The 48,599-nt window shown below is 38.5% G+C and carries 46 protein-coding genes, 3 tRNA genes and 1 pseudogene; 19 read left to right on the top strand and 31 right to left on the bottom strand.

The window, feature by feature from the left end:
• The 7 genes and pseudogenes from BLW93_RS09020 to BLW93_RS03895 all read right to left on the bottom strand — a co-directional run.
• Positions 1–64, bottom strand: a pseudogene (locus BLW93_RS09020) (GTP-binding protein); the annotation flags it as partial.
• Between the two features lie 143 nt (positions 65–207).
• Positions 208–2,313: an elongation factor G gene (gene fusA / locus BLW93_RS03920; protein WP_076712804.1), complete on the bottom strand. Its 2,106-nt coding sequence runs from the start codon at positions 2,311–2,313 to the stop codon at positions 208–210.
• A gap of 22 nt (positions 2,314–2,335) precedes the next feature.
• Positions 2,336–2,806, bottom strand: coding sequence for a 30S ribosomal protein S7 (gene rpsG / locus BLW93_RS03915; protein ID WP_076712803.1), 471 nt, complete (start codon positions 2,804–2,806; stop codon positions 2,336–2,338).
• Between the two features lie 19 nt (positions 2,807–2,825).
• A complete protein-coding gene (gene rpsL / locus BLW93_RS03910; RefSeq protein ID WP_022847355.1) occupies positions 2,826–3,206 on the bottom strand; it encodes a 30S ribosomal protein S12 in 381 nt (126 codons plus the stop codon).
• 104 nt (positions 3,207–3,310) lie between these two features.
• Entirely contained in the window at positions 3,311–4,414 is a 1,104-nt protein-coding gene (locus BLW93_RS03905) for a glycosyltransferase (protein WP_144444000.1), read from the bottom strand.
• Between the two features lie 11 nt (positions 4,415–4,425).
• Complete coding sequence (locus BLW93_RS03900) at positions 4,426–6,159, bottom strand: ABC transporter ATP-binding protein (protein WP_076712802.1); 1,734 nt, start codon at positions 6,157–6,159, stop codon at positions 4,426–4,428.
• The gene (locus BLW93_RS03895) at positions 6,156–7,427 is read right to left on the bottom strand and encodes an O-antigen ligase family protein (protein ID WP_076712801.1); all 1,272 of its coding nucleotides are present in this window, start codon (positions 7,425–7,427) and stop codon (positions 6,156–6,158) included. The genes BLW93_RS03900 and BLW93_RS03895 overlap by 4 nt, the downstream gene beginning before the upstream one ends.
• A gap of 64 nt (positions 7,428–7,491) precedes the next feature.
• Between BLW93_RS03895 and purH the strand changes: the two genes are divergently transcribed.
• The 4 genes from purH to trmD are packed head-to-tail and all read left to right on the top strand — an operon-like array spanning position 7,492 to position 11,050.
• Positions 7,492–9,090 carry a bifunctional phosphoribosylaminoimidazolecarboxamide formyltransferase/IMP cyclohydrolase gene (gene purH, locus BLW93_RS03890; RefSeq protein WP_076712800.1) on the top strand — a complete coding sequence of 533 codons (1,599 nt, stop codon included), beginning with the start codon at positions 7,492–7,494 and terminating at the stop codon, positions 9,088–9,090.
• Positions 9,091–9,101: 11 nt separating this feature from the next.
• A complete protein-coding gene (locus BLW93_RS03885; RefSeq protein ID WP_076712799.1) occupies positions 9,102–9,650 on the top strand; it encodes an acyl-CoA thioesterase in 549 nt (182 codons plus the stop codon).
• Positions 9,651–9,695: 45 nt separating this feature from the next.
• On the top strand, positions 9,696–10,259 hold the full coding sequence (gene rimM / locus BLW93_RS03880) for a ribosome maturation factor RimM (protein WP_076712798.1): 564 nt from the start codon (positions 9,696–9,698) through the stop codon (positions 10,257–10,259).
• Positions 10,259–11,050: a tRNA (guanosine(37)-N1)-methyltransferase TrmD gene (gene trmD / locus BLW93_RS03875; protein ID WP_076712797.1), complete on the top strand. Its 792-nt coding sequence runs from the start codon at positions 10,259–10,261 to the stop codon at positions 11,048–11,050. Before rimM ends, trmD begins: the two co-directional genes overlap by 1 nt.
• Here the strand turns inward: trmD and BLW93_RS03870 are convergent.
• The 12 genes from BLW93_RS03870 to lepA form a co-directional block, all read right to left on the bottom strand.
• Positions 10,961–12,187, bottom strand: coding sequence for a bifunctional folylpolyglutamate synthase/dihydrofolate synthase (locus BLW93_RS03870; protein WP_076712796.1), 1,227 nt, complete (start codon positions 12,185–12,187; stop codon positions 10,961–10,963). The genes trmD and BLW93_RS03870 overlap by 90 nt on opposite strands.
• Positions 12,188–13,042: an acetyl-CoA carboxylase, carboxyltransferase subunit beta gene (accD, locus tag BLW93_RS03865; protein WP_076712795.1), complete on the bottom strand. Its 855-nt coding sequence runs from the start codon at positions 13,040–13,042 to the stop codon at positions 12,188–12,190.
• Positions 13,043–13,045: 3 nt separating this feature from the next.
• A complete protein-coding gene (locus tag BLW93_RS03860) occupies positions 13,046–13,357 on the bottom strand; it encodes an ArsR/SmtB family transcription factor (RefSeq protein WP_076712794.1) in 312 nt (103 codons plus the stop codon).
• A 166-nt stretch (positions 13,358–13,523) separates the two neighbouring features.
• Positions 13,524–14,348 (bottom strand): 3'(2'),5'-bisphosphate nucleotidase CysQ, encoded by an 825-nt coding sequence (gene cysQ, locus BLW93_RS03855; protein WP_076712793.1) that lies wholly within the window; start codon positions 14,346–14,348, stop codon positions 13,524–13,526.
• Positions 14,349–14,360: 12 nt separating this feature from the next.
• Complete coding sequence (locus BLW93_RS03850) at positions 14,361–15,608, bottom strand: bifunctional diguanylate cyclase/phosphodiesterase (protein ID WP_078058125.1); 1,248 nt, start codon at positions 15,606–15,608, stop codon at positions 14,361–14,363.
• The gene (trpB, locus tag BLW93_RS03845) at positions 15,605–16,810 is read right to left on the bottom strand and encodes a tryptophan synthase subunit beta (RefSeq protein WP_144443999.1); all 1,206 of its coding nucleotides are present in this window, start codon (positions 16,808–16,810) and stop codon (positions 15,605–15,607) included. The genes BLW93_RS03850 and trpB overlap by 4 nt, the downstream gene beginning before the upstream one ends.
• A gap of 117 nt (positions 16,811–16,927) precedes the next feature.
• Positions 16,928–17,461 (bottom strand): anaerobic ribonucleoside-triphosphate reductase, encoded by a 534-nt coding sequence (gene nrdD / locus BLW93_RS03840; protein WP_076712791.1) that lies wholly within the window; start codon positions 17,459–17,461, stop codon positions 16,928–16,930.
• A gap of 3 nt (positions 17,462–17,464) precedes the next feature.
• Positions 17,465–19,009 carry an anaerobic ribonucleoside-triphosphate reductase gene (nrdD, locus tag BLW93_RS03835; RefSeq protein ID WP_076712790.1) on the bottom strand — a complete coding sequence of 515 codons (1,545 nt, stop codon included), beginning with the start codon at positions 19,007–19,009 and terminating at the stop codon, positions 17,465–17,467.
• Positions 19,009–19,701, bottom strand: coding sequence for a radical SAM protein (locus BLW93_RS03830; RefSeq protein WP_076712789.1), 693 nt, complete (start codon positions 19,699–19,701; stop codon positions 19,009–19,011). The genes nrdD (BLW93_RS03835) and BLW93_RS03830 overlap by 1 nt, the downstream gene beginning before the upstream one ends.
• A complete protein-coding gene (gene metE, locus BLW93_RS03825) occupies positions 19,701–21,863 on the bottom strand; it encodes a 5-methyltetrahydropteroyltriglutamate--homocysteine S-methyltransferase (protein WP_076712788.1) in 2,163 nt (720 codons plus the stop codon). Before metE ends, BLW93_RS03830 begins: the two co-directional genes overlap by 1 nt.
• A gap of 103 nt (positions 21,864–21,966) precedes the next feature.
• Complete coding sequence (gene lepB / locus BLW93_RS03820) at positions 21,967–22,611, bottom strand: signal peptidase I (protein ID WP_076712787.1); 645 nt, start codon at positions 22,609–22,611, stop codon at positions 21,967–21,969.
• A 52-nt stretch (positions 22,612–22,663) separates the two neighbouring features.
• Positions 22,664–24,460: a translation elongation factor 4 gene (lepA, locus tag BLW93_RS03815; RefSeq protein ID WP_076712786.1), complete on the bottom strand. Its 1,797-nt coding sequence runs from the start codon at positions 24,458–24,460 to the stop codon at positions 22,664–22,666.
• 148 nt (positions 24,461–24,608) lie between these two features.
• Between lepA and BLW93_RS03810 the strand changes: the two genes are divergently transcribed.
• The 8 genes from BLW93_RS03810 to BLW93_RS03775 all read left to right on the top strand — a co-directional run bounded on the left by BLW93_RS03810 (position 24,609) and on the right by BLW93_RS03775 (position 31,062).
• Positions 24,609–25,811, top strand: a complete 1,203-nt coding sequence (locus BLW93_RS03810; protein WP_076712785.1) for a GumC family protein — start codon at positions 24,609–24,611, stop codon at positions 25,809–25,811.
• Positions 25,808–28,717 (top strand): SLBB domain-containing protein, encoded by a 2,910-nt coding sequence (locus BLW93_RS03805; RefSeq protein WP_076712784.1) that lies wholly within the window; start codon positions 25,808–25,810, stop codon positions 28,715–28,717. Before BLW93_RS03810 ends, BLW93_RS03805 begins: the two co-directional genes overlap by 4 nt.
• Positions 28,718–28,737: 20 nt before the next feature.
• A complete protein-coding gene (locus BLW93_RS03800) occupies positions 28,738–29,394 on the top strand; it encodes a YjbH domain-containing protein (protein ID WP_076712783.1) in 657 nt (218 codons plus the stop codon).
• 12 nt (positions 29,395–29,406) lie between these two features.
• Positions 29,407–30,384 carry a UDP-glucose 4-epimerase GalE gene (gene galE, locus BLW93_RS03795; RefSeq protein WP_076712782.1) on the top strand — a complete coding sequence of 326 codons (978 nt, stop codon included), beginning with the start codon at positions 29,407–29,409 and terminating at the stop codon, positions 30,382–30,384.
• 1 nt (position 30,385) lies between these two features.
• Positions 30,386–30,733, top strand: coding sequence for a hypothetical protein (locus tag BLW93_RS03790; RefSeq protein ID WP_076712781.1), 348 nt, complete (start codon positions 30,386–30,388; stop codon positions 30,731–30,733).
• 76 nt (positions 30,734–30,809) lie between these two features.
• A tRNA-Thr gene (locus BLW93_RS03785) sits at positions 30,810–30,886 on the top strand.
• 9 nt (positions 30,887–30,895) lie between these two features.
• Positions 30,896–30,981, top strand: a tRNA-Tyr gene (locus BLW93_RS03780).
• 4 nt (positions 30,982–30,985) lie between these two features.
• Positions 30,986–31,062 (top strand) — tRNA-Gly (locus tag BLW93_RS03775).
• Between the two features lie 4 nt (positions 31,063–31,066).
• On the opposite strand, the gene BLW93_RS03770 is transcribed toward BLW93_RS03775, so the two are convergent.
• Genes BLW93_RS03770 through BLW93_RS03760 form a run of 3 tightly spaced genes read right to left on the bottom strand, consistent with a single transcriptional unit; the run spans position 31,067 to position 33,284 of the window.
• Positions 31,067–32,164, bottom strand: a complete 1,098-nt coding sequence (locus BLW93_RS03770; RefSeq protein ID WP_076712780.1) for an aminopeptidase — start codon at positions 32,162–32,164, stop codon at positions 31,067–31,069.
• A gap of 11 nt (positions 32,165–32,175) precedes the next feature.
• On the bottom strand, positions 32,176–32,907 hold the full coding sequence (locus tag BLW93_RS03765; RefSeq protein ID WP_076712779.1) for a nitrilase-related carbon-nitrogen hydrolase: 732 nt from the start codon (positions 32,905–32,907) through the stop codon (positions 32,176–32,178).
• Positions 32,904–33,284, bottom strand: coding sequence for an HIT family protein (locus tag BLW93_RS03760; protein WP_076712778.1), 381 nt, complete (start codon positions 33,282–33,284; stop codon positions 32,904–32,906). The genes BLW93_RS03765 and BLW93_RS03760 overlap by 4 nt, the downstream gene beginning before the upstream one ends.
• Positions 33,285–33,345: 61 nt before the next feature.
• Here BLW93_RS03760 and BLW93_RS03755 point away from each other — a divergent pair, with 61 nt between their 5' ends.
• Genes BLW93_RS03755 through BLW93_RS03730 form a run of 6 tightly spaced genes read left to right on the top strand, consistent with a single transcriptional unit; the run spans position 33,346 to position 37,491 of the window.
• On the top strand, positions 33,346–33,945 hold the full coding sequence (locus BLW93_RS03755) for a hypothetical protein (protein WP_076712777.1): 600 nt from the start codon (positions 33,346–33,348) through the stop codon (positions 33,943–33,945).
• A gap of 27 nt (positions 33,946–33,972) precedes the next feature.
• Positions 33,973–34,614: a lysophospholipid acyltransferase family protein gene (locus BLW93_RS03750; RefSeq protein ID WP_076712776.1), complete on the top strand. Its 642-nt coding sequence runs from the start codon at positions 33,973–33,975 to the stop codon at positions 34,612–34,614.
• The gene (gene ispH / locus BLW93_RS03745; protein WP_076712775.1) at positions 34,611–35,486 is read left to right on the top strand and encodes a 4-hydroxy-3-methylbut-2-enyl diphosphate reductase; all 876 of its coding nucleotides are present in this window, start codon (positions 34,611–34,613) and stop codon (positions 35,484–35,486) included. The genes BLW93_RS03750 and ispH overlap by 4 nt, the downstream gene beginning before the upstream one ends.
• A complete protein-coding gene (locus tag BLW93_RS03740; protein WP_076712774.1) occupies positions 35,458–36,480 on the top strand; it encodes a 30S ribosomal protein S1 in 1,023 nt (340 codons plus the stop codon). Before ispH ends, BLW93_RS03740 begins: the two co-directional genes overlap by 29 nt.
• Positions 36,453–36,914: an SsrA-binding protein SmpB gene (gene smpB / locus BLW93_RS03735; RefSeq protein WP_076712773.1), complete on the top strand. Its 462-nt coding sequence runs from the start codon at positions 36,453–36,455 to the stop codon at positions 36,912–36,914. The genes BLW93_RS03740 and smpB overlap by 28 nt, the downstream gene beginning before the upstream one ends.
• Before the next feature lies 1 nt (position 36,915).
• Positions 36,916–37,491: a flavin reductase family protein gene (locus BLW93_RS03730; RefSeq protein WP_076712772.1), complete on the top strand. Its 576-nt coding sequence runs from the start codon at positions 36,916–36,918 to the stop codon at positions 37,489–37,491.
• Here the strand turns inward: BLW93_RS03730 and BLW93_RS03725 are convergent.
• The 6 genes from BLW93_RS03725 to serA all read right to left on the bottom strand — a co-directional run bounded on the left by BLW93_RS03725 (position 37,466) and on the right by serA (position 45,622).
• The gene (locus BLW93_RS03725; RefSeq protein WP_076712771.1) at positions 37,466–38,275 is read right to left on the bottom strand and encodes a hypothetical protein; all 810 of its coding nucleotides are present in this window, start codon (positions 38,273–38,275) and stop codon (positions 37,466–37,468) included. The two genes, BLW93_RS03730 and BLW93_RS03725, sit on opposite strands and share 26 nt — an antisense overlap.
• 10 nt (positions 38,276–38,285) lie before the next feature.
• Positions 38,286–39,041 (bottom strand): imidazole glycerol phosphate synthase subunit HisF, encoded by a 756-nt coding sequence (gene hisF, locus BLW93_RS03720; RefSeq protein WP_076712770.1) that lies wholly within the window; start codon positions 39,039–39,041, stop codon positions 38,286–38,288.
• Positions 39,042–39,056: 15 nt separating this feature from the next.
• Positions 39,057–40,007 carry an outer membrane protein assembly factor BamD gene (locus BLW93_RS03715; RefSeq protein ID WP_076712769.1) on the bottom strand — a complete coding sequence of 317 codons (951 nt, stop codon included), beginning with the start codon at positions 40,005–40,007 and terminating at the stop codon, positions 39,057–39,059.
• A gap of 9 nt (positions 40,008–40,016) precedes the next feature.
• Positions 40,017–41,492: an Rne/Rng family ribonuclease gene (locus BLW93_RS03710; protein WP_076712768.1), complete on the bottom strand. Its 1,476-nt coding sequence runs from the start codon at positions 41,490–41,492 to the stop codon at positions 40,017–40,019.
• The gene (locus tag BLW93_RS03705; RefSeq protein ID WP_076712767.1) at positions 41,489–43,912 is read right to left on the bottom strand and encodes a TIGR03936 family radical SAM-associated protein; all 2,424 of its coding nucleotides are present in this window, start codon (positions 43,910–43,912) and stop codon (positions 41,489–41,491) included. The genes BLW93_RS03710 and BLW93_RS03705 overlap by 4 nt, the downstream gene beginning before the upstream one ends.
• A 117-nt stretch (positions 43,913–44,029) precedes the next feature.
• Entirely contained in the window at positions 44,030–45,622 is a 1,593-nt protein-coding gene (gene serA / locus BLW93_RS03700; protein ID WP_076712766.1) for a phosphoglycerate dehydrogenase, read from the bottom strand.
• A 131-nt stretch (positions 45,623–45,753) separates the two neighbouring features.
• Here serA and BLW93_RS03695 point away from each other — a divergent pair, with 131 nt between their 5' ends.
• The gene (locus tag BLW93_RS03695) at positions 45,754–46,461 is read left to right on the top strand and encodes a DUF72 domain-containing protein (protein WP_076712765.1); all 708 of its coding nucleotides are present in this window, start codon (positions 45,754–45,756) and stop codon (positions 46,459–46,461) included.
• Here the strand turns inward: BLW93_RS03695 and flhB are convergent.
• The 3 genes from flhB to fliQ are packed head-to-tail and all read right to left on the bottom strand — an operon-like array spanning position 46,458 to position 48,517.
• Complete coding sequence (flhB, locus tag BLW93_RS03690) at positions 46,458–47,498, bottom strand: flagellar biosynthesis protein FlhB (protein WP_076712764.1); 1,041 nt, start codon at positions 47,496–47,498, stop codon at positions 46,458–46,460. The genes BLW93_RS03695 and flhB overlap by 4 nt on opposite strands.
• Before the next feature lie 3 nt (positions 47,499–47,501).
• A complete protein-coding gene (locus BLW93_RS03685) occupies positions 47,502–48,284 on the bottom strand; it encodes a flagellar biosynthetic protein FliR (protein WP_076712763.1) in 783 nt (260 codons plus the stop codon).
• Positions 48,281–48,517, bottom strand: a complete 237-nt coding sequence (fliQ, locus tag BLW93_RS03680) for a flagellar biosynthesis protein FliQ (protein WP_281246665.1) — start codon at positions 48,515–48,517, stop codon at positions 48,281–48,283. Before fliQ ends, BLW93_RS03685 begins: the two co-directional genes overlap by 4 nt.
• Positions 48,518–48,599: the final 82 nt, after the last annotated feature.

Below are 48,599 nucleotides of genomic sequence, written 5' to 3'. Positions count from 1 at the left end.
CTACGTGTCCTATCGTTCCCACGTTCTTGTGGGGTTTCGTCCTTTCAAATTTTTCCTTTGCCATAGTACTTTCCTCCTTAAAACCTTATTGCTTTTTAAAAGAACAAAAAAATTTTTTCGCAGGTGTGAATTATATTCTTTTCCCTGCAATTGTAAAGTCCTTATAAAGTAAATCCCCCCGAAGGGGGATTTTAAAAGTTACAAATATTACTTGCTTCTCTCACCTATTATTTGCTCAGCAACATTTGCCGGCACTTCTTCGTAATGGCTAAATCTCATTATATAGGTGGCTCTACCCTGTGTCATTGAACGAAGGTCAGTAGCGTAACCGAACATTTCTGCAAGAGGTACCATCGCTTTAATAACCTGAGCGTTCCCTCTTGCTTCCATACCTTGAACACGACCACGCCTCTTATTGAGATCGCCAATAACATCACCCATAAATTCTTCTGGTGTTGTTACCTCTACTTCCATTATTGGCTCAAGGAGAACAGGATTTGCCTTTTTGGCACCCTCTTTGAATGCCATTGAACCTGCAATCTTGAAGGCCATTTCAGAAGAGTCAACTTCGTGGTATGAACCGTCAAAGAGTGTAACCTTTATGTCAACCATAGGATAACCGGCAACAACACCTGTTTCCATGGCCTCTCTAACACCTGCTTCAACAGCAGGGATATATTCCTTAGGAACAACACCACCTTTAATTGTTTCATGGAATTCAAAACCTTTACCAGGCTCAAGAGGCTCAATCTTAAGCCATACATGACCGTACTGACCTCTACCACCTGTCTGCTTGATAAACTTACCTTCCTGAGTAACTTCTTTTCTGATAGTCTCTCTGTATGCAACCTGAGGTCTACCAACGTTAACATCAACATTGAACTCTCTCTTAAGCCTGTCAACGATAATCTCAAGGTGAAGTTCACCCATACCGGAGATTATTGTCTGTCCTGTTTCGTGATCTGTTGAAACTCTGAAAGATGGGTCTTCTTTAGCAAGCTTTTGAAGAGCAATTGAGAGTTTTTCCTGGTCTGCCTTTGTTTTTGGCTCAACAGCAACAGATATAACAGGTTCTGGAAATTCCATAGCCTCAAGAATAATTGGATGATCTGGATCGCAGAGTGTATCACCTGTAAAGGTCTCTCTTAAACCAACAGCCGCAGCGATATCACCAGCACCAAGAACTGGAATTTCTTCCCTTTTGTTTGCATGCATACGGAGAATTCTTGCAAGTCTTTCTTTCTTACCTCTTGTTGCGTTGTAAACGTAAGACCCAGATTCCATTAAACCGGAGTAAACCCTGATAAATGTAAGCTGACCAACATAAGGATCCGTAAGAATTTTAAATGCAAGTGCTGAAAACGGCTCATCGTATGAAGCGTGTCTCTCCTCCTCTTCACCTGTATTAGGATTGATTCCTTTAATAGGAGGAACATCAAGAGGTGAGGGAAGATAATCAACTACTGCATCAAGAAGAGGCTGAACACCTTTATTTTTGAAGGCTGAACCGCAAAGCATAGGGAAGAATTTAATTTCAAGAGTTCCTTTTCTGATTGCTGCCTTCATTTCCTCTGGTGTTATTTCTTCACCTTCAAGATACTTCATCATTATTTCTTCATCAACATCAGCAAGAGCCTCTATAAGTTTTTCTCTATATTCTTCTGCGATATCAATTAAATCTTCAGGGATTTCTTCCTCATGATACTTAGCACCGAGAGTTTCTTCTTCCCATATAATCGCTTTCATTGTCACAAGGTCAACAACACCTTTAAAGTTCTCTTCAGCGCCAACAGGTATTTGAAGAGGAACAGGCTTTGCTCCAAGCTTTTCCTCAACATCTTTAACTACCTGGAAAAAGTCAGCACCGATTCTGTCCATCTTGTTTACGAAGATAATCCTTGGAACATGATATTTATCTGCCTGTCTCCATACAGTTTCTGTCTGAGGCTGAACACCACCGACAGAACAGAGAATTGTAACGGCACCGTCAAGAACCCTCAGAGAACGCTCAACTTCAATTGTGAAGTCAACGTGTCCCGGTGTATCAACGATGTTAATCCTATGATTTCTCCAGAAGCAGGTTGTTGTAGCGGAGGTAATGGTAATACCTCTCTCCTTTTCTTGCTCCATCCAGTCCATTTCAGCAGCGCCTTCATGAACCTCCCCAATTTTGTGAATCCTTCCCGTATAGTAAAGAATACGCTCGGTCGTTGTTGTCTTTCCAGCGTCAATATGGGCAATAATTCCTATGTTCCTTACCTTATCAAGAGGAACTTTAATATTTTTTGCAGCCTTACTCACAACGGCCTCCATTAATTCGTTTGATCTTTAAAAATTACCACCTGTAGTGTGCAAATGCCTTGTTAGCTTCTGCCATTCTATGGGTGTCTTCTCTCTTCTTGAATGCACCACCTTTCTGGTTGTAAGCATCAATAAGCTCATTTGCAAGTCTGTTAACCATTCCGCGCTCAGAACGAGCACGTGCAGCGTCCACGATCCACTTAAGTGCAAGGTGAATCTGTCTTTCTGGTCTTACTTCCATAGGTACCTGATATGTGGCACCACCAACACGGCGTGGACGAACTTCCATAATAGGTTTTACATTTTCTACTGCCTTGTGAAATACGGCAAGAGGTTCTTCTCCAAGCTTTTCCTTGATAATGCCAAAAGCACCGTAAACTATCTTTTCAGCTACGCTCTTTTTTCCATCCTTCATTACTTTGTTAATAAGCTTTGCCACAAGCTTATCACCATAAACAGGGTCAGGAATTATCTCTCTTGGTGGAACTGGTCCTTTCCTTGGCATGCCTTTCCTCTCCTAAAAATTATTTTTTCTCCTTTGGTCTCTTTGTTCCATACTTAGACCTTGACTGTCTTCTTCCCTCAACGCCAGCAGCATCAAGAGCACCACGAATAATCTTGTAACGAACACCTGGAAGGTCTTTTGTTCTTCCACCTCTTACAAGAACAACAGAGTGCTCCTGGAGATTGTGGCCGATACCCGGGATGTAAGCGGTTACTTCTATCCCGTTTGAAAGCCTTACCCTCGCAACCTTACGAAGAGCTGAGTTAGGCTTCTTAGGCGTAGTGGTAAATACCCTTACACAGACACCCCTTTTCTGGGGATTACCCTGAAGGGCAGGTGCCTTTGAGCGTTTAATCTTCTTTTCACGCCCTTTTCTCACAAGTTGATTAATTGTGGGCATACTATCTCCTCCTATATAGTTTGGCGCTTGAATATAAGCAAATAGAACATCAATTGTCAAGGGATACTACCCCGCTGGAAATTTATTAAATTATCCGTAAATTTTCAACGGCACAAAGACTCAATCAGATCTTTCCACTTCTTTCCGGTTTCTTCTATAGAATACTTTTTTGCTGTTTCCACTGCTCTATTAGCAATCACTTCATACTCTTTTTTATCAAGCGCAGCCGCTTTCTTCATGGCTTCTGCCAAACCATCAACATCTTCTATCGGTGACGCAAAACCGTTTACTCCATCCTTTAGATACTCCCCAATTCCTCCAGCAAGCGTTGAAATGACAACCTTTCCAGAAGCCATGGCCTGCAGAAGTGCCCCGGCTATTCCTTCAGAACGGGATGAAAGGACAAAAAAGTCCGCAGCCTGCAGTATCTTTTCCACATCAGGCCTGAAACCAGCATGAATAACCTTCCCTTCCAGGCCGAGTTCTCTTACCATTTCTCTTGCTTCTTCCGAGTCTGTATCCCTTCCAACAAGCATCAATTTCCAATCATTTCTAGCAGCTTCTGCAAAAGCTCTAAACAGTATATCCTGCCCTTTTCTGTAAGGAAGCCAGTTTGCGACATTCACAAACAACTTCTCATGCTCCGATACACTAAAGTGCTCTCTAATTTCAAACCTATATTCGTCAGAAGGATAAAATCTAGAAAGTTCTATCCCGCTCTCTATAACGTATAACTTTTCAGGAAAGAAATGCTTTTCTTTAAGCATCTTTGCCACATCTTTTGAAACAACAACGATAGCATCTGCAAGACTATACTTTAACTTTGCAGAGAAAAAGGATGGAACAAAACCGGAGCGTCTCATAGCAATAAGTTTTGGACGATTTCTCAGAAATCTCCAGAAAGGAAGAAGAAAATTAAACGCCGATGAAGAGTTTGGAATAACAACATCATAATTACCCTGTCTTATTATCCTAATTAGATTTTTATACGGATAGAGTTTCTTTTTCTCTGACTTATCTCCTTTTTGAAAGAAATGCAAGGGAATTTTTCCATCAAGCCTTTTTATAAGATGCTTATTTCCAGAAGCAAGTGCCATTTCAACCTCAAAGTACTTTGAAAGCTGAAGTGAAATAAGATAAGTCTGCTCCTTTGTCCCACACCATCCGTCACCATCTATTATCTCAAGAATGCGAATTTTTCTGCTCAAAACGCACTCCTTCAAATGTTTTCACTAAACTGCAACTCACACAGCCTCTTATACCTATCACTCATCAGCAAAAGATCTCTATGACTTCCGCGAGCAATAATCTTTCCATCTTCCATAAAAAGAATCTCATCACTGTTTAAGACAGTAGAAAGTCTATGAGCTATGGCGACTAAAATCTTATCTTTAAAAATCTTATCAATAGCATCCTGAACCGCCCTTTCTGTCTCGGAATCAAGAGCGCTGGTAGCTTCATCAAGAATAAGAACATCGGGATTTTTTAAAACAGCTCTAGCAATCGCTATTCGTTGTTTCTGACCACCTGATAACTGAATACCGCCTTCTCCAAGCAATGTTTCATACTTCTCAGGTAGAGTCTCTATAAAATCGTGAATGTTGGCTATCTTTGCTGCCCTTACTATCTCTTCCATCGAAGCATCAGGTTTCCCAACTGCTATGTTCTCTCTTATTGTTCCTCTAAACAGAACTATATCCTGAGAAACAAAGCCTATACGCTTTCTTAAAGAACGCAACTTATACTTCTTTATATCTGTATTGTTTATCCTCAAAACACCTTCTGTTACATCAAAAAATCTCGGAATCAAACTCACAAGAGTTGACTTTCCACTTCCCGTCTTACCAACAATTGCATACTTCTTCCCTGAAACGAAAGAAGCATCTATACCTTTCAAAACTTTCTCTTTCCTACCTGGATAGGAAAAATAAACATCCTCAAATTCTATCCTTGCTATGGAACTATCTAAGTTTAAAGAACCGTCCTTAAGAGTATACTCGTCAGGAATAGAAAGAATTTTTTTCACTCTTTCAGCCACGGCAACTGCTTGCTGAATATTGTTATAAGTGCCACCAAGTTTTCTTATAGGCTCGTAAGCCATTATCAGAGCAATAATGAACGCAAAAAAACCACCTGGCGTAAGTGTCCCTTCAACTATCCTGTAGCCGCCGTAAAAGATTAACCCTCCTATAACAACACCGGCCATAATTTCAACAATGGGAGGATAAATGCCCTGAATAAACTTTATTCTCATAAACTGCTTAACATAACGCTTATTTTCTTCTTTAAACAGTTCTGAGAAACGTTCTTCAAGTAAAAAGAGTTTTACCTCTCTTATGTTTTTAACACCATCAAACAAATGGGCTGTAAGGTTAGCAAGTTTCTCCTGCATTCTGAAAGTATATTTCTTAACTTTTTTACCAAACTCTGAAATAACAAGACCTATCAAAGGGAGTGCCACAAAACCGGCAAATGCAAGTTTCGGATCCATGTAAATAACTGCAACCATCAATCCTATTGATGTTGTAAGATCCCTCATAAAAGAAACAACATACCTTGCCGTAAATTCCTGCAAAAGCGCCGTATCGTTAATAATTTTTGAGACGAAAGATCCTGCAGATTCTCCCTGAAGAACATCCATCGGAAGCCTTAAAACCTTATCGTATAGATCTTCTCTCAATCTGGCTATAACGGTTTGTCCAAGATAAGAAGCCGTATAGTAACTGAAAAAGAAAGCAATCCCTTTAATCAAAAGAAGTCCGAGAAGAATAAAAGGTAAAAGCTTAAGCATATGTTCGTTCTTCGTAACAAAAACGGAATTAATAATATCCTTTATGAAATAAGCAAGATAAGAAGTTACCGCCGAATGAACCAGCATGGCAACAACAGTAACTCCCATAAGAAACCTGTATTCTTTTATATAACCGAAAAGCCACCAAGGGAACTTTCTCAAACTCTCTCTCCCGAACGTAATTTATCAAGAAGATAGAAATTTATCCCTAAAATAAATATGAAACAGATTTTTACTTCTGCATCTGTAAAGTTATTCTCAAAAAAGCCTGCTGTGGCAAAACCGGTATACATGGAAGCAAAAGTAGCAAAGATAGAATCTCCAGAAAGAGAAAACCCGCGAATATTTACTAATATTAAATAAAGAATAAAAGTAACATAGCCCAATAAACCTAACAGGCCAAAATCCGTTAAATACTTTATGTAAATGTTATGACTCAAACAATGATAAAACTGCTTATCACATAAATTCTCAATTTTAGGCGGCTTTTTACCAAGAACTTTTTCATAACTTTCTGGAATATATTTACAGCACATATCTTTTCCTGCCACCGGAGATCCAAACAGTTTTTCTTTCAAAGAGAAATCATTCTTAATAGCCTCATAGTGAGAACGCCATATTATCAGCCTAGTTGTATTACTCCCATTCGTTTTGGTATTTACAATACTCTCTAATCTAGCTCTCAGAGGAGCAAATACCAAAGTAAACCCTAAAAAAAAGGCTAAAAACCCAGAAATATAAAAAACTGCCCTCTTTCTATAAAGCAAAACGAAAAACAATAGAAAAGCCACAAACATACCGATCCAATAAGATCTACTCTGATTCAAAAGAATAGCTAAAAAAAGAAAACACGTAGTAATACCATAAATTTTCTTTGATTGTCTATCCTGATTCTGTCTGATAAAAAAACCTGCAAATAAGAGAAACAAAAGATAGAGCACTCCAGCCGTCGTTAGTTGATGATTAAGGATTCCTTTTCCTCTGACCGGTTCAAAGAAAAGATGAAATCTCGAAAACTTAAAATGTTTTACATTCTGATGTGTAAAAGCTTCCACAATAACAGAAGAGGAAAGAACTATAGAACTAAAAGAAAGAAATTTTAAAATCCTCTCCAGAGAAAGCCCCTTTTTTAGCCTATCGTAAACAAAAATTAAAGGTAGCAAATGGTGATTTAATGAAGTCTGTTTCCAGGCTTTTTTAACATTTTTAGCGAACAAAACCGATATGCCTTCGGGAACTAAGAAAAATGCAAGAGGTTTAAGATTAGGAAAATCCATCCGCTCATTGCTCAAGAAGAGAAGGATAACCCCTAAAACACCTATACCTATGGCTATATTATCACCGGCTATTGAAACAGGAATGGTCAAAGTAAGTAAGTAAACAGAGAGGGAAAGTAAAACAGAACCAATCTTAGGAAAAGTCAACTTCATAATTACTCTCCAATCAGTTTGATAAAATTTCGTATCACTAAACCAAATCCCGCAGGAGGTTAATTTGAAACCTGTTAGAGCTATTATATCTGTATCTAACAAAGCAGGCATTGTCCCATTTGCCAAATCGCTCCACGAATTAGGCGTTGAAATCATCTCAACGGGCGGAACGGCAAGACTTTTAAAAGAGAATAACATACCGGTAAAAGAGATCTCCAAACTTACAGGCTTTCCCGAAATAATGGAAGGAAGAGTAAAAACACTTCATCCGAAAGTTCACGGAGGAATTCTATCTAAAAGAGACAATCCCGACCATGTAAAAACAATGGAAGAACTTGGAATAGAACGAATAGATATGGTCGTTGTTAACCTGTATCCGTTTAAGGAAACCGTAAAAAAGGGGTCATCATTTGAAGAGATAATAGAAAACATCGACATTGGCGGCCCAACAATGGTAAGGGCTGCAGCCAAAAACTTTAAGTATGTTGCCATAGTAACAGATCCTGCAGATTATGACAAAATCGTAGAAGAACTTAAAGGCACCGGCGAAATCTCGCTTAAGACCAGATTCTACCTGGCGAAAAAAGCCTTTAATCTTACCGCCCATTATGATGCCGTAATAACAGAATACCTGTTCTCTATAAACGAGGAAGGTAAAAGAAGCACAGAACCGCCCGAGTTCAGGAACCCGCTGACAATCACATTTGAAAAGGTTCAGGATTTAAGATACGGAGAAAACCCACATCAGAGAGCGGCATTTTATAGAGAAATATTTAATGAGGAACCCTGCGTAACAAACGCAGAAAAGATACACGGAGCAAAAGAGTTATCTTTTAACAATATCTACGACATTGACGGTGCATTCAATTTAGTGCTGGAATTTGACCCCGAAAAAGACGGTATAGCATGTGCAATCATAAAACATGCCAATCCATGCGGAATGGCATTAGGAAAAACACCGGAAGAAGCTTACGAAAAAGCACTCAAAGTCGATCCCGTTTCGGCTTTCGGCGGAATAATCGCATTCAATGCAAATGTTAACGAGGAAGTTGCAAACCTTATAGTTAAAAGATTCTACGAGTGCATTATTGCACCGGGATATTCAGATAGGGCACTTAAAACACTCAAAACGAAGAAAAACCTGAGAGTTCTCACGACAAACGGTCTTAAAAACTTAGAATCAAGAGGAGAAAATTCACCCTTTGATTACAGGAAAGTGGTGGGAGGAATGCTGGTTCAGGACAGAGATCTTATAACAGTATTACCTGAAAAAATGAAAGTCGTAACAGACAGAGAACCTACCGATAAAGAATGGAAAGACCTTCTCTTTGCATTTAAAGTAGTAAAATGGGTAAAGTCAAACTCTGTTGTTTACGCCAAAGATGGTATTGCAATCGGAATCGGCGTAGGACAGACATCCCGTGTCGATGCCGCAAAGTGTGCCGCACTGAAGGCAAAAGAGATGGGACTTGATATGGAAGGCTGTGTTCTTGCAAGTGAAGCTTTCTTCCCGTTCAGAGACAGCGTTGACGAAGCAGCAAAGGTTGGCGTTAAAGCCATAATACAGCCAGGCGGCTCCATAAGAGACAATGAAGTTATAGAAGCGGCAAACGAACATGGAATGGCAATGGTATTCACAGGAATAAGACACTTCAGACATTAAAGGGGGAAAAAATGGCAGAGGAACAAAAACAACAGCAACAGCAGCAGGTAATTGTAGGCACGATGCAATACAGGGTGACCATGGGCGAAACCGACGCTTACGGTGTAATGTATTACGCCAACTACTTTCACCTGTTTGAAAGAGGAAGAACGGAACTTTTCAGAGCTTTAGGTATTGAATACAGACAAGTCCTCCAGCAAAGGCAGATTTTAATGCCTGTCGTTGAAACCGCCTGCAGATATATGGCACCTATTGTTTATGACGACCTGATAACAATAGAGACGGCCATCACAAACATAGAATCAAGAGGTATAAGGTTTGACTACAGAATAATAAGGGACGAGGCAGTCCTTGCAGTTGGATTCACACAGCACATATTTATAGACCCGCAGGGAAGACCTGTAAGCTTTGGAAAGGAAGTTTTAGAGCAACTCAAGGCCAAAGGCCTCATACAAGAACAACCACAGGAAACCAAGCCGCCAGAAAGTGAAGAAGAAGTTCAAGAAAAGCTTAAAAAGTTTGTCATAGATAAGATACAAAATCCCGAACAAAACAACTGACAATCAGGGGGTATACATGCCCCCTTTTTCCAGATTGGAGAAACAATGAAAAAGAGAAGCATAAAGGAAATTTTAGAAAGAAGAAAGAAAAAGATAGATCACTCAAAAGAAGTCTTGATAGGTAAGATCGTTGGCGCCCACGGAATAAAAGGAGAGGTGAAGGTTAAGCCAGAATCGGACATCTTTGAAAAACAGATATTACATGTTGAAAAACTTACAGGTTACAGAGGAACAGCAAAAAAAATTTTAACCATAGAATCGATAAAACCTCACAAAAATCTGTTCATCGCAAAGTTTAAAGAGACAGAAGATAGAGAGCAGGCAGAATCTTTAATAAACACCGAACTTTATATAAAAAAAGAAGAAGTTGTTCCCCTGGAAAATGGCGAATTCTTCTTTGAAGACTTAATCAGCTGTAAAGTCATAACCGAAGAAGGCAAAACCGTTGGAAAGGTAAAAGAAGTAATGGAGATGCCGGCAAGCCACATACTCGTTGTGGAAAAAGAAGACAGCAAAGAAGCTCTTATACCGTTCATAGATGAATTTGTAAAAGATGTAAACGTAAAAGAAAAAATAATCACAATAAAACCAATAGAGGGTCTCATCTAATGCCTTCTTTTGATGTTTTAACCGTACTTCCAGGACTGTTTTCAGGATTTCTCACAGAAGGTGTTATAGGAAGAGCCATAAAGTCAGGAAAGGTCAGCGTAAAAATTCACAACCTGAGAGATTTCACAACCGACAAACACAGAGTAGTTGATGATGTTCCCTACGGCGGCGGACCCGGTATGGTTTTAAAACCGGAACCTATCTTCCGTGCATTTGACCATATTTGCGAGGAGAGAGGCAAAAAACCGCACGTAATTTTAACTGAACCCTGGGGGGAAACGTTTACACAGGAAAAAGCCGTGGAACTATCAAAAAAGGAAAATATACTGATAATATGCGGAAGATACGAAGGCGTCGATGAAAGGGTAAAAGCTATCGTTGATGAAGAAATATCCATAGGAAACTACGTACTTACAGGCGGTGAACTTCCTGGCATGGTAATAATGGACGCAGTAATAAGGCTAATGCCGGGAGTTTTGGGATGCAGAGATTCCCTCGAAGCAGACTCGTTCAGCGATAGAGGCCTTATGGGATATCCGAATTACACAAGACCTGCTGAATACAGAGGCATGAAAGTCCCAAAAGTCCTCCTGTCAGGACACCATAAAAAGATAGAACTCTGGAGAAAAGAAAAATCAATAGAAAGAACATACCTTAAAAATTCAGAATTAATAAAAAAGCTTTTAAAGGAAAAGAGATTTTCAAAAGAAGAAGAGAGAATCGTCAGGGAAGTAATCAGAAAGTTTTCCGATAAGGTAAAAAGAACCAACGACGGCAACAGGTCTGTCTAAAACCAATGAAAGATCCTTAACAATAACAGCGGAATCTGAATAACTTTTAATTTTTTCTGCAGAAAGCGCCCTTTCATTATCTATTTCCGTAACAAAAAGTTTTTTTCCGCAGGAATTCACATAACTTTCAAGAACTGAAACGACTTCCTTTACATCTTTATCTTTCAAACCGGAATAAAGGATATCTACATTTAGATTCAAAAACTTCAAAGTTTCAACAAACCTCTTTACAGCATCCAGATTGTGAGCAACATCGACTATTAAAAGAGGATTCTCTCTTACAACCTGAAATCTTCCGGGAAGCCTCACTTTAGACAAGCCCTTCACAGCTTTTGAAACTGAAAACTCTTCGCCAAAAACTTCTTTTAAAATAATCTTTGCCGCTGAAATGGCCGTAGCACTGTTTACAGCCTGATGAAAACCGTAAAGAGGAACTAAAAAGCGAAACGCCGTATCTTCATCCCTGTAAAAAGCCTCCGTTCCCGAAAGGGAAACGCTAACATCAGAAACATAAAAATTTCTGCCAAAAGCAGTAATTCTATCTGTAAACTCCTTCGCAAGCTCAAACACAACCAGCGGATTATCGGAAATAACAACAGGAATCCTATCCTTTACAACGTGCAACTTCTCAACAGCTATCTTCTCTATCGTATCACCAAGATAATCTTTATGGTCAAAATCAATGTGGGTGATAACCGCTAAATTATGAGAAATGGCGTTTGTAGCATCAAGCCTTCCGCCAAGTCCAACCTCGTAAACGACAAAATCACAATCTTTAAAAAGAAAAACAGCAAGTAAAAAAGCCACCTCAAAATAAGTCAGAGAGAATTTTTCAATAATAGGTAAAACTTCTCTGAACACCCTATCTAAAGTCTCTGTATCAACCTGCTTGAGGTTTATACGAAACCTTTCGTTAAACCTTACAATGTGAGGAGATGTAAAGAGGCCTACCTTCTTGCCGTGTTCCTTCAATATAGAAGCTATAAAGGTAGAAGTTGAACCTTTGCCGTTAGTCCCGGCAACAATAACAGAAGGTGGTAGAGAAAAAGAAAGAGTGCTTAAAGCACCCTTTATCCTGTCAAGTCCGATTTTCCAGACAAACTCTTTACTGGCAAAGTAAGTCTCAAAGTCGGTCACTTAAGTAACTACCTTCTCTGTGAAGATTTTGAGAACATGGACTATCGTATCTTTTAAATCTTCCCGCGGAACAACCATATCTATTAAGCCATGCTCAAGAAGGAATTCTGCTTTCTGAAAACCTTTGGGAAGTTTCTGTCTTATCGTTTGTTCAATGACCCGGGGGCCGGCGAAACCTATAAGAGCTCCAGGCTCTGCAATAATCACATCCCCTAAAAAGGCAAAACTTGCCGAAACGCCACCCATAGTAGGATGGGTAAGAACGGATATGTAAGGAACCCCCCTTTCCTCAAGACGAGCAAGGGCTGCTGACGTTTTTGCCATCTGCATGAGGGAAATTATTCCCTCCTGCATCCTTGCTCCTCCTGAAGAAGAGATACAGATGAAAGGTATCCCTTCCTCTGCAGCCCTTTCTATGTTCCTTGTGATCTTCTCGCCGACCACCGAGCCCATACTTCCACCCATAAATTTAAAATCAAAACAGGTAACATAAGCATCAATTTTGCTAATCTTTCCCTTAGCATTTACAACGGCATCTTTCAAACCTGTTTTTCTCTGGGCAGATGCAAGTCTCTCGGTGTAGGGTTTGCGATCCTTAAAACCCAAAATGTCCTTTGGCTCAAGCTCTATATCAAGCTCTTCATACTCACCCCTGTCAAAGAGAGAATAGAGCCTCTCTTTAGCATCCATAGGAAAATGGAAACCGCATTTGGGGCACACCATTAAATTCTTCTCAAGCTCCCCCCTGAACAGGAGGCTTTTACATTCGTTACACTTTATCCATAAACCGGAAGGAACTGCTGAAGCTTTTGTTTCTCCGGTATCTATGCCTTTTTTAAATAATTTTCTAAACATACTTTATCCCTTAAAGCAGATAATCTCCGGCAACGTGTTTAGAAGCTGAATAAAAGCATCTGAAGAAATCGTGTAATAAACTTTATTCCCTTCCCTCTTTTTGTCAACTATTCCTTTATAGCGAAGGGTTCTGAGATGCTGAGAAAGAGAAGACTGAGAAATTCCCAACTCTTTCTCAAGATCTGTTACACACATCGGCTTTTCTTTCAACTTAAAAAGAATTTTCAATCTTACCGGAGAAGCAAGAGCTTTCAAACATTCTGCTCCTTCCTCAAGTCTCTTGTCATCAAGTATTTTGGAATTTGTCTTAACCATATAAACCTCCTAAAAAAATAACAAAATATTAATTTTACGTGCACTATTTTAAATTATAGAAATCTTATCTGGTGTTGTCAATGTCTTATATGCTAAAAAATAAAATTCTATCTATTTTGTATCGGGAATTTAACAAATCTCTTTGGAAAAAGGAGAATTTAAATGTTCATAAAACAAAACCTTTTCGAAAAACAATAAAGTATGGGTTCAATAAATCTCTTTTATTGTAAACTAACGGTCTACCAGTTTCATAATTAACGACCCTACCACCTGCAACTTCCACCACAGCTTGACCAGCAGCAGTATCCCACTCCATTGTTGGAGCAATTCTCGGATAAACGTCAGCAACTCCTTCGGCAACAAGACAAAGTTTTAATGAACTTCCCTTTGAAACGGTTTTTACCTTTCCAAATTTTTCTTCCAGATCCTTTATAAAAGCTTCTGTTTCAGAATTTCTATGGGAACGGGAAGCAACTACAACAACTTCTTCTCTTTCTTTACTAATAGGAAGTTTAACAGCTATCTTTTCTATCTCTTCCCAGAACTTTTCAGGAGAGGTTGCCTCTTTCAGAAAAGAAAAATCTCCGTTTTCTACCTTAAAAGCTCCCACTTCCGTAGAAGCAAAGTAAAGTGTTTTAACAACCGGAGCATAAACAACACCCAAAACAGGTTTACCATTTTCGACAAGAGCTATGTTTACAGTAAACTCACCATTTCTTTTAATAAACTCCTTTGTTCCGTCAAGAGGATCAATAAGCCAAAACCTTTGCCAGCCACTTCTCTCTTCATAAGGAATCTCTTTTCCCTCCTCTGAAAGTATCGGATAATCAGGAAGGTGAGAAGTTATAATTTTATGGGAAAGCTTATCAGCTTCTGTAAGAGGAGACTTATCAGCCTTTTCCTCCACCTCAAAATTTCTTTCATAAACAGAAAGAATGGTATCTCCACTTTTAAGAGCAGTAGTTATTGCCGTAAACAGTAAATCTTTCATTATTGCTATCTCCTATATATCTATCTTAACATCGTAAGGCTCAGGCTGAGGTTTACCTATGAACCAACCCTGACCAAGACCTACACCAATTTCCCTCATAAGAGTATAATCTTCTTCATCTTCTATAAACTCAGCCAAAACCCTTAACCTAAAAGGCCTGGCAACTTCAACTATTGATTTCATAATCGTTAAATCTCTTATATCTTTCTTGGCACCTTTTACAAATTCACCGTCAATTTTAAGAATATCTGCAGGAAATTTTTTCAAATAACTATAAGAAGAATATCCGGAACCGAAATCATCAATTGCTATTTTTGCATTCATGTCTCTAAAAATCTGAAAAATACTCTGGGCAACATTCATACCCATAACTTTTTGTGACTCCGTAATTTCAATAACAATGTTAGACGAATTTAAATTTTTATCTTTAACAACCCTCCAGATATTACTTAATTCCTTGAAAAAGTATTTCATGGAAAGATTAAAAAAAAGTTTATATCCTCTATTAAGATAGACAGCCGCTTTCTCAAAAATTATCTTATCAATTTCGGGAATTAAATTGAAAGTGCTGGCAATATCAATAACATAATCTCCTTTCAAAACCTCTTCACCGTGAAACACCCTGGCCAGAACTTCATATCCGTAGATTCTTCCCGTTCTTAAACTGACAATAGGCTGAAAATATGGAACTATTGTTCTTTTCTCAATAGCCTCAACAAGCTTAAATCTGATTTCCTGAATCTTATCAAAGTTGTTCGATTCATTATCTATAAAAACAATACAGTTTTTACCTCTTCTTTTAGCACTATAAAGAGCTTCTTCCGCCTGCTTAAAAAGGTCACAAATATTTCCTTTGTCCTTCGTGTAAAACGCAACACCGCAACTTGTAGTCAGAGAAAAAAAATCTCTTCCTATCTTAAAATTCAATCTCTCAAAATGTTTGTTATATATCTCCTCTATCCTGCGAAATCCAAGAACTGGATCAAGGCCTTGAACAAGAACGGCAAAACTGTTTGAACCAACCCTCCCAATAATGTAGGAAGAAAAGTATCGGGAAACAACTGAACAGACCTTTTTGGCAACAGCCGAAATAACAACATCTCCCATACGGTAACCGTAGGAAAAATTAACCAGTTTAAAATCATCAACATCAAGTAGAAAAAGTGTCAAATTATCATCTTTTAAAGCCGTTAACTTTTCCAAAAACTTCGTTCTACCGAGAATAGCAATCGAAGTATCACTTTTGGGGTTCTGTATCATAACCTTAAATCTTCCCTATCCGCCAGTATTTCTCTTATTTGATTGACATCCTTATCTCCACGACCTGACAGATTTATTATAACAACTTTATTTTCCAATTTTGACTTATTTTTAATAAGCCATGCTACGGCATGAGAGCTTTCAAGGGCAGGAATTATACCTTCGGTTCGTGAAAGAATTTGAAACGCCTTTATAGCATCATCATCAGTAACGGCATCATACCTTGCACGTCCGATATGATGTAAAAGAGCATGCTCAGGACCAACACCCGGATAATCAAGACCGGCAGAGACAGAATGTGTCGGTAAAATCTGACCGTCTTCAGTCTGAAGGAGATAAGATTTGGCACCATGCAGAACACCAAGAGAACCTTTACATATACTTGCTGCATGTTTATCTGTATCAAGACCATAACCGCCGGCTTCAACTCCTACAAGCTCAACTTCTTCATCTTCAACAAATGGATAGAAGATACCCATCGCGTTGCTTCCACCACCAACACATGCAACAATCATATCGGGAAGTCTTCCTTCTTTTTCAAGAATCTGTTCTTTTGCTTCCATTCCTATAACCGCCTGAAAATCTCTGACCATCTCTGGATAAGGATGGGGACCAACAACAGAACCTATTATGTAGTGAGTAGTCCTAACGTTTGTAACCCAGTCACGAATTGCCTCGTTAACAGCATCTTTCAGCGTTCTGCTTCCTGACTTAACAACCTCAACTTTCGCACCTAAAAGTTCCATTCTGAAAACATTCAGTGCCTGACGATGAACATCTTCCTCACCCATATAAACAACACATTCAAGTCCTAAAAATGCACAGGCGGTTGCAGTTGCAACTCCGTGCTGGCCAGCTCCAGTTTCAGCAATTATCCTTTTTTTACCCATTTTCTTCGCAAGAAGAGCCTGTCCGAGAGCATTATTTATCTTGTGAGCTCCGGTATGGTTTAAATCCTCTCTTTTCAGGTAAATTTTTACTCCGCCGCCGATGTATTCTGACAAACCTCTCGCAAATTGAAGGGGAGTTGGTCTACCGACATAATCTTTTAAAAGTGCGTTAAACTCTTCCTGAAATGTCTTATCATTTTTATAATGATAGTAGTTTTCTTCAAGTTCTGAAAGCGCTGCCATTAAAGTTTCTGGAACAAATTTTCCACCGAATATACCGAACCTTCCAAATTTATCAGGAAATTTGTACACGATAAACTCCTCCGGAAAGATTTTACAATGTAAAGTATAAAAGATATCTCTTAAATTTCCTAATAAAAAAGCCCCTCTTTAAAGAGGGGCTTTCATCCTATCTAACCAAAAGCTACATTAAAGCATTGAGTTTAACTCCTCAAGGATATGCTCAACATCTTCTTTTCTCACTTCTTTCCTTGTGGCAAAGTCTTCAACCCTCCCATTCAACCAGAAGAGATAGTTCGCTTCCTTGTAATCCTTTGAAATTTTACCTCTCATTACAGGTCTAAAGTAACCAATAGGTCTTGACCACAAAGTAACATCTTCAGAACCACACCTTTCACAGGTAGTTTTCCTTCCTACCATTTTATGTCCACAGGTATTGCAGGTTGTTAAAAACGGTGTCTTTGTAAGGTATTGAATGGGGAAATTATCGATTATATTGAATATTAGCTTTTCCTGTTCTTCTGGAGTCATCTCTTCTGCTGTGAAAAGGTGAAATATACTTCCACCGGTAGCATAACTTTGAAAATGTGAGTTTACATCTATCTGTGCAAGCAAATCTTTTTCCTGAAACGGTGCCTGAAATCCTGATGTTAAAAAAACTCTTTTACTTGCAGGATCGCCATTTACACATATTTTTGGTGTAATTTTCTGAACTTTTTCCATGTCTTACCTCCCAACTGGTATATCAAATATGCGCTCTCCAAACTTCTCAAGTGCCCTATCTATAAATCTATTAAGTTCTGGGTCCACGGAAATCTCTTTTTCTCTTTCTCCTGAAAGCACCTGAGCAATGGCATTCGCAAAAGCGATATCCTTTTCCGCCATTCTGCATGCTGCGTTTTCAGACGGCGCATATTCAAGAGAGTAGAGAACCTGATCTCTCTCCATAAATTCATGAAGTTTTTTGTAGAGATACTGAGCTATTTTATGTGCATACTCCTTGGCCTCATCGTTAAATAAACCGCCTTCAAAACCGGCATTAACCATACCTTCATGTACACCAACAACTGAAAAGATATTGAAGAGAGACTTATCATCCTTTTGATAAAAAGATAGATACGGATATAGATCGTTCCAGTGTTTCTTAAGCCACGCCCTCTTCCTTTGAAGAGCCTTTGCACCAATATCCATCACGTAATCTATCATAGCTGTTAAAAGGTCAAAATCCTGCTTTGCAAGGAAGAGAAGTCTGTTCATATTGATAGCGTAAACACCTATACCGCCAACACCTGAACCGGAATGAAACGGATTAGAGCCTGTTACCGCTTCAACCTGTGAAATATCAAAGAGCATACGGCAACAGTTACTGTAAATCATACCCTCATCAAAGGGTTTTATGTAAGGATTTTTTTTCTTGTAAATGGAATCTTTCATAAATGGTTCTGTCTTGTAATTCTGAACGTAGAATCCTCCAAAGTATTCTGACTCCTTTAAAAGAAGTTTCCATGCAGGATTGTTTTTATCAAAATCGTCAGTTACATTAACCGTAATGAGCGGAAATGTAAAAGGATTTCCGTCTGCATCACCCCTCTTCATGGCTCTAATAAAAGCTTCATTTATTCTGTCAAAATACTCTGAAGGAATCTCACCGTAGGTATAAGATAGAAGCTCACCTGCGTATATAACTGGCTCATTTTTAAGTCTTGTATTCGGCTTGGCAAAATCAAGAGTAATGTTTGAAAACGGTGAGTTTCCACTTCTAAAAGGAAGGTTAATGTTGTAAAGAAATTCTTGCCAGATGTTTTCAAGTTCATAATCGGTGTATTTCTTCTTTCCCATTTTCTCCATGTGGTATAGGTAACCTGCAGCAACTGTTGATATATCGTTAAGAGAAGTTGCACCTGAAACTTCCTGTGCAACAAGACATATCAGATTTGCACACTGCATAAAGAGTGTTTCCAATCTTTTCGGAGGGGCTGCTCTCCTTTCATTTTTTGCATTACTCCTTAAGCCGTAAAATGCTATATCCTTGGAAGAAAGACCTATACAGTAAGCGGAAAGTCTGTATGTCTGATGATGGTAAGCCCACCCTTCTTCATGATGAATTCTTACAGGAAGTCCATCATATATAACATCAAATAGGTAATCTTTCATTACATCACCAACAACAACATGCTCAAGAGTGGGAATTCCTCTAACAAAATTCGCATTGTTTCTGGCAATATCATCATTACCGATAAAAAGGTCAATAAGCCTGAAATACTTGTTCATCATGCCTCCACGCTATAAAAAGAATTGAGCTGATGCGGGATCCCGGTAGCCTCAGCAAAAGCTTTTATATCAGCGATATCCTTCTCTGTAAGTAAGGGATACCTAACAGTTCTCAATATAGTCAATTGAGAATAATTTTCAAGAGGTAAAGGTTTCTTTTTCGCAAATTTTTTAATTTTTTCAACAGATTTTTTTAAATTTTCAACATACCAGAACATTTTTTCATCATTTTCAAGTTTATTAGAGAATAAAATTTGTTTAAATCTCTCCTTTTCTTCATCAGAATATACATTTTTAATTGGAATTTTAACATCTAAAGCAAAACCGTCCACCATTTTATTCCTTATAAGTTCCTCTATCTTTCCAGGCACTGTTCCGTTAGTATCTATTCTTACTGGGAAGCCTTTTTCTTTGATAAATTTTAACCCTTCTTCCAGTCTTTTTTCAAGTGTTGGTTCACCACCAGAGATAATTATCAATTCAACACCAAGGAGTTTTAGCTGATTAAGTTTATTATCAAGTTTTTCGTAAGAGATAAATCCTGACCGCCCATCAAAGGAGAGTTTATTATGGCACTGAAAGCATTCAAGGTTACACAGGGGTATATACGTGTAAAAAACCGCCGATTGAATTCCGGGCTGATCTTTAAAGGTAATCGGAGTTTCAACATCGAGAAAAGGGGAGAGAGGCATTATGCCTCCTCCCTTAATTCGTGAGCAAGTGTAACAATGTTTCTAATAGCGGGAATACACTCTTCCCAGCGTCTTGTCTTAAGTCCACAGTCGGGATTGACCCAGAAGTTTTCCTTAGGAATAACTTTAAGAGCTCTCTTAACAATAGGTTTCATCTCTTCAACAGATGGAACGTATGGAGAGTGAATATCCCATACACCAAGGCCTATCTGCCTGTCAAAGTTAACCTTCTCAAACGCTTCTATGATATCACCTTTAGATCTTGAAGCTTCAATAGAAATAACATCAAAGTCCATAGCAAGAATATACTCAATTATTTCACCGAATTCAGAGTAACACATGTGGGAGTGAATCTGAGTTTCTGGTTTTGACCTGGCGTGGCAAACTCTAAATGACTTAACAGCCCAGTCAAAGTACTCATCCCAGTTTCTCTTCTTAATAGGTGCCTTTTCTCTGAAAGCAGCTTCGTCAATCTGAACAATCTTAATACCGGCCTTTTCGTAATCGGCAATCTCATCTCTAATGGCAAGGGCTATCTGGTAAGCAACCTTTGAAACAGGAATATCTTCTCTACAGTAACTCCAGGCAATGATTGTAACAGGCCCTGTCAACATTCCTTTTACAGGCTTATCTGTAAGACTCTGGGCAAATGCTATCTCTTTAACGGTCATTGGCTCTGTTCTCTCAACATCACCAAAGATAATCGGCGGTCTGTAAGACCTTGTTCCGTAAGAAATAACCCATCCGTTACCTGTAGTTGCTATCCCTTCAAGCTTTTCTGCAAAGAATTCAACCATGTCACTTCTTTCAAACTCACCGTGAACAAAAACATCCAAACCAAGCTCTTCCTGAATCTTTATTGCCTTGGCAATTTCACCTTTTATAAACGTTTCATAATCTTTATCTGAAAGCTGACCCCTTCTGTTAAGAAGTCTAACCCTTCTCACTTCCTGAGTTTGAGGGAAGCTACCTATCGTAGTTGTCGGAAAGAGAGGAAGTTTTAATCTCTCTTGCTGAAGTTTAATCCTTTCTGCATAAGGAACAGGCTTATTGAAATCCGCTTCCGTAAGGTTTCTCACTCTCTCTCTTACATTTTCTCTTACACCAAAAGCTCTATCAATTCCTTCAACCCATGAACGTGCCTCATCTTCCTTACCTTTAACAACATCCGCTATAAGTTTAAGCTCGTTGAGCTTTTCTTCGGCAAAAGCAACCTTTGCAACAAGTTCAGGTGGCAATGTTGCACCTTTAAGGTTTACAGGAAGATGGAACAGCAGTGCAGCATTTGTAATTACAACATCAAACTTTTCTGACAGTTTCTTAATAATTTCCGCCTTTTTGAATACATCAGATCTCCAGACATTCCTTCCATCAACAACGCCTGCGTAAAGTGTTTTCCCTTTAGGGTCTATATTTTCAAGCTGTGAAAGGTTCTCTCCCCTGTCGTGAACAAGGTCAACGCCAACACCTGCAACAGGAAGATCAAAAACAAACTGAAGATTATCAACGCTATCGTAATAGGTAAAAACGTTTATTTTGGTATCAACACTTTCAAAACTCTTATAAGCTTCTTTTATAGCTTCAACCTCTCCATCTGTAAGCTCCATCACAAAAGCAGGTTCATCCAGGTGAACAGATTCAAAACCGTTAAACTTAAAGTATTCAAGATATTTAGCCGCTAATTTCTTTAAAAGCTCAGTAAACTTTCCTTCAGGAAGGTTTTTAGAAAGTTTTAAAAGCGTAAAAGGACCTATAAGATAAGCATTCTTTTTTATACCTTCGTGCTTGTTCCAGCCAAGTTTAAACTCTACCTCTTTACCTTCAAAATCGGGAACAAGATAGTGATAGTTGGTGTTAAACCACTTGGTCATTTCAAGGGCATTCTTTCCACGGCAGAGGTTAAAATATTCATCAAGGCTTTCTGCGCTGTAAATACCAAAAATCAAAGCAGTATCGAAAAGGTTATCGTAAAAAGTCATTTCTCCTTTCGGAAATGCATCGACATACTTCTTGTAAGTCTCTTCTCTCTTGTCGTTAAGTTTTGCTATTCCTGCTCTCAGCTCCTCTTCCGTGAGCTTGCCGGCCCAGTAACCTTCAATAAGCGTTTTAAACTCCCTCTGCTTTCCTAATCGGGGAAAGCCGTAACCGTAGGTTTTTGCCATATTTCTCCTCCTGACATAAATAGATTTCATTAACGATGGAGTCATTAATTCGGTAAATTGAATTTTATATCCCCTGCTGTGAGGGCGCAAGGAAAAATTTCATTCAGTGAATTATCTTTCCAATACGGGAAAGTCTTGGACGAAAATGGTTTGAGTCCCATGAAAAGAAAATAATTCTGGCAATCCCCACTATTTTGTCTCTTTTAACAAATCCCCAGAATCTACTGTCATAACTGTTGTTTCTATTATCTCCCATCATAAAATACTCACCTGGCGGTACTGTAAAAACAGATGTATTGTCACCAGCAGTCCCTGTTTTTAATATAAGGTGATCTTTAAAAACTCCTTTCTTAACAGGAACTTCTTCGTGAAATAATTCACCGGTATATTTAACACCATTCTCTATATAAGAATAGACTCCTGCAGGAGAATACTTTAAAGACTTCCCATTTATATATACCTTACCATTAATAACCTGTATCTTATCTCCAGGAACAGCCATTATACGTTTTATATAGTAGACTTCCTGATTCAGAGGAAAGTGAAAAACGACAACATCACCTCTTTGTGGCTTTCTAAAATGGTAGGTAACCTTATCAACAAGGATAAAATCACCTATCTGAAGAGTCGGCTCCATGGATCCTGACGGAATGTGAAACGATTGAACTATAAATGTTCTTATAATTAAAGCTAAAACTATCGCAACGGCAAAAGATTTTATATTTTCATAGAGTTTATTCTCTTCCAATCATCTCTCCTTAATGCCTGAATTTCTACAACGAAGCTAAGTATAACAAAATTTATTCCACTTTTAAAACTGCAAGAAATGCTTCCTGTGGCACTTCCACTTTTCCTAACATTTTCATCTTTTTCTTACCCTCTTTCTGCTTCTCAAGAAGCTTTTTCTTTCTGGTGATATCACCACCGTAACATTTGGCAAGGACATCTTTTCTGAGAGCTTTAACATTTTCCCTTGCAATAATTTTGTTACCTATTGCTGCCTGAATTGCAACCTCAAAGAGCTGCCTTGGAATAATCTCTTTTAACTTCTCAACAAGCTGACGTCCCCTCTGATAAGCCCTGTCCTTGTGAACAATCACAGAAAGGGCATCTATCGGTTTACCGTTTATGAGAATATCTAATTTAACAAGATCGGACGGTTTGTAACCTATAAGTTCATAATCAAAAGATGCGTAGCCTCGAGAAACAGATTTTAGCTTATCAAAAAAGTCAAAAAGTATCTCCGACAGTGGCATGTCATACTGAAGCTCTACTCTTGTTTGATCAAGATAGCTAAAGCCCTTCTGTTCTCCTCTTCTCTCCTGACAGAGCTGCATTATCGGACCGACATAACCAGCAGGCGTTATTATTGATGCTCTAATGTAAGGTTCCTCTATCTTTTCTATTCTCTCCTTAGGGGGCATCTCGGCAGGATTTTGAACATCAATGACCGTACCATCTGTAAGCGTAACTTTGTAAATAACGCTCGGAGCCGTAGCTATAAGATCAAGTCCAAACTCTCTTTCTAACCTTTCTTTTATAACTTCCATGTGAAGCAAACCCAAAAAACCACATCTAAATCCAAATCCCAAAGCAGCAGAAGTTTCTGGCTCATAAAAAAGAGCCGCGTCGTTGAGCTTTAGCTTTTCCAGAGCTTCCTTTAAATCTTCATACCTATCTGAATCAACAGGATAAAGCCCTGCAAAAACCATAGGCTTTGCTGGTCTAAATCCTGGACACGGTTCCTTAGTTGGATTTTCCGCATCTGTAATTGTGTCCCCAACCTGAGTATCTTCAATGTTCTTTATATTGGCGGCTACATATCCTACCTCACCGGGACCAAGTTCGTTAAGTCTTGTCATAAACGGAGATTGCGTTCCAACCTCAACAACTTCAAACTCTTTGTTGTTAGACATAAGCTTTATCTTCATTCCCGGCTTTATAACACCATCGTAAACCCTGATAAATGGGATAACACCTCTATAGTTGTCATAATAAGAGTCAAAAATCAGGGCCTTTAACGGTTTATCTCTATCTCCTGAAGGGGGAGGAACCCTTTTTACAATGGCTTCAAGAATCTCCTTTATCCCTATTCCCTCTTTAGCACTTGCAAGTATTGCTTCTTCACTATCAAGACCTAAAACCTCCTCTATCTGCTCTCTAACCCAGTCAACATTGGCAGATGGAAGGTCTATTTTGTTAATAACCGGAATAATCTCAAGATTTGCTTCAAGAGCAAGGAAAAAGTTTGCAATCGTTTGAGCTTCTATCCCTTGAGTCGCATCAACAACAAGCAGTGCACCTTCACAGGCTGAAAGACTCCTTGAAACTTCATAAGAAAAGTCAACGTGCCCTGGCGTATCTATAAGGTGCATAACGTAATCTTTTCCATCATCAGCGTGATAGTTCATTCTAACTGCGTTGAGTTTAATGGTAATTCCTCTTTCCCTTTCAAGTTCAAGAGAATCAAGAAACTGTTCTTTCATTTCTCTTTTTGAAACTGTTCCTGTATATTCAAGCAGCCTATCCGCAAGCGTCGATTTTCCGTGATCTATATGAGCAATAATACAAAAATTTCTTATTCTATCTATCTCCATGCTCCTCTCCGCAAAAACTGAGTTTTAAAAGAAATATATTCTATCGAAGCAAAAATAAAAGGAAAATCAGGGCAAATCAATAGATTAACAAAATAAGGTATAATTTAGCTGTAATTTTATCCTAATACTTTCAAAATACGGGGATCCTATGGAAAAAGAACCGAGGGAGCAATTTCAGCCTCAGCCTTACTATATAGAAGATGATGAAATCGACCTTTATGAACTTTACTTAACCTTAAAAAGAAGAAAAAAAATTGTCTGGGGAATAACCGGACTTTTCACATTAATAGCGTTAATTCTATGTTTCGTTCTCCCCAAAACCTATAGAACAGAAGTAACTTTAATGCCCCTGGGAGGAGAGAGTAAAAGTAGTTTTGGCGCACTTCTATCCTCACTTCCAATATCACTTCCTGGAGTGACACAATCAGGAATAACAGTAGAGTCCATTCTTAAAAGCCGTATTTTAAAAGAACAGATAATAAAAGATTTAAACCTTTTACCCCTTCTATTCCCTGATAAATGGAATAATGAAACAAAAACATGGGAAGTTGATGAAGATGAAAAGCCGCCAACGCTTATAGATGGTGCAAAGGCTCTTGATAACCTTATCTCTGTATCCACTGATAAAACAACTGGAGTAATAACTGTTAATGTGGAGTTTAAAAAGGATCCTGAAATAACCTATAAAATTGCAGAAGACCTATTGAATGCCACAAACAAAATTCTTGAAGAAAAAACCTTTACAGTATCAAAAAAATACAGGGAATACCTCGGTAAGCAACTGGAGGAAGTAAAAAAGAGACTTGAGAAGCTTCAAATGATATATTCCAAATTTACACAGGGAAAGATAAAAGAGATTCCCATGCTATCTTTCGACAACAACACTATTAATACTGGCAAGAAAGAGGGCAAACTTATCGCAGAAAGAGAAAAGATAAAAGCTATTCTCGAAAGAGAGGGTCTTTCACCTCAAGACAAGAAAAAACTTCAAGATAAATTAAATGAGATAAAAAAGAAAATAAAAAAATTGAAGCCAACTAGCACCTTTGTATCTGTTCCAAACTATCAATTTAACCTGATGAGACTTAAAACAGAGCTTGCAATAACACAGGGACTTTATGAATCCCTTGTTAAAGAATATGAACTTGCAAAAGCACAGGAAATGAAAGACCAAATTGCCTTTCAGGTTATAGACCCCCCTTACATCCCAGAAAAACCTTACAAACCTAAAAAAGCACTACTAATAGCGGTAGGAACAATATCTGGGCTGTTTATCGGTATATTTGCTGCATTCTTTAAAGAATGGTTAGACAACGTAAAAGAAAGGCACAAATCGGAGGAAAACGGATGAGAAAATATATTTCTCTTTTAACGATAATCACCTTCTCTGTCGCATACATTCCTGAAACAATCGCTGAGACGATATCAGCACCGTTAACATCAGGAACAAATACCCTTATTCAAAGTCAACAAACGGGAACGATAACAAACTCAACTACCTCTATTCCTGGAACGGAAACTGGCAGTTCTCTATCTTCTGAAACAGAATCTAAGACCGTTGAGACGGCGCCATCTACTGAAACCTCACCTGTTAAAACAGTCAACCCGGAAACAGAGATAAGTTCTCAAATAGAAAAAAAGATAGAAAGTCTTACCGAAACAGCTAAATCTGCCGCTTTCACCGGCGAAATAAGTCCCATAGAGGCTGAGTTTTATACAAGAACAAAAACTTTAGGGATAAAACTAAAACAGTTTGGATATAACTTCTTTGTAGGTAAAAAACTGCCAGCTTTAAGCATCCCCGTAGATAAAACCTATATACTTGGGCCAGGTGATGAGCTCTTTTTATACGTAATAGGAAATCCTCCCAACATTGACATATCCCAAATAACAAAACTTGCAGTTGACCGAGAAGGAAAAATCTACATCCCTGGATTTGGTGTCTTTTATGTCTGGGGAAAAACGTTAGGTGAAGCTGAATCACTTATATCAAAAGCCTTAGGAGTTAACATAAAACTCACCGTTGGAAGGCTTAGAACATTCCCTGTTTACGTTTCTGGAGAAGTCAGAAATCCAGGAGCTGTAATTGTCACATGTGCAAACACTGTAATCGATGCCATAACAATGGCCGGCGGTATAAAAGGCACAGGAAGTCTTAGAAACGTAGTGATTAGAAGGACAACACCAAAAGGCATAAAAACAATCCACATAGACTTTTACAAACTTCTCCTTGAAGGAAAACCTATAAACATAAGGCTTAAAGATGGCGATGTGGTCTTCATCCCTCCGATTAAAAAGGTTGCAGGAATTGGTGGTGGTGTAAGAAGACCTGCTATATACGAATTAAAAGGAAAAGAAACACTAAAAGACCTTATAAAAATGGCCGGTGGTGTTCTCTCATCTGCCTACAAATATAAAGTTATCATTCAACGCTATAAAAACAACGAGTTTCTGGAAGTAGTCGAAGGTTCTCTGTCAGATAAGAGGTTTATGTCTCAGCCTCTCCATGGAGGAGATCTTGTAATAATCAAAAAAGTGATCTCCATTCCACAAAACGCTGTAATGGTAGAGGGCTACACAGCCTATCCGGGACTCTATGAATACAAGCCAGGAATGGAGCTTTCCGATCTGTTAAAACCTGACATGTTTTTAATAGATACCAACATGAAATTCGGACTCATTCTTAGGCAGTATCCTCCCGGAACGCCGCCTGAATACATAACCTTTATTCCGGAAGAGGTGATTAACGGAAAAGAAAATATACCCTTAATGCCCTGTGATACGGTCTATCTTTACAAGTTCGGAACAACAAAAAACATTGACTTCAACAAAGTTAAAAATGCCTTCGTCGTAGAAGGAGAAATCAAATATCCCGGCGTTTATGCTTACAAAAAAGGTATGAAACTTTCCAATATCCTAAAACCGGATATACTTACTCTAAATACAAATCTATACTATGCAGAGATCGATAGAAGAGATCCTAAAACCTTAGATATAAAAGAGATAAAAGAATTTGCACCTATGGACATTCTAAACCACAAAACTGACATCGAAATAAAACCTCTTGACGTCATAAAGTTCTATCCAAAGTTTCTCTTTTCACCAATAAAGGTTTCCGGTGCCGTAAAAAATCCCCACTTTATCCCCTACCACAGAGGGATGAAACTCTCTGATGCACTCTCTGGAATAGAATTTACAGAAGACATCAAAAAACTAAAAGCTGACATCTACAGAGAACTACCCAAAAATGCAAAAAGCGCCTATGCCCTTGAAAAGGCACAAAATATAGAAGTTCAAGCAGAAAGTGGTGCTGAGGCAATAAAGAGCAATATAACTTCTGTTTACCTATACAATCTCCTTATAAAACACGATACAGATGCCAACATAACGTTGAATCCTGGCGACAGAATTGTCATAAGAGAGGTAGCGCCTGACGAAATCGTTGAAAAGGTTTCTGTATCCGGATATGTGAAAAAGCCTGGAACATTCAAGATAACATCAAAAACCACCCTTTATGACGTTCTGAAGGCAGCCGGTGGATTTAGAGAAAATGCATATCCAAGAGGCATCATAATTTTGAGAAATTCTGTAAAAGCTATGGAAAAGGAAAGACTTTCCAAAGCCATCCTTCAAATGAGACAGGAGCTTGAAAAGGAACAAGCAGGAATAATGCAGTCTGATCTGTCTCAACAAGAATTGGCAGCAAGGCAGAGTGCCTTTGAATCAAAGAGAAAGCTCCTTGAACTTATGGAAAAGACACAGGTATCTGGAAGAATAACAGGCATCGTTGTTCCTAAAGATTTAGAAAATCTTAAAAACTCTCCTTACAACATTCTCCTTGAAGACGGCGACCAGATTATAGTTCCCAAAAAGCCGTCAAGCGTTTTAGTGTTCGGTGAAGTTTACAATCCTGGTGCCATCGTTTACCAGAAAGGAATGACTGTTAAAGACTATCTCAAACTCTGCGGTGGTTTAACAAAGGATGCTGACAGCGAAAATATTTTTATAATAAAGGCAGATGGAACAACGCTATCTTCAGATAAGAAATTTTCTTTTATAACCTGGAACAGTGAAGAAAGACGGTTCCTGTGGGGAACCCCGGAAAAAGAGATACTCAACTACAAACTTCAACCGGGTGATGCCGTAATAGTACCGACAAAAATTTACGTACCAACGATGTGGAGACCACTTATAAAAGACGTTATACAGATTATTTATCAGTCCGCACTAACAGTTTATACAGTTACACACATTTAACTGTGAGGTAGAGAGGAAGGATGAAAAAAATCCTGAAATATACTGTCTTAACAGCCATTGGGCTGAGTTCAGTTGCAGCTTACGGATACAGCGATCCAATAAACATATACGGCACAACAGGCTACATATTTACTCCCTCGGCATACATTCAACCTGAAAAGAGAACAACAGCAGGAACTGCTGTTACTAATGAATTTAAAAACATATTTGTATCATTTGTTCCTTTTCCCGGTCTTGAAACAGGATTGAGCTATGATCTAGATAACAGCAACAACAAACTTTTAAGTCTGAAATACCAGTTTTTGCCTGAAACAAAAACACTTCCGGCAATAGCTTTTGGGGGAAATATAAACGGCAATTCCCCATTTCACGGTGCTTATGTTGTTACAAGCAAGTATCTCGACATTCCTATTCCACAAACTGTAACATTAGGATATGGAACAGGAGTTTACGGAGGTTTTTTTATCGGAAGTGAAATTTTAATCCATCCTAAATTAACATTAATAACCGAATATATTGAACCTGACAAAACAGAATTGAAAAATTTAAACACCAAACCTGTGATTCATACAAATTTCGGGATAAAACTCATGCCCGTGAACAACCTACAGATAACTTTTTACTACAACTTTGGAAGAGAAGCAGGTATCAACCTAAATTATTCCTTTAAATTTTAAATTGGAGAAACAATGAAAATAGCAGTAACCGGCGGTGCCGGATACATAGGAAGCCATACAGTAAAACTTTTAACTGAGGAAGGTCACAACATTCTGGTAATAGATAACCTCTATAACGGCCACCGTGAAGCTGTACCAGACAATGCAACATTCATAAAGTGTGACATAAGGGATATAGAAAACCTAAAAGAAATCTTTAATGAATTTAAACCTGAAGCGGTTATCCACTTTGCAGCGTTCATAGAAGTGGGAGAATCGACAAAAAATCCACTATCGTTCTACATAAATAACGTCTCCGGAACACTATCCCTTCTATCTACAATGGAAGAAACAGGCATAGATAAGATAATATTTTCTTCCACTGCAGCCGTCTATGGAAATCCGAAAACCGTTCCCATCCCGGAAACAGAACCAGTAAAACCGATTAACCCTTACGGGCAGACAAAAGCCTGTGTAGAAAAAGCCCTTAAAGATATTTCCCAATTCAGCAATCTGAAATATGTCTCTTTAAGATACTTTAATGCTGCTGGAGCTGATCCTTCCGGTCTTATAGGAGAATCTCACAACCCAGAAACACACCTTATCCCTCTTGTTCTTAAAACGGCAAAAGGTGAAAGAGAACAAATATCCATATTCGGAACAGACTATCCGACACCTGACGGCACCTGTATTAGAGACTATATACACATAAACGACCTTGCGAAAGCTCATCTTTTAGCCCTTGAATATCTTATGAGCGGCGGAGAGAGTAACGTATTTAACTGTGGATACGGAAAGGGATATTCCGTAAGAGAGATAATAGACATGGCTAAAAAAGTTACAGAAAAAGATTTCAAGGTCGTTGAAGAAAAAAGAAGAGAGGGAGATCCAGCCATACTCGTTGCAGATTCAAAAAAGCTGAAAAGTATTCTTAACTGGAAAGCGGAATTTGACGATCTTGAATTTATAATAAAAACTGCTTGGAACTGGGAACTTAATAGAAGGTTTTAAAATGAAAAAAACTACTCTACTGATTGCCGTTTTACTTTTAATCTTCTCTTTAACGGCAAACTCGGCAACCGGATGGCTCAAAAAAAGAAGAAAAGGCTATATATACTTTAAACCGTTTGTAACTGTAAACTCACCCGATGTGGTTGTAATTTTCATAACATCTGAGGGAAAAGTATACAGAGGAGTCTGCAGAAAGAAAAAGTTTATAGACACGTGCACCGTAACCCCGGGCAAGCACTTTGATTCGCCCTATACGGTTATGCGATACATCGTCCTGGAAATCTCACCTCCGTATGCACCGAAGATTCTCAGAACAGGAACTGTAAGCACCCAGTTAAAAGAGAACTAAATTGTACGATTTTTTCCTCTATTTTATTGACAGAAGCAGTTAAAGTCCTATATTATTCACCTGCAAGTTTAGATGTGCCGGCTTAGCTCAGCTGGCTAGAGCGGGTGACTTGTAATCACCAGGTCGGGGGTTCGACTCCCTCAGCCGGCACCATAATTCCCTGGAGGGGTGGCCGAGCGGTCAAAGGCAGTGGACTGTAAATCCACCGGCTGACGCCTACGCAGGTTCGAATCCTGCCCCCTCCACCATTAGGCGGGCGTAGCTCAGCTGGCTAGAGCATCAGCCTTCCAAGCTGAGGGTCGCGGGTTCGAATCCCGTCGCCCGCTCCATTATCTATAAGACAAACCTGCCTTTGTTAATAACAACCTTCTCTTTCCCTGAATTTAGCTCAACAACAAGCGTGCTCTTTTCAACAATAAAGTCTATGTGAACATTCGCCCTCACCTTTCCACCGAAAGCACTGTTGTCACCAATAGCGATGTGGCACGTTCCTAAAATCTTTTCACCCTCAAGTATGTTGTCAAACCTAATAGCTCTTTCGTTGGTTCCTATTCCTAATTCCGCAATATTTCGGTTATTTTCTTCCTGCTCGAAAGTCAATTCAAGATATTTTACAAGTTCTGCATCTCCTTCAACCTTAACCACTCTTCCTCTCTCTACATAAAATCTCACAGGTTCCTTCAACTTCCTGTCCGGAGCCCAATTCGTAACAAATACTCCTTCAGTCGTCCCCTCAACAGGTGCTATAAAAGCCTCCCCTGCAGGTAGATTTCCAAAAGTTCCAGCAGAACATATCCTTCCCGTATCCGCTATCCCTTTTCTACCGCTTATTTCCATAACAATATCTGTTCCGCTTCCAGAAGTAATACGCACCCTATCTCCGGAAGAGAGAAGCTCAGCAGCTGCAATACTTCTTCTCTCCACTTCCTTCCAATCAGCCTGCATAGATGTATAAAACATAAATTCCTCAAACAGAGGCATACTTGCAAACCTTGCATCAAAGCGGTTACAAAGCTTTCTAAATAGAGTGTGACTTATAGAGTACCTGTTCACTGCAACAATAACATCCGGTATTTTCACGCTTTCAAGGATTTCCACCACTCTTGTTTCTTCATCATCGTTAATCTCTTTTTTTAAAATCTTCTTAAATAATCCCTCTCTTTTAAGTCTCTCAACTGCTTTTTTACCGAAAGCCGCATTCCAGACATCTTCTGGCGGTTCAATACCGTGCCTGCCAGTCGGAAGATAGGTATAATGAACCGCTTCCTTAACATAATCTTTTAAAATATCAAACATTCTGCATCCTATAGATGCTTTCTCCGTGTCAGTAATTATCAACAGTTTTTCTCCGCTTTTTAAACATAAGTTCTCTTCGGCCAATTTTTTTAGTACAGCATCAACCTCACTATCCTTAAAATCCGCAACACCCATCCTTTCACCTCCTATCTCATAGGAAGTTTTGTCTCAACCTGAGAAATTACAGCAAGATTGATATCTCCATGTATAAGAGACTCACCATCACCCGCTTCAGAAATTATCCTTCCCCACGGATCAACAATTACTGAAAACCCGGCCATCTCTCCAACACCATTTGAAGCCACAACAAATCTCTGATTCTCAATAGCTCTTGCTCTTAATAGCGTTTTCCAGTGCTCCCGTCTTGCTTTTCCCCACTGTGCAGAAACAGTAAAAATCTGAGCCCCTTCCTGCCTTAAATAGAGAAACAGTTCCGGAAAACGAAGCTCAAAGCATATAAAAGGAGCTATCACACCACAGGAAGTTTCAACAAGTTTTAGATCTTCAGAAATTTCACCTGATGAAAAATATTTGTCTTCATCAAAAGGAGAAAACAGTTTTATCTTAGCTCTTGAAAGCACTTCTTTCCCTTTATCTACAACTTTTACAACATTGTAAAAAGTGCCGTTAACTTTCTCAAGAATCGTAAAAACGAAAACAGAAGAAAAAGATTCTGAAAACATTCTCAGAGAATCAAAAACCGAATAAGAAAACTCTGCAGCTCTATCAAGATTTTCGTAATCAAAACCGGTAAGAAAAACCTCGGGAAAAACAACCAGTGAAAAGGGAGAACTGAAGTTAAGAAATGTCAGTGCTCTGTTCCAATTTCGCTCATACTGCCCCGCAACCGTCTCAAATTGAATAGCAAAAGCTTTCACAGCCGCCTCTTATAAATTCTTCTCTCTGGAATAACTCCCCTGACACCACCTGTCGGGTTGTCAATATCACCTTCATACCTTGGGATAAGGTGAACGTGCAAGTGAAATATCGTCTGACCTGCAGCCTTCCCTATGTTAACACCAATATTGTAACCATCAGGATGAAAATTCACATCAAGCAACTTTTTTCCCTCTTCTATTAACTCCAGTATAGAATCTCTTTCCTCCTTCGTAATATCAAACCAGCTACTAACATGCCTTTTGGGAATAATAAGCATATGTCCTGGTGTTACTGGATACTTATCAAATATGGCAAAGCTATACTCATTAGAAAGAACAACTGGTAACTCTTCCCTCCTGCAGAACGGACAATTCATTATTTCCTCTTATAAGGTTTTGGTAAAATAGATTATAAAGAGTTCTAACCGAGAGGTAAATATGAAAAAGGTCTTATCTCTAATAATCGGCATTTTGTGCTTTTCTTTTTCATCGGCAAGAGCTGGCTATAGAACAATGTATGAATTCAACAAAACATATATGTCCGGAAAAAAAGCCTTCGTAATCATTGGTTATTCAGCAAGCAATGAACCCACATTTGATAACTGCAGAAATATTGAAATCGGAGTATTAACCTATAGAAACTATCTGCGGCACGGATACAGTTTTCTTTTTGGCTGGAAAAATTTTGAAAGTGACGGAATTAGAAAGGTAGATTTTACATATAACTTCATCCTGCAGTTCCCATTTATAGGAGCAAATAGAGAAATCATAGCCGTTGGTAATAGTTTCACACTTGTTCCTTTTCTGGGAATAGGAATAGGTGGAGGTTTAAGAACCGATAACTTTCCAGATGTTTACAAATTCAGTGATACAGGCGATTGGTTCAGAGATACAATAGAAAACTATGTAGTTGCCAGAGTAAAAACCGGTTTTGATTTAACAGTTGCTCCGGGACTGGCATTTCAACTTATGTATTCCAAAAATCTTACAATGGACAAAGCATCAACCGTATGGGCGGGTATAAATGTTGATTTTTAAAATACAACTGCTGTTTTAAAAGGTGCTATGGAACCAATTGTTAAATCTTATCCATGGTTAAAGAGAAAAAGAGCTTACTACATTTGGCTAAAAACTGTAGGTGCACTAATAGCGAAGTTAGGGCACCTTCAGGTAGAAGGAAAGGAAAACATACCTGAAGAGGGTCCTATCTTGGTTGTTTCAAACCACAGAAGTTTTGTTGATCCACCCCTTGTAGCCTATGCCGTTATGAAAAGGCCTGTTTTCTTTATGGCGAAAGAAGAACTCTTTAAAACACCTATTCTCTCCAGCCTGATAAAGCATTGGGGAAACGGTTTCCCCGTAAAAAGAGGAAGTTCAGACCTTAAAGCTCTTAAAACTGCCCTTGCTGTTCTTAAAAAAGGTGAACTTCTTGCCATATTTCCTGAAGGGACAAGAGCACCAACAGAAAAGTTTTTAAAACCAAAAATAGGCGCAGGAATGATAGCTGTAAAGGCAAATGTCCCTGTTGTGCCGTGCTTAATAAACGGAAGCGAAGAGCTCCTTCCAAAAGGAGCAAAATTTTTAAAAACGGCAAATGTTAAAATCAAATTTGGAAAACCTTTCAAACTTAACCTTGAAGATAAAAAGGAAAATTACATAAAAGCTGCAAATCTTATGATGGATAAAATCAAGGAGCTTAAAGATTGAAGATCGTAATAGCAAGAAGCGGCGGTTTTTGCTGGGGCGTTAAAAGAGCAGTAAATATGGCTATTGAAGCTACTAAAGAGAAAGGGATTGTATACTCTTTAGGTGAACTCATTCACAATCCCCAGGAAATCAAAAGACTCGAAAATCTGGGCATAAAAAAGATCAATTCCGTAGACGAAATAATTCCCGAAACAACGGTAATAATAAGATCCCATGGCGTTCCTCCAAAAACAATAAAGGCATTAAAGGAAAAAAATGTGAAGATAATAGATGCAACCTGTCCTTTTGTTAAAGCAATTCAAGATAAGGCTGTTTCCCTTGAAAAAGAGCATTTCCCTGTCTGCATACTTGGAAACAGTAAACACCCGGAAGTAATAGGTATTGCCGGTCATGTAAGAGATCCCTTTATCCTCGAAACAAAAGAAGACGTGGAAAAAATTCCTGAAATGCCAAAATTGGGCGTCGTATGTCAAACAACCCTCAATTCTGAATTTCTATCTCTGGCAACATCTATACTTGTCCACAAGATAAAAGAGATAAAAATCTACAACACGATATGCAAAGCGACAAAAGTCCGACAGGAAGAGGCAAGAAAGTTAGCCCAAGAAGTTGATCTGATGATAATAATAGGCGGGAAAAACAGCTCCAACACAACGAAACTTTATCTTATTTCAAAAAAAGTAAATAAAAACAGCTATCACATAGAATCTGCTGATGAAATAAAAGAAGAATGGTTCGATAATATAAAAAGTGTGGGTATAACGGCAGGAGCATCAACACCTCAATGGATTATCGAAGAGGTGGTGGGAAGGGTAGAGACTATTTCCAAAAGGGGACAAGCAGTTGAAAGAGGATTTTGCAAAACTACTTGAGGAATATTTTGAAAAAAGGGAAAGAAAAAACGACATAATAGAGGGAACAATAATAAAAATAAACGGAAGAGACGTATTTGTAGATTATGGGGGGAAATCAGAAGGAATCGTTCCGATAGAAGAGTTTGAAAAACACCCTGAAGTCGGCAAAAAAGTAGAAGTATGCATAGTAGAACCAGAAACCGAAGACGGTTACGCCCTACTATCCATATCAGCTGTCAAGAGTTTAAAGAAATGGGAAGAAATGGCAAACCTCCTTGAAAAAGAAAAAATAGCCACAGGGATTATAAAGCAAAGAGTAAGGGGTGGTTATAAAGTAGACATAGGAAACGGAATCTTTGCATTTCTTCCGCTTTCGCAGGTTGACATAATTCCAGTTACAAGGCCTGATAACTGGCTCGAAAAAAGAATAAAAGCGAAAGTCCTGTCCATAGATAGAAAAAGGCAGAGCATTGTTATATCAAGAAGACAGCTAATAGAGGAAGAAAGGGCAAGAAAAAGAAAAGAGATTATTAAAAAACTTAAAGAAGGTGATGTTGCGGAAGGAACCGTCAAAAACATCGTTGATTTTGGAATATTCGTTGATGTAAACGGCGTAGATGGCCTTATTCATAAAAGTGATATTTCATGGTCAGGACTTAAATCTCCATTTGAAGTTACTTCCATAGGGAAAAAGATAAAGGTAAAAATCATAAAGGTAGACAAAGAAAAAGAGAGGTTATTCCTCTCTATTAAACGTTTAACGGAAGACCCTTTCGAAAAGATAGAAGAGACAATAAAGCCGGGGCAAACGGTGAAGGGAAAGGTTGTCAGAATCTCCTCAAAAGGTATATTTATTGAACTACTAGAAGATATAACTGGATTTGTGCCCGTAGAATCATTAAAGGGACGGAAACTCCGCGAAAAGAGGACATATGCATTCACCGTAGAAAGAATAGACAAAGAGAAAAGGAGAGTTATACTGAGATGTCAGGAAAAAGAACCCCGGAAATAAAGAATAAAAAGGCTTTTTATGACTATGAAATACTGGAAAAGTATGAAGCGGGCATTGAACTTAAAGGAACAGAGGTAAAGTCTTTAAGAGAAGGAAAGGCAAACCTGAGAGATTCATTTGTCAGGATAGATAACGACGAAGCTTACCTTTTTAACGCATACATAGCCCCCTACACCCACGGAAATCTGTTTAACCACGAACCGACAAGGCGGAGAAGACTTCTCCTTCATAAGAGGGAAATAAAAAGACTGCTCGGGAAATCCCAGGAGAAAGGCTTAACAATTGTTCCCCTGAGAATGTATTTCAACAACAGAGGAAAGGTAAAGGTAGAAATTGCCCTTGCAAAAGGTAAAAAGCTCTACGACAAAAGAGAAACCATAAAGAGAAGAGAACAAGAAAGAGAAGCACAGAAAGCTTTAAAATACTGGAGATAGAATGAAAGTAGCAGAAGTAGGCAAGTGTGAACAAAGGAAAATCAGCAAACTTATTTTCAACACCGTTGTTCCAAGACCTATAGCCTGGATAACAACCGTTTCCAAAACCGGTGTTGTAAACCTTGCTCCTTTCAGCTTTTACAATGCCATAACGACAAAACCACCTCTTGTTTTCATATCAATAGGCAAAAGGAAAGACGGCTCAGAAAAAGATACAACAAGAAACATAAAGGAGACCGGAGAGTTCGTCATAAACGTGGTAACGAAGGATTTGCTGGAGAAAATGATAAAAACCGGTGAGGATTTACCTCCAGACGAAAGCGAAGTTGAAAAGTTTAACGTGGAAACTGTTCCTTCAAAAAAGGTAAAACCACCCATCGTCAAAGGTGTTCCGGCAGCCCTGGAATGTAAACTGAAAGAGATTTTAGAAATCGGCGATACACCTATGAGTGTAATTATAGGAGAAGTCGTGGCAATACACTACACGGAAGAAATTCTCCAATCTTCAAAAAACATTGTCGGAAGGTTGGGCGGAAAAAGATATACAGTTATTAATGAGGAAATAGAACTTCGTTAGAGTGCTCTACATAATCAACGCACTTTTCCCAATCCTCTTTGAAAAATTCTCTTATCTTTTCAAGTTTTTTCCTATCAGGCATAAAGTTAACCTCTGGAACAAATCTATCAGGAACATATTTTGACAGATAAAGAACAGGATATCTTATAGGATAAACAAAAAGATACTTTTTAATCTTACTATCGCCGGGAACAAGATCAATGTGTTTTGAAAGTACGTATATAAATTTCAGTTGTTTTTCGCTGTAGGAAGTGTGCTTTTTTGAAAATTTAATCCTGCTTTTGTCGTAAGTAGTTCCCGTATAGGCAGCTATTTTATCAAGAAAACTTTTAGGATTACTCCTTAACTCATCGTATAGAAGAACAAGCGGCTTTTTTGTAAAGTGTCTCTCTAAAAATTTTATTTTTTTATAGAAAAGCATGTGTTCTATCCTAAAAAATCCTGTGTTATTGAGGTTAAAAAACTCATCAAAAGAAAATCTGTGACCGTTTTTTATAAATCGCTTATACTGTGAAAGAATCCATTCATCATGCCTTCTCAACACCATAATAGCACCGGCATCTGGAAAATCCGATGAAAACCACTTTACTTCTCTTTCAAACTGACGGTCAAATTCTCTTGAAACAAGAAATTTTCCCTCTCCAGCCTTTTTAATTATCTCCTTACTCTTTTTATACTTTGTCATGTGTATGTAATTAACACCTTTAAGAGCAGGAAAAAAAACAAACTGAAGATACTTTGAACCAGTTTTTCCAAGACCAACGTGAAAATAGACTTCAACCATAAATAACCCCTTACAATCTAACAGTTACACCTCTTTCTTTCAGATACTCTTTCAACTCTCTTATCGTCATCTCTTTAAAGTGAAAAACAGAGGCAGCAAGAACTGCATCTGCCTTACCCTCAACAAGTCCTTCGTAAAAGTGCTCTTTCGTTCCCGCTCCACCGGAAGCGATAACAGGAACAGAAACAGCATCGGAAATCGCCCTCGTTAACTCTATATCGTAACCTGCCTTGGTCCCATCTCTGTCCATTGATGTCAAAAGTATCTCTCCGGCTCCAAGTTCAACAACCTTTTTAGCCCATTCAATAGCATCAATACCTGTGGGTGTTCTTCCTCCGTGGATATAAACTTCCCAGGAATCTCCACTTCTCCTTGCATCTATGGCAACAACAATACACTGAGAACCGAAAATTCTGGCTCCTTCAGAAATAAGTTCGGGATTTTTAACAGCAGCCGTGTTTATGGAAACCTTATCGGCACCGGCGTTCAACAGATTCCTTATATCCTCTACAGTTCTTACACCACCACCAACGGTAAGAGGCATAAAGACACATTCCGCCGTCCGCCTGACAACATCTATCATTATTGAACGCTTCTCATAACTTGCCGTTATGTCAAGAAATACCAGCTCATCGGCTCCCTGTTCATCGTAAACCTTAGCATTTTCAACAGGATCACCGGCATCTATCAGATTCACAAAATTGACACCTTTTACTACCCTTCCCTCTTTAACATCAAGGCAGGGAATTATCCTTTTAGCAAGCATAATAACCTCACAGATTTAAAGTGTTTCAAAAAACCACCTGAAAAATGGTTTCTTTACGGGATTTTCAACAGGAAAAATCTCTATCTTTTCACTTCCTTTCAATATATCTCTGGCTTTGGATGCATAAATTGAATCTGGATATTTCATTATCAGAGTTTTTAGATTCTTTTCTCCCTTCCTTCTATTCATATCTGCCAACTTTTGCCAGTTTTCAATATCTTTAAGAAGCAGAGAAATCCTCCTGTTGCAAACTTTTACTTCTTCGTCCGTTTTAGCCTTAGCCAACCTTTCCTTCTCAGCATCAAGCTGTTCTTTTAATTCTTCTATCTTCTCTTCCGCCTGCATGGGAACAAAATACTGAGCTCTACCTATCAAAAACAGAAGTTTATCAGGTTCTTCAACGTCACTATAAAGCGCTCTGGCCTCTTCATAGCGCTGAATGGAAGCGGTAAATTGATGAAGCATATCGTAAGTTAAGCCTATATAGACAATATGCTCTGCCAGAATTTTCCTGCACTCTTTTCTTATCTGTTCTGCTTTTTCTTTTAAAGGTGAATCGGGATAATTTTCTATAAACGTGTTTATCGCATCAAGAGCTTTTTTAGTAAATGTTTGATCCCATTGAGGACCTTTCACAAGTTGGAGATAGCATAAAGACAAGCGGAACAAGGCTTTATCTGCATATTTCGAAGCCGGAAAAAGGGTTAAAAACTCTTTATACTCAAGAGCAGCATCGGTATAATCTTCCTTCTTGAAATATGCATCTGCAAGCATTATCATCGCCTTTTCTCTCTGCTGGGGAGTTAGATCTTTAGAAAGAGCCTCTTTCAGATTTATAACAGCATCATTCCAATCCTTTTTTTCAACAGCACTTGTTCCTTTATTGAAAAGTTCCTGCCCTGTCTGAACCTGCTTTGCACATCCGGATATAAGAATAAATGCCACAATTGGCAAAAATTTTTTCACAACACCTCCTTAATCGCTCTTTGCTATTGTATATTTTTCTATATGATAGTTATCAACGGAAATGACTTTTATATCTTTACCGTAAAGTTCCTCTATCCGCTCTATTATATCTTTTTCATCTACCTTTAACTTTTCAGCAACCATTGGATGAGCATAAACCTTTATCTTTTGCTTTCCGTTCTCTCTTGCTATTAAAAGCAATTCCCTTTCTATTTCAAAAGCGACTGTATCGGCAGATTTAACCCTTCCTTTACCTTCACAGTAGGGACATGTCATCGTAAGGCTTCTACCGAGACTTTTTTTAACTCTCTTTCTCGTCATCTCAACAAGACCAAGATCAGACATACTCACTATTTTTGTTTTAGCCCTGTCTTTTGAAAGCTCTTGCTCAAGTATTTCTATAAGCTTCTGTTTGTTTTCTTCAGACTTCATATCTATAAAATCTATGACGATTATTCCACCGATATCTCTTAATCTTAATTGCCTCGCTATCTCCTTTGCAGCTTTGCAGTTAACACTAAAAGCCGTCTCTTCAAGGTTACTTGATTTTTTAAACTTTCCGCTGTTTACATCAATGGATACAAGAGCCTCAGTCTCATCTATAACAATATAGCCTCCGCCTGGAAGATAAACTTTCCTTGACAACGCTTTACTTATTGCTTCCTCAACGGGGTATTTCTCAAATATCGGCCTATCATCATCATAAAGTTTTATTTTGTCAGCAAGCTTCGGAATAAATGCTTTTGCAAAGTTAAGAGCCCGTCTGTATTCAGGAAGTGAATCTATAAGAACCTCATCAACATCATCAGTCAGAACATCTCTCAAAATTTTCGGAACAATTTCAAGGTCCTGATATAGAAGAAGCGGCGGTGGCTTCTTTTCTATCTTCTTTTCCAGACTATTCCACACCTTTAAAAGGTAGGATAAATCCTTTTTCAGGTCCTCTTCCGTCGCACCTTCAGCAGCAGTTCTCAAAATTACTCCGTAACCTTTGGGAACAATAGATTCTCCTATCTCTTTCAGACGTTCCCTTTCTGCTTCATCGGTTATTCTCCGGGAAATACCTATCTTTTCTATTGTAGGAAGCAAAATCAAATAGTGTCCGGGAATGGTAAGATTTGTAGTAACTCTCGGACCTTTCGTCCCTAAAGGTTCCTTCGTAACCTGAACTACTATCTCCTGCCCGGGAGACAAAACTTCTTCTATCGGCGGAAGCTCTATTTCATGATTATTCTCTTCAAATAATTCATCTTCAAATTCCCAGCTTACAGCATCTTTAACGTATAAAAATGCATTTTTGTAATGTCCCAGATCGACAAAAGCGGCCTGAATGGCAGGAAGTATTTTCAAAACCTTTCCTTTGTAGATGTTCCCGACAATGCCTCTGCTGCCTTTTCTCTCAACATAAAACTCCACCAGCTGACCTTCTTCGAGAATAGCTATTCTAACCTCTTTAGGAAGCGCATTTATAAGTATCTTCTTCATAAACCCACCACTATCTCTCTTTCAACTGAAACGGACGAAAGGTCTTTCCCTATCCAGAAGAGAAAATCCTGTATATTCAGTATTCTCCCGTTAACAACATTAAGGTGCAGTTCTATTATACCTTTACTGACGGAAAAATCGGCCACTAAAGGACTCACCTGAACCATCTTTCCCTTTCTGTTTTTAAGCTCCTGAGAAACTAAAATATCTTTAACCATACCAATATCAAAATCATCTTCTATTCTGTAAATGACCTCTTTCACCTTTTTTAACAAAGATTCCTTTTTACCAAGAGAAACCGCCTTTTTAAACCTTAAACCTTCCGGTAGCACAGAATTAAATCTTTCAATCAACCCATTATCAGGCGTAAACTCTTCATAAAGTTCAACTTCAATAATCTCATTTTTACTTTCCACACCTGTTGGAATACCGAGCAGGATAGAGAAGCGCGGATGAGGATTAAATCTCCCCTGATACTTTACAGGAATACCGAAACGCCGAAAAATTCTCGTAAATACCCTGTTAATATCAAGAAGGGAGAGAAAACGGCTCTTCCCTTTCTTTTCAAAAAAGAACGCTACTTTGGCAACAAGCGGAAATTCTCTCTTCTTGACTGGAGGAAGCGAAAACTCTACCTTCTCAGGTATAGGAAACTCTTTCAATTTTGTTATCTCATCCGAAGTACAGGCTCCGCAACCGTGACAACCGACAATCCTGCAGTCAGGCGTTCTCTCCTCTCTATAAGCTTTTTCTCTCTCTTTCAAAAGGAACTTTTTAGAAACAACACCTTTTATAAAATCCCAAGGGAGCGGTTCGTCAATCGTCTTTTCTCCAATTTCCTTTTCTATATCAATGCCAACCTCTTTAAACGCCCTCTGCCATATATCAAAACGGAAATGCTCTTCCCAGCTGTCAAGACACGCACCGTATTTAAAAGCCATCTCCAGCACTTCAGCCATCTTCTCATCTCCTCTTGTTAAAAGAGCTTCAAGAAGAGACATTTCAGGAGCGTGAAACCGAAGCTTGAACGACCTTGGAGCATGTTCTTTGATGTAGTCTATTTTTTTTCTGGCCTCTTCAAGGGATATAAATCTTTCCCACTGGAACGGCGTGAAAGGCTTCGGAACGAATATGGAAAATCCTGCAGCCAGATGTTTTCTTCCCTTATACTTTCTGCTTATACCGTAGATTTTCCAGAGAAGTCCTGCTAAAGCCTCTATATCTTTATCTGTTTCGGTAGGAAGCCCTATCATAAAATAGAATTTTAATTTGCTCCAACCTCTCTCAAAAAGTCCATCTACAAGAGAAAGAATATCCTCTTCCGAAAGATCCTTGTTTATAACTTTTCTTAATCTCTCTGTAGCTGCTTCTGGAGCAATCGTAAAGCTTGACTTTCTTATCCTCATAAGCTGCGTTGCAAGATCAGGATTAAAGCCTTTAACCCTCATGGAAGGGAGGGAAAGTCCTATCATTCTTGCATTACAAAACTTCATAACAGAAGGTATAAGTTCGTTAAACTTAGAATGGTCAGAAATACTTAAAGAGAGAAGTGAAGCTTCTTCATAACCGGTATTTTCAAACGTTTCTCCCAAGATAGAAACTATCTCATCCACACTTCTTTCTCTGTAAGGTCTGTAAGCAAAACCTGCCTGACAGTAGCGACATCCTCTTAGACAACCTCTCATAGCCTCAACAACTATTCTGTCATGAACGATTTCAACGGAAGGAACAACAGGACTAACAGGATAAAATTCCTTTTTCAAACCGTGAAAGACAGCTTTTTTAACAGGCCTTTTACCAAGAGACGGGACATAAACACCTTCCAAATCAACAGCTCTTTCAAGAAATTCCCTTTTACTTAAATTAAGTTCTTTTTTCTCTTTCATCAGACGGGCGAGCTCTACCATCACCTCTTCCCCGTCACCAATAACAAAAAGATCAATAAACGGAGAAAGAAGCACAGGATTTAACGTGCATGTTCCTCCTGCCTGAATTATGGGAAACTCTTCTCCTCTTTCAGAAGCTCTCAAAGGGATATGTGACAGCTCAAGGACTTTTAAAACGTTAGTATAGACGAGCTCCGTAAGTAAAGAGAACCCGAGAAAGTCATAATCTTTTACAGGTTTCATTGATTCAAGAGCATAAAGAGGAAACTTTTTCTCTTTCAAAAAAGCCTGCATGTCAGGTTTCGGAAGATAAACCCTGTGACATAGGGCAAAATCTGTAAGATTATTAATAACATGGTAAAGAATCTTCCCGCCTGCGTGAGACATTCCTATCTCATAAAGGTCCGGATAGCAGAGAATAAATCTTACCGGTCTTTCATCAAAGGAAACATTCAAAAGATTCATCTCAAGAGGAAGATAAGAACCGGGTTTTGAAATTTTCATAAGTTCCTTTTCAAATTCTTTCACATTCATTTTATTTTTCCCAGATGTTTAAGATAGAGAAGAAAGAAAATCATAAAGATAGTAAAACCTATTATACCCATACTATACAGAGAATAGGATTTAAAGGCGCCTCAACGGCGCCAAAAATTAACCAAGGTCTACCTTTTGAATTTCCATAATCTCAGGAAGTTTTTTCATCTCTTCAATAGCCCCTTCTGGAACATCATCATCAACAAGAATAACAGCTTTGGCTTCTTTCCCCCTGCCAACTCTTCCAAGTTGGAAACCTGCAATATTAACGTTGTGTTTCCCTAATATTGAACCAAGCTTCCCGATAACTCCCGGAATATCAATATTTTTGATGAGAAGAAACTTGCCTTCAGGGGAAAGATCAAACAGGAACCCATTAATTTCAACAATCTTAGGAAACTTATCTTCAATTACTGTCCCGGCTATTGAGAATGTTCCCTTCTCGGTTCCGCAACTTATTCTTATAAGCCTTTTAAAGTTAACACCTTCTTCCCTTCTAATTTCAACGATATTTATACCTCTTTCCTTTGCCAGGAAAGGTGCATTAATGTAATTAACCGGAAGATCAACAATCGGAGCAAGAAAACCTTTTAAGAAGGCAGCTGTAAACGCCTTTACATCCTCTCCGAGATCACCGTTATACTCAATAACTATTTCCCTGGAACGAGCACAGGCAACCTGAACGGCAAACTTTCCGAGTTTCTCTGCAAGTTCCATCCATGGCTTCATAACCTTAGCAGTTGTTTCTTCAAACGGAGCATTAACAGAGAACTCAACCTGTTCACCGCGAAGTGCCGCCAGAACCTGATTTGCAATAATAACCGCAACATTTGTCTGTGACTCATAAGTGTTGGCACCTATATGAGGAGTAACAATGATGTTCGGAGCTTCAAGAAGAATATTATCAGTAGCAGGCTCCTTAACAAAAACATCAACTGCGGCAGCTCTTACCTTACCGCTCACAAGAGCATCATAGAGATCCTTCTCGTTTATAATGCCTCCCCTCGCAATGTTGAGAAGAATAACTCCGTCTTTCATCTTTTCTATCTCTTTCCTGGTTATCATGTTCCTGGTTTCATCTGTAAGGGGAGTGTGAACAGTTATAACATCAGCTCTTTCAAGAAGTGTATCAAGGTTATCTACAAGCTCAACGCCCAGCTTTTCTGCTTTTTCTTTCTTTATATAAGGGTCATAAGCTATTACCTTCATATCAAAAGCTTTTGCCCTTATACCAACCCTTGAACCGATACGACCAAAACCTATGATACCAAGTGTTTTACCTGAAAGCTCAACTCCCATAAATTTCTTCCTGTCCCATCTCCTCTCATCTTTCAAAGATTTATGGGCATAGGGAATTTGCCGGGCAGCGGCTATCATCATTCCCATCGTATGTTCTGTTGCCGCAAGAGTATTACCGGTAGGGGCATTAACAACTAAAATCCCTCTTCTTGATGCCTCTTCAAGATCGATATTATCAACACCAACACCAGCTCTACCGATAACTTTTAGCTTTTTAGCTTTTGAAATAAGCTCCTTGTTAACCGGTGTTCCACTTCGTGTTATTATGGCATCATACTCAGGAATAATTTCAAGAATTCTCTCAAAATTCCTGAAAAGCTCCGGATCATAGGTAAGTTCTACGTCCGGCTGACTTTTAAGAATGTTTATTCCCGGTTCCGCAATGTGTTCCGTAACAAGCACCTTAAACATCTATGCAAACCTCCAGATTTTATTACAATGTTAAATACTGACATTTACAAAAACGCAGTCAAATTTTTAAAACTATGATAACACTTATTTTTATCTTTAAAGCATGAATAGTCAAGAAATGGGAGGTATAGATGTTAATCATTGGCACCAGCGGATTCATGTATAGAGAATGGAAAAACGTTTTTTATCCAGAAGGTTTTCCCATGTCATCGTGGCTGAGCTACTACAGCAGAATATTTAACGGAGTTGAAATAAACTCCACGTTCTACCGGTTACCTGCTAAAAGTTCCTTAAGAAACTACACAAAAGCAGATCTAACGTTCGTATTTAAACTGTTTAGAGGCATCACTCATTACGGTCATTTGGAAGAAAAAAACATAAAACCTTTTCTCGAGACAAAAGAGATACTAAAAGAAAAGCTCTTCGGATTTTTAGCCCAATTTCCGGCAAGTTTCAAACCAACAGAAAAGAGTAAAGATTTCATTATGAAAATATTAGATACCTTCAAAGAAATTCCCATAGTTTTTGAACTACGGGCAAAGGAATGGGAAAACGAAAAAAATTTCTTTAAAAACAACAACCTTCCCGTGTGTTTCTCGGACTTTCCTACCAGTCTAAATTGGTTTAACGGCGGAAACGCCACGGAAGAAATTGCATATTTTAGATTTCACGGAAGAGAAAAGTTATACGACTACTGCTACTCAAACGAAGAGCTTAAAGAGTTTGCAGAAAAGATAAAATCCGTAGAATCAAAAACAAAACTGTGCTTTTTTAACAATACGGCAAAGGGATACGCTCCTAAAAATGCCTTAAAGCTAAAAGAACTTCTAAAAGATTAAAGCTTTCTACGACGATAAATCTTTGCAAGTATCCGGGCAATAGCAACATAAAGCTCCTCAGGAATCGTATCCCCAACATCACACGATTCGTAAAGTGTCCTTGCTAACGGCGGATTCTCAACGATAGGAACATTATGTTCTCTTGCTATCTCCTTTATGCGCAGAGCTATCTCATCAACACCTTTAGCAACAACCGTAGGTGCCACCATCTTTTTCCGCTCATATTTTAAAGCAACAGCATAGTGTTCCGGGTTTGTTATCACAACATCCGCTTTCGGAACCTCTGCCATCATCCTGCGCATAGCGATTTCTCTTTGTTTTTTCCGTATGGCAGATTTTATAAGCGGATGTCCTTCCTGTTGTTTATACTCTTCTTTAACTTCTTGTTTTGTCATTTTCAAGTTTTCTTCATACTCCCATCTACGATAGAAAAAATCTATCCCCGCAATGGGAATAGAAAAAAGACCAAAAGCAAGAATAAGAATCAAAGTATATTTCATTATAAAGTAGGCCTGCTGATTTATAGAAAAGGTAAACATGCTGAATATTTCGGGAAAAATTGGTTTTACAGTGTAATAAGCAACTACAATAGCAACTGTTAATTTTAAAACATTTCTGAACGTTTCAAAAAATGTTTTCATAGAGAAAAGTCTTCCAAGACCTTTAATGGGATTTATCATGTCAAGCTTTGGCTGTATAGCTTTAGTAGAAAAAATGAATCCAAACTGAAGAACATTTGAAGCTATTCCCGAAACAAGTAGCGGAACCATAACAACAAGGGTGAGGATTAAAAAAATTTTACCCGTTAAAATAAAAAAAGAGGGATAAAATACATTATTACACTGGGAAAATGAATAACGAAAATAAGCAATAAGCTTATCAGAGGCAAATGGAATGTAGAATATCAGAACAAGAAACATCATTAAAAGAGTGGCTGCTATCGGAACATCCTGACTTTTTAATACCTGTCCTTCTTCTCTTGCCTTCTGACGCCGCCGGGGAGTTGCCTTTTCGGTTTTACTTGGATCTTTAGCCATTCATTAACCACCAAAAAGTTTAATGAGAGTAAAGAGATTCGATACCAGCATATCCACCAAAGAATTTATAGCATAAACTATGGCGGAAAATCCTACAATAAGGGCAAAAAGCCCTACAAATATCTGCAGAGGAAGTCCTACTATGAAAACATTTATTTGAGGAATCAACCTATTTATAAGAGCAAGGGCAAGATTTGTAACAAAAAGTGTAAGCATTATGGGAAAAGCCAGTTTAAAAGCAAGAGAAAACAGCAGAGATGCTTTTAAGATAAAAAATTGAAAAATACCATCAATATTAAATGAAACTGTTTTCCCCACGGGGATTACCCTGAAACTTGCCACTGCAGCACCGATTAAAAGCCTATAACTGCCGGTGATAAAAAAGACGAGATAAAAGATCAATATGTATAGTCTATCCAGAACAGAAACAACTCCAAATGTCGGATCAAACATATTAGCAACGGTAAGTCCCATTGAATAACTTATAAGCTCTGCAGCATAAGAGACAATTCCTAAAAAAATGGCCGCAAGAAGGGCAAAAGATAATCCTATGAACACCTCTTTCAAAACCATAGTAGCCATATCAATAAGCGCATAATGCTCTATAGGAACCTGAACATTAACAAGTAGTGATACAAAGAATGAAAGAGAAACAAGAAGCAAAACCCTGACATTTGCTGGAATCATAGAGGTGTTAACAAAAGGAAAAGCCATAAAAAAAGCGCCCAATCTGGAAAGAACAGCAAAAAACCCGCCAATCTGAGAAGGAGTAACAATACTGTTCATTTTAGCAACGACGCAATAAGGTTAAAGTTTTCCCTGGTATAATCAACGAGTTTTATCATCATCCAACTGCCGAATATAAAAAGAGCAATAATTGCCGCAAGAATCTTAGGAATAAACGTAAGTGTCATCTCATGAATCTGTGTTGCCGCCTGAAAGACACTTATGACCAGACCAACAATAAAGGTAATAAGAAGAACAGGAGTTCCAACGAGCAAAGTGGTAGTGTACGATATTTTGTGTAAGCTTGAGAAATGGGATAACCTCCTGGGGAACACCCCACAAATACCAACCCCAGGAGGCAAAAATGGAACTACA

The organism is Desulfurobacterium indicum (genome assembly GCF_001968985.1).
Classification (GTDB): domain Bacteria; phylum Aquificota; class Aquificia; order Desulfurobacteriales; family Desulfurobacteriaceae; genus Desulfurobacterium_A; species Desulfurobacterium_A indicum.
Note: the sequence above shows the minus strand (reverse complement) of the source record. Positions and strands in the feature narration are given on the sequence as shown.

Coding starts and splice junctions, on each gene's coding strand:
- fusA (WP_076712804.1), bottom strand. CDS start 2,313: ATGGAGGCCGTTGTGAGTAAGGCTGCAAAAAATATTAAAGTTCCTCTT.
- rpsG (WP_076712803.1), bottom strand. CDS start 2,806: ATGCCAAGGAAAGGACCAGTTCCACCAAGAGAGATAATTCCTGACCCT.
- rpsL (WP_022847355.1), bottom strand. CDS start 3,206: ATGCCCACAATTAATCAACTTGTGAGAAAAGGGCGTGAAAAGAAGATT.
- BLW93_RS03895 (WP_076712801.1), bottom strand. CDS start 7,427: ATGAAGTTGACTTTTCCTAAGATTGGTTCTGTTTTACTTTCCCTCTCT.
- BLW93_RS03885 (WP_076712799.1), top strand. CDS start 9,102: ATGGCAGAGGAACAAAAACAACAGCAACAGCAGCAGGTAATTGTAGGC.
- rimM (WP_076712798.1), top strand. CDS start 9,696: ATGAAAAAGAGAAGCATAAAGGAAATTTTAGAAAGAAGAAAGAAAAAG.
- trmD (WP_076712797.1), top strand. CDS start 10,259: ATGCCTTCTTTTGATGTTTTAACCGTACTTCCAGGACTGTTTTCAGGA.
- accD (WP_076712795.1), bottom strand. CDS start 13,042: ATGTTTAGAAAATTATTTAAAAAAGGCATAGATACCGGAGAAACAAAA.
- BLW93_RS03860 (WP_076712794.1), bottom strand. CDS start 13,357: ATGGTTAAGACAAATTCCAAAATACTTGATGACAAGAGACTTGAGGAA.
- cysQ (WP_076712793.1), bottom strand. CDS start 14,348: ATGAAAGATTTACTGTTTACGGCAATAACTACTGCTCTTAAAAGTGGA.
- BLW93_RS03850 (WP_078058125.1), bottom strand. CDS start 15,608: ATGATACAGAACCCCAAAAGTGATACTTCGATTGCTATTCTCGGTAGA.
- nrdD (WP_076712791.1), bottom strand. CDS start 17,461: ATGGAAAAAGTTCAGAAAATTACACCAAAAATATGTGTAAATGGCGAT.
- nrdD (WP_076712790.1), bottom strand. CDS start 19,009: ATGAACAAGTATTTCAGGCTTATTGACCTTTTTATCGGTAATGATGAT.
- BLW93_RS03830 (WP_076712789.1), bottom strand. CDS start 19,701: ATGCCTCTCTCCCCTTTTCTCGATGTTGAAACTCCGATTACCTTTAAA.
- metE (WP_076712788.1), bottom strand. CDS start 21,863: ATGGCAAAAACCTACGGTTACGGCTTTCCCCGATTAGGAAAGCAGAGG.
- lepA (WP_076712786.1), bottom strand. CDS start 24,460: ATGGAGATAGATAGAATAAGAAATTTTTGTATTATTGCTCATATAGAT.
- BLW93_RS03810 (WP_076712785.1), top strand. CDS start 24,609: ATGGAAAAAGAACCGAGGGAGCAATTTCAGCCTCAGCCTTACTATATA.
- BLW93_RS03805 (WP_076712784.1), top strand. CDS start 25,808: ATGAGAAAATATATTTCTCTTTTAACGATAATCACCTTCTCTGTCGCA.
- BLW93_RS03800 (WP_076712783.1), top strand. CDS start 28,738: ATGAAAAAAATCCTGAAATATACTGTCTTAACAGCCATTGGGCTGAGT.
- galE (WP_076712782.1), top strand. CDS start 29,407: ATGAAAATAGCAGTAACCGGCGGTGCCGGATACATAGGAAGCCATACA.
- BLW93_RS03790 (WP_076712781.1), top strand. CDS start 30,386: ATGAAAAAAACTACTCTACTGATTGCCGTTTTACTTTTAATCTTCTCT.
- BLW93_RS03770 (WP_076712780.1), bottom strand. CDS start 32,164: ATGGGTGTTGCGGATTTTAAGGATAGTGAGGTTGATGCTGTACTAAAA.
- BLW93_RS03760 (WP_076712778.1), bottom strand. CDS start 33,284: ATGAATTGTCCGTTCTGCAGGAGGGAAGAGTTACCAGTTGTTCTTTCT.
- BLW93_RS03755 (WP_076712777.1), top strand. CDS start 33,346: ATGAAAAAGGTCTTATCTCTAATAATCGGCATTTTGTGCTTTTCTTTT.
- BLW93_RS03750 (WP_076712776.1), top strand. CDS start 33,973: ATGGAACCAATTGTTAAATCTTATCCATGGTTAAAGAGAAAAAGAGCT.
- smpB (WP_076712773.1), top strand. CDS start 36,453: ATGTCAGGAAAAAGAACCCCGGAAATAAAGAATAAAAAGGCTTTTTAT.
- BLW93_RS03730 (WP_076712772.1), top strand. CDS start 36,916: ATGAAAGTAGCAGAAGTAGGCAAGTGTGAACAAAGGAAAATCAGCAAA.
- BLW93_RS03725 (WP_076712771.1), bottom strand. CDS start 38,275: ATGGTTGAAGTCTATTTTCACGTTGGTCTTGGAAAAACTGGTTCAAAG.
- hisF (WP_076712770.1), bottom strand. CDS start 39,041: ATGCTTGCTAAAAGGATAATTCCCTGCCTTGATGTTAAAGAGGGAAGG.
- BLW93_RS03710 (WP_076712768.1), bottom strand. CDS start 41,492: ATGAAGAAGATACTTATAAATGCGCTTCCTAAAGAGGTTAGAATAGCT.
- BLW93_RS03705 (WP_076712767.1), bottom strand. CDS start 43,912: ATGAATGTGAAAGAATTTGAAAAGGAACTTATGAAAATTTCAAAACCC.
- serA (WP_076712766.1), bottom strand. CDS start 45,622: ATGTTTAAGGTGCTTGTTACGGAACACATTGCGGAACCGGGAATAAAC.
- BLW93_RS03695 (WP_076712765.1), top strand. CDS start 45,754: ATGTTAATCATTGGCACCAGCGGATTCATGTATAGAGAATGGAAAAAC.
- flhB (WP_076712764.1), bottom strand. CDS start 47,498: ATGGCTAAAGATCCAAGTAAAACCGAAAAGGCAACTCCCCGGCGGCGT.
- BLW93_RS03685 (WP_076712763.1), bottom strand. CDS start 48,284: ATGAACAGTATTGTTACTCCTTCTCAGATTGGCGGGTTTTTTGCTGTT.